This window comes from Flavobacterium fontis (assembly GCF_900129405.1).
GTDB classification, from domain to species: Bacteria; Bacteroidota; Bacteroidia; order Flavobacteriales; family Flavobacteriaceae; genus Flavobacterium; species Flavobacterium fontis.
The window spans coordinates 1-48,744 of the sequence record NZ_FQVQ01000019.1; the positions used below are offsets into that span (position 1 = coordinate 1).

Sequence of the window (48,744 nt, forward strand, 5' to 3'; positions counted from 1 at the left end):
CGTAGTGACACTACTCAAAATGCGTACTATTACTACGTAAAAAGCGTAGTCACACTACGCATGATGCGTAGTCCTACTACTCAAAAAGCGTAGTCATACTACGCAAGATGCGTACTCACACTACGTAAAAAGCGTAGTCATACCACGCAAGATGCGTAGTCGCACTACGCAAAAAGCGTACTCACACTACGCATGATGCGTAGTAAACGATAGAAAGGGTGTTCCTTTTCTTGAAAGCCGTACCGTATGTTTATTTAAAATCCAGCTTCTATGCCAAAATCGATCAAAAAATACCAAACCCTTCAAGACGACGATGTGCCACACGTAGGCCAACGCTTAAACCAACACGTAAAAACCCTCGGCATCAAAAAAGCCTTCATCCAACGGGCCTTAGACGTCAACCAAACCACGATTAGCCGTTACTTTCGGCAACACTCGATACAAGTCGCGATCCTGTGGCGGTTTAGCCGCATTTTGAAATTTAACTTTTTTATGGCCCTGGGCGAACAACTCCAAATACCCTACACCACCCAAGCCGAAAAAGAACTCCGCAACACCCTCCACCTCAAAAACCACGAAATCGAATTGCTTCAGGCGAAAGTTCACTACCTCGAATCCCTACTCAAAAAGACATAAAAAAAACCGGAGATGCCGGTTTTTTTTGTTTTTATGTCACGGGAAGGGATTGAGTTAGGGGAATTTTATTTCGGGGGGGAGCGGGGATGCCGGTTTTTGTTTTTATAGGCCACGCGAAAGGATTGATTTTGTCGAATTTCATTTCGAGCGGGAGAGGGGTTTGAGCAATAAAGTAATTGCTACCACGCGAAGGGATTCGCGCGGGAGCGGGGGTAGGAAATAAATACTTTTTATTTAATTGTTTGAGCAATAAAGTAATTGCTACCACGCGAAGGGATTCGCGCGGGAGCGGGGAAGGGATTCGCGCGGGAGCGGGGGATTAATGGTTTGTAATCTAAATAATCAAAAACGTGTCTATAACATTTAGAAATATTTTTGTTTGAGTAGTTTTCTAATAGTATATCTATAGCTCGTCTGATTAATGTTTTAGAAGATGAACCCATTCTACCACGTGTCCCAAGATAATTGTAGAATTCGTTCTTATAATTTATTTCATTACCATATCTGAAAGATTTGTCAAGTGGAAATTTGTCTGATAGACTGTTAGAAACGGAAATAACTTTCTTCGGCTCTATTGTTTTTTCAAATTGTGAGAAGTAAAATAAGTCAGAGTGTCGGGAACGAAAATCGCCCTTTAACACTTTTGCTATACTTCCTAAAATTCTACTTTTTCCTGTTCCATTGTTGCCAACTATTAAAGTAAAATGATTGTCGCTTTTGTCATATTTGCTATTAACCAATTTTATATTATCGGTTTGGTAGTAGTCGTCCTCTACTTGTATGTGATTTAGTCTAAAATTGTCCATTTCTCGGTCTGTTTTATAATGACGTCTAAAGTTTCCATGCTAGGCGTCAGTTCGAACTTCGGAACTGAATACATTCCATAAAGAAAATATTTCTTGCGAAATATCAATGTGAATCTACAACAAAAATCGCAATTTTGCCAAACGCCTGTTAGCTGCATTAATGTTACAGACTCCTAAAAGCATTTTTTCTTTTATTTATTTTCAGATACAATTATTGAAGTTATTTTATTGAAATCTTTTTGTATTTGCTCTAATCTATATGATATTTGTCTAATATGAGTATCACCAGGTGTAAACATTCCACCACCTAAATATTCCTCAATGTAAAGTTCATAAAACTTGCTATTTTCTTTCCCGTTTTCGAGTTTGTAATTTAGTTTTAACTTTATTGAATCAGACGATTTTTCTTCAAAATCTCCATCTAAACTTGAAATAAAGTACCTAAATTTTTGTTTAGGATAAAAATTTCTTACACCATTTTTAATTATTCCTTTATTACCCAATTTTAAGGTGTCAAAATCGTTGTAAAAATTGTAATCTTTAATTAGTTCAAATTTTACATCAATTGCTGTTCCAGCTCCAGAATTTTCTATAACTATAAATAGTAGAGTAGGAGATGCCTCTGCAAATTCTAAAAAAATATTTATGTCAGGAGTGGTGTAAAATTTCCGCATCAATTTTGATTCCCTAATCATCATTATTGTTAGAATAATTGTCCCTATAGCTGCTAAAGCAACAACTGAATTAATTATATCAGATGTAGACATTGAGTCTAAGAAGCATTTTATTTGATCCATTATTATGTTTTAGTGTTTGATTCTTGATTCTGCGGGGCAATTGCCGTTAACGTTTTCTAGCTTTACGAAGGTGGCGATTTTCACCACAAATGTTGATGCGGAGAACCAAACTTTGATTAACCGCAAATGTGTCTGCGGAGCACTGAACCGCCACTTTTGCCAAACCCGTGTTAGTGGCTGGGCTTCTCATATTCTGTCCTTAGATATTAAGTTCCAATAGTGTTCTCCGAGTATTGTCAGCTTACATGACTTGTTTTCCATTGCAGCAAAATACATATGTTCAGCGTCAACAGGAACAACTAAATTTATTCGATTATACTTTTGTAAGAGCTTGAATTTTGCAACATTTTCGTCATTTGGATTGTCGCTTTCGGGTTCAAAACTTGGGTCGAGTTTAAAGTCTTGTCCTTTGATTGGAAATAGTTCAGTCAAGCGTTTGAGGTCTAAAAGTGAAATGGGCGGTTGAACTTTTCTTAATGTTGTAAATGTCGTAACATTTGTCTTGAAGATTGGTCTTTGCTCCCAAGAACCTAATGATTGGTCAATGTGTGCGTAAATACTACCAGGTGTTATGTCGCCTACTAAATTAGATGCACTTCCATTCATTGCGTCAATAAATAAAGTAGTGAAAACTCCTGAGCCATTTTCTTCAATTGCGTATTGCGTTTCGCTGGAAGCGGTCAAAATAGTAAGTCCTTCTGATAGAATAGATTTATCTTCTTTTTGAGAAGTCTTACCAACCATACCCGAATGACAGCAGTCAAGAATGATTATTTTGTTTCGTGCAGGAGAGCTATTTGCAATTTCTAATAAGTCGTTCATTGAAAGACCGTCATCCCCATCTTTACATTCAGAGGTAATTAAATATCCACCCGTGCTTTCAACATAGCCGTGTCCAGAAAAATAAAATAAAGCAATGTCGCTTTTATCCTTAAAAAGTTCTTCGACTTTATTTTTCAATTCCTTTCTTTCTATTGTTGCCTTTGGTCCAGTAGCAATTTCTATGATAGCATCGAAATTTTTTGTTCCGTCACTATGTCTGTCAAGAACGGCTTTTATAGCATAGGCATCATTAACGCAACCGTGCAACGGTTTTATGTTTTCGTAATAATCAATTCCAACTACTAATGCTTTTCTCATAATTATTTGTTTTTACCTTCTTTCATAACTTGGTCAATAGCATTGGCAATAGCTACCCACTCCCAAGCAATTGTTCTATTTCTCTGCAAACCAGTAGGCAAAGTTGTTGTTTCGTCAGCCCCGCCAACATAAACGCCAAAAACCGGAACATTTTGACTTTTTGCGAATGCAATTTCCTTTACTACACCTGTAGCGGTAGAAGTTTTTTTACCAACAAGGACAATTAGAAAATTACACTTGTTTATTTTCTCTTCAATTAGTGCTTCCCACTCTTTTTGTGGTAATGCCGTTTTTGAAGACCAGTCTTCAATGTTGAAAGGTGTTCTTGAATTTTTTGCTTGACCTGCAAAATATAGTTTTTCGCCACTATTGTTGTCAAAGTCAAAACTGATAAATGCTCTTGGATTTGCCATATTTTATAATTGATTAATGAATTTTTCTAAATTGTCCCAACTCCATAGAATTACTCTTTTACCTTGTAACTCTGGCGGAATTGCTCCCCTGTCATTTTTCTTTATGTGCATACCTATTATTTTAACTCCTTCTTCTCTTGCACATTTCATTTCCCATCTTGCTCCACCTGCCTTATGAGTGTTTTTGCTCAACAAAGCAATTACACCATCACATCTTTTAATTTTTGTTCTGCATCTGTCCTTCCATTCATTTTGGTTCCATTCCTTTTTGACTGACATATCAATAAAATCAAACGGGGAGTGTTTTTTTCTTGCTTGGTCAACCAAATAGTCACGATATTCAACGTCTTCTATCGCAAAACTAATAAACACCCTTTTTCGAGTTTCCTTTTTTGTTTCTTCTGTTCCCAATAGCCAATCTAAAAATCCCATTGTTCAGATTATAAGAATTTTATTTTGTCAAGTCTTGAATATACTTCTTCGTGATTTTCAAATTTGCAATAGCCGTTAAAGGTTAAATGTTTTATCAATTCTGAAGAACCGTCAACATAAACATTTATATTTTTGAAAAAAGCATTAAAAGACTTGCCTACAAGAAATGCCAAATCCTGTCCATAAAACTCAGGTCTTACAATGAAATTGGCTTTTTCATTTGGTCTTTCTATAAGTCGCTTTAAATTATCGGTGTCAAAAGATGAAAACAAAAGTTCGCTATGTATTCGAGCATTTGAAAATGTATTTTTAATGCTTGATAAAATTAATTCGTCAATTTCATCGCTAGGGTAATCTTCTTGTTTTGGGTATGTTGATAAATACAAAAAGTCTTTCTCATCTTTTTTCTTTTCGACAAACTTGTAGTCGGGACTAAATTCTCTTTCATAAACAATAAAGCCAATTCGGATTTCAATATTGTTTTTGTTTTGGGTCAAGAGGTCAATTCTCTTAACTATTCTCATTTCTTCGATTGGTAAAACTGTTATTGTATTATTCATAATTTGATTATTTTGTTGTCTGTATGTCTGTTTACGGTGTTCGTCATAGCCTTGCCACTAACGTTCTGCTAAGTACTTAAAAGTCCTACTTATTCCCCCCAAAATAAAAAAATCGTCACTTTCTGCCCTCAGGGTTTTTACCTGTTTTTTGGAGTATTTTTCCGCAGCGTTGAGGGTGTTTTTCCGGAGGGCTTGAAATTCAAGGGGTTCCACAAGAGGCGGCGGGAACGCAACGGCCACAAAAAGCAGCGCGGTAGGGGTGGGGGTTGCTTATTTGTAAATATGTTCTTACGGGCTTTCAATTTCAATATCAATAACAATAGCAATGACAATGGTAAATTCCAATATGTAAAATTCCAAATTCCAATAGCTAACGAATATTCCCCCTTTGGGGGCTGGGGGCTTAAAAACCAATCCCCGGAGGGCACGCGGGGTGTTCCGGGGAGTAGGCAAACAAAATAGTGAGGAAATGGGATTAAAAGGTGGTTCCGTTGGGTTGGTACACAAAACGGAAGGTGTAGTAACGACCCAGGGAGGTGGCATCGGGGTTGGCAGGGGCGTCTTTGTAGTAACTTAAAATTTCCATCTTGGCATACTTCCCGTCGTGGGTGCGCACCACCAAAATTTTACCCGCAATAGGGGTGACCAAATTGGTACTGCTGTTGTACGTATACCATCCTTGTCCACTGCCCGTGGGGATCGCATAACTTCCTGCCGCATCTTGCACAAAGCTCGTACTAGCCGGTACCGCAGTGACGCCCGCCAAGGTATTGTTCACGATACTCACCGCTCCATTGCCCGTACGCGCGGGTTCGTCGGTGATTCCAATAGCACTTCCGCCGTTGACCAACAAGGTGGTGCCGCGAAACGCAATGTCCCAGCTATCGTCGGTCACTACGGCGTTTTGGGCAAAACTAAATTTGGTAAACGCTCCGCCCACCGGTTGCCCCTGGCCGCCCGTTTGTGGCGCATGCAAGTTGGTAAACGTTTTGGTTTCCAAAGCCGTGGAAGCCGGAGTGGTTTCGTCGTCGGAGCAGGCGGTAAATAGGCCAAGCACTAAAATCAAGGCCCATGAGGTCATAAAAGAGGTCGTTTTCATAAAGGTAAAGTGTATTAATATTTATTTTTAAAATTGATAGTGAATCCGTGCAAACCATTGCCGTCCGGGAAGGTTCGGGATGTTGGCCGCGTCGGTATAATCAAAGGCATTGTTGACGCCGAGTTGTAGGTTAATTTTGGAGGTAAATTCCTGGGTCAGGGTCAGGTTGGTTTGAAAAAAACCTTGCACAAAATCGTCGTAGCGGTCCAAGATGGCATTGCCGTTGGTGTCAAAAACCCCGTATTTGCTGCGGTACAGCAGGCGCGTAAGGATTTCGGTTTTCCATCGCGGAAGGCGGTACCGTACTTTCACGTTGGCCGTGTGCTGGGAGCGGTTGAAGAGTCCTACATAATCCTGCGACCGAAGGGCAAACGTACTTAAGGTAACCGGGTCACGGGCAAAAACTTCCCCCCGTTCAATACGGTCCACCACCGATTGATCTTTGGCGATGAGGTATTGGTATCCTGCCGCGAGGTGGAGGCCGTTTTTTAGGGTATACTGGCAATTGAGTTCCAACCCATAGGTAAAAATTTGATCCACGTTGAAGTACGAAAACACATTTTGCCCGTTGGTTTGCTGCGCTACGGCTCGGGTATCGATCAGGTCGCGAATGCGGTTGTAAAACAGGTTGTACTCCAACGTAAACCGCTCTTTTTGGTAATAGCCTCCCCAGTTGAGGTTGAAGGACCGTTCGGGTTGTAAAGGCTCCGATAAATCAATCGGGTACACAAACAACAGCTGCCCTTGATTTTGCAACGCAGCCAATTGCGCGGCGACTACGTTATACCCCAACACGGCATAGCCCACGGTGGCATTGGTAAAATTGAAATACAACTGCCGTAAGTCGGGCGCTTTGTAGCCATACCCCGCTGCGATTTTTAGCGAAAAATGATCGTTCCAACGGTAGTTGAAGGCGAGTTTGGGACTCCATTGCGAGGGATATTGAAAATGACGGTCGTACCGGAATCCGGCCAAGACGTTCCATGAAGCCCCCAAGTAGCCTTCCCATTGGCCCAACACATAATACGATTGAAGCGCCACTTGTTCCTTAAAATAGGTGCGATCGAGCGATTCCTGCATCATGCCCACCCCCGACGTAAATCGGTGTTTGCCCCATTGGCCATGCCAGCGCACTTCGGGCCGGTAAAACCATTGGTCAAAAGTGGTGGTTTCTACCCGTTGGCCGTTGTTTTGATTCAAGAACTCGTCGGCTTGGTATCGGGTGGCATACAAATCATAAATCAGTTTCATCTGGGAGGTCAATTGATGGTGAAACAACCCCGAGACGTTCCATTCCAATTGCCGACTCAATCCGCGTAAGGGTTCGGCATTGATGACCGCCTTATACACTTGTTCTTGGTGAAAAAGGCGGGTGCTCCATTGGCCGTGAAATCGATCGGAAAGGTGCAGGCGTATTTTCGGTTGCAGCGTCAGGTTGTAGTAGGGTTCCACGGTTTGTTGAAAGGCGTTAGGCACAAGGGCGTAACCTTGCGTTTTGAAATAATTTGCAAACCATTCCACGCCCACTTTTTTCTTTCCATAGGTAAACGAAGTTGCTACATCATGGGTGTCAAAAGAGGCCGCTCGGTACAGGATATTGCCTTGTAATGGGGCGTCTAAGGGCGTTTTTTTGGTAATAATATTGACGACCCCAGCGAGGGCTTCGGAGCCGTACAAACTCGATGAAGCCCCTTTAACAATTTCAATCCGTTCGATATTATGCACCGTGATGCGACTCAAATCGAGGGTTCCTGCGCGGCGTCCCATCAGCGGTTGGCCGTCGATGAGAATTTGAACATAGGCCGCATCGAGTCCTTGCAACTGTATGCCTTCGCCGCCGCCAAAATCGGGAACCATGAGTAAGCCTGTTTGCTCTTGAATGATTTCGTTCAGGCGACTCACCCCTGATTTTTGAATTTGTGCCGCGGTGATAATTTGCACGGGCAAAGGGAGGGTGGCTACCTTACGTGAGGTACGCGTTCCCGTGACCACCACCTCTTCTAGGGTGTGTGTGGTCAAGGTATCTTGGGGAGTTTGCGCACCCCCGAAGGAATGCATCAACGCCCCACATATACTTCCTACGATGTAGCCCCTTTTTTTCATTAGGAAATGATAAAACGGTCAATAATGGTATTGATTTCCTCTTGTTTTGCGTCGGGTTTGAGCGCTTGCAAATGCACGTGCAAGGGTTTTCCCTCAACTTCGGGTCGCAGTTTTAGGTCTTTGTTTTTGGCGTATTCGGCGTCCCATTTCGCTCTTACTTTTTTCCAGAAGCCTTGGTGTTCGTTCCACCATTTTTGGGCGGCTTCACAACGGGAGTCATCGACTTTGGTGTAGGTGTTGTACCCTTTTTCTTGGGCCAAGACATAGGTTTCGCCCGAGGTTTCTTTGATGATTTTGTCGTTGTCTTGGTTGTGTACCCAACCGTAAGGCGTAAGTTCAACGGTGTTCAAGCGGCGGGTAATGTTGTAATCGCTGCGTTGGGTATATTCCCTGCGGGGTAGGGGCGCATCGGTGGTATTTTGCCAAAAATCGCGACCGTCAACATGAATCCAAGAGGCACTCCCGGTGTAACGCGGCTTGTCATCGACTTCAAAGACGCTTTGGGTCCATTGTCCTTTTACCGATTGGGCAGGTACCGTTTTGAACGTCCAATCGTTAAACCCATTGTAGGTATAGAAGCGTTGGTTTTCAAACGTCCAATCTTGGCGCCAATGTTTAACAATCATACCGCGTCCCACAATCAAGAGGTGTTGGATGGATTTTTTTCGCGGTTGGTCTTCAATGAGAACGGCCCATTCCAAAGCCGTTTCATGTTTCACGGGCGACGGTTTGTACGACACCGAATCCTTGGGGTAGGCAAAGGTTTCGGCGAAGTTGAATTTGATTTCATAGCAGCCACACATCGATTGAATGGCTTTGGCATCCTGGGGATTTTGCGCACTTACAAACGACGTCAAGCCCAGTGCAAGTCCTAAAAAAAGTGGTTTCATTGTTATTATATTTAAATAGACTAATTCTAAACAATGCAAATGTAAAGCTCTATTTAGAATAATTCCAAATAATTTAACGCTTTTATTTTGGCCTTTTTTAATGGGCTTGTTATTCAGGAGTTTAAAGGGAAATAGTGTTGTTGAATGGGTTGTGTTTTGGGCTAAAAGGGTATGTAAAGCAGAAGAAAAAAGGGGAAAAGTGAAGCATGAATGGGTTTGTTTTTACCCCAAAAGCGTTCCTTTTGAAGTTTTAGTGCCGTGGGCAATACGGGGCGATGAAAAAGTCCGACAAGATTTTTACTTTTCAATTATTCGTGTACCTTTGCGCCCGTATTTAGGTTGTTTGTACACGGTTGTGTACACACATTAAAAGGGAATCAGGTACGAATGATTATTTCAAATTTTGAATTGTAAATTTTAAATTATCGATCAAATCCTGAGCTGTACCCGCAACTGTATGCTACTAAGCTTGTTTTTACTACAAAGCCATTGCTCTTTCGGGAGTGAGAAGGTAAAAAACAAGACGCAAGCCAGGAGACCTGCCTCAATACGTGGAGTATCAAACTTTCGGGAATAAAAGTTTGGGTATGGGTAATTCTATACTTTTTTCCCCAGTATTTATTCATTAAGGGAATTAAAAAAAATGAAAAAAAACCTTTGGGGTATCTGTGCTTTGACGGCATGGGTATCGGCTGTGTCGTATGCGCAGCAATCCGATTCAACCCGTGTGAATCAATTGGATGAAGTGGTGATTTCTGACACCAAATTTGCACAACGCAAAGAAAAATCAGGAAAAGTCATTGTCAAAATTTCACGCGAATCTTTAGAGCAGCGCAAGGGACAAACCTTGGCGCAAGTGCTCTCTACCGTGGCGGGAGTTGAAATCAATGGCAATCAAAGTGCCAACGGTAAAAACTTAGGCTACTATGTTCGCGGCGGTCGCAATCAGCAAGTTTTAATTGTTATCGATGGCGTACCTGTTACCGATCCTTCGGGCATCAGTTTTGAATTTGACTTACGGTTGCTAGCCGTCGATCAAATCGAAAGTATCGAAATCATGAAAGGTGCTGCCAGTACGCTTTACGGTACGGGAGCCGCTACGGCTGTGATCAACATTACCACCAAAGGAGCGGGTAAAAAAGCGCTCCAAGGGCAGGCGTATTTTAATATCGGCTCCAACAATTCAGCGGCACAAAGTACGATCAACGGGCAGGAGTTCAACCAAGGATTTTCGGTCAATGGAACTTCGGGCAAGGTCACGTATCAAGCCGGAGTAAACAGTACGGAGTCGGGCAACCTCTCGCAATTGGCGCCCCCTGTGGGACAAACCTATGAGGAGGACCGTTTTTCACGTTTGAATTATCACGGAAAATTTGGCTATAAAGTTTCCTCGCGTTTCCGTTGGGAAGCCTTTGCACAGGTCGATCGCATTGCCAATGATTACGACCAAGCGTTTGACAACACGGGCACCGGTGACACTCCCATCAATACAACGACTTCAGAGCAAACCCGTTGGGGATTTACACCAACACTGTCGTTTCGCAAAGGGGAGTTAAAATTGATCGCGGCCTACTCCAAAATCGTACGTCGTTACGATGAATTCAATGCCTGGTCGGGAACCACTGATGCTTCTGAGTACGCTGGACGTTCGGTGAATGTCGATTTGTTTTCCAAATACCAACTCACCGATAAGCTCTACCTCGTGGCGGGAACACAGTACCAGTTTCACGACATGCAAACCCAAACGCCCTTTGGAGCACAACGGAGAGAGGCGACAAAGTTTGCCCTTATCGATCCGTACCTCACCTTGGTTTGGACAACCGCTTGGGGTGGAAATTTAAACGCGGGTGCCCGTTGGAACCACCACAGCGAATACGGCAACAACGTGGTGTATAATATTAATCCCTCATACCAATTGAAGGCATTCCCTGTAAAACTAATTTCGTCGTTGAGTACCGCTTTTGTCACGCCTAGTTTGTTTCAATTGTATTCCCCTTTTGGAAATACACAATTAAAACCCGAAACAAATCTTACCGCGGAGTTGGGCGCTGAAGCTCAGTTTTTACAGAAAAAATTACGGGTCAGTGCAGTCGGTTTTTACCGAGAGCAAGTCGATAGTTTTGGCTTTTTTACCGACCCGGTAACGTTTAATTCGAATTATATCAACATCACGGGACTAAACAAGGCGCGTGGGGTTGAAGCGGATGTGGTTTGGCAAGTACATAAAAAAGTACACCTAACCGCCAATTATACCTTTACCCAAGTCGATGAAGCGTTGAATCGTTTGATTCCGAAACACAAAGCCAACATCGGATTGGATGTTACTCCCTCTTCGCGTTGGTTTATCAATGTCAACTATCAATATGTTGATACCCGCAGGGATTTGTTTTTTGATGGCGCAACTTTTGCCACCACAGCTGTTGATTTGAGTGCCTACCGCTTGTTTAATGGTTTGGTAAAATATGAGGTATTCAAAAACCAACTCACCCTTTTTGCCGCCGTGACCAATATACAGAATGCCAACTTTACCGAAACCATCGGGTATACGACTCGAGGGCGTAATTTTAGCTTGGGATTGAATTTGAATCTGTAATTTTTTTTACCTCAAAACCTACGGCTCCTCCTTGATTTTCAAGGGGGAGCTTTTTTTTTGAAAAAAATGTAACGTTACTTTGTAACAACACGGAAGGTAGTTCGTCTTCCTTTTATAAACCCGGTATTCCGATGCAACAGCACGAATTTGTAGCCTTAATTACACCGTTTAAAGACAAAGTATTTCGTCTGGCCAAGCGGTTGTTGGTGAGTACCGAGGAGGCTGAAGATGCTACGCAAGAAGTCATGGTGAAGTTGTGGACCAAGCAAAATACCCTTAAGGAATTGAAGAGTGTCGAGGCGATGGCGATGACCATGACCAAAAACTATTGTTTGGATCAGTTGAAGTCGAAGCGTGCTGGGAATTTACAGTTGGTGCATACCAATTACCACGATCGGCAAGCGGGATTACAGCAGCAACTGGAAGATAGCGATAGCTTACAATGGGTAGAGAAAGTCATGCAAGAATTGCCAGAACAACAACGCATGATTCTTCAAATGCGGGAAGTAGAGGATTATGATTATGCCGAAATCGCCGCTATTTTGGAGATGAATGAGACCGCCGTGCGGGTGGCTTTATCCCGCGCTAGAAAAACATTACGTGAACGAATGACACAAGTACATCATTATGGAATGGAATAAGATAGAAGCGCTTTTGGAGCGTTATTTTGAAGGACTGACCACGCTAGAAGAGGAGCAAACCTTGAAAACATTCTTTCAAGGGACAAACGTGCCGCCTCATTTGGAATCCTATCGATCCTTGTTTGGGTATTTTGCCCAAGCCAAACAAGAACGAATGACGCCGCCTATTCAACTCAAATCAAGACGCAATGTCTTTATCGGATGGTTGGTTGCGGCGAGTGTAGTGGTCATGCTTGGAATTGGTTTTATGACGTGGAATTCACCGTCGGATGCCCCTCAAGCCCTTGCCCAAACCGAGTTGGGAACCTATGACACTCCTGAAGAAGCCTATGCAGCTACCCAAGAGGCTTTGGCAATGGTATCGGGTCATTTGAATACCGGTATTGAAAGTATGGGGTATTTGAAAGAATACGAAAATTCAAAGAATCAAATTTTTAAACAATAATCATCATCAAAAAACGAATCGTATGAAAACAAGTGTAATTAAATCCGTTCAACGCATGAAGCAATTTGCAATGCTTCTTATGGTTGTATTTGCCGTTCAATCGGGAACTGCGCAGTCAGCTTTTGAAAAGTTTGACAATCAAGAGGACATTCGCGCCGTCATTGTCAACAAAAAAATGTTTGCCTTGATGGCCAAAATGGAAGTGAAAGACAAAGAGGGACAGCAATTTTTAGCCTTAATCAAAAAATTAGACAACCTAAAAGTCTTCATGACAGCCAACACCAAACGCGCCACCGAAATGAAAGCGGAAGCCCTAAAACACATCAAAAGTGCGGGCTTGGAAGAGCTTATGCGGGTTACCGAGAAAGGAAAGTCCGTGCGTATTTATGTACGCTCAGGCGCCAACGAATCGCAAGTCAAAGAACTCTTAATGTTCATTGAAGGCTCGGGGAAAGAAGAATCGGTATTAATGTCGTTAACCGGAACCTTTGATTTGGATGAACTGTCGACCTTGACCGAGAAAATGAATTTGCCTGGTGGGGAAGCCCTTGAAAAAGCCGGAAAGAAGTAACCGTAGAAGTTTGAAGTGTATGAAAACTGTAATCACCGTCGCTTTTGTTTTGAGTGTGATTCTTTTTGGTTGCCAATCAGAACCTACCATGCAAAACTATTTTGTTGGGAAACAACAACAACCGGGTTTTAGTGTTTTTGACGTTCCTTCGAGTATTATCAATACCGATAAAGCTTCTTTGACCCCCGAACAAAAACGGGTTTTGAAGACTTTCAAAAAGTTGAATGTCTTATTTTACAAAGCCGATCCGAAGCAACCCAAGCAGTTGGAGCGAGAATTTCAAACCGTTCGGACAATCCTAAAAGATACCACAGCCTATGCCGAGTTAATGCATTTCGGATCGGGTAAAGAAGGCGGATCCATCAGTATAGTGGGCGAAGAGGATAAGGTGGATGAGATTGTACTTTTTGGGAGTAAAACGGGAGGTGGTTTGACCGTTATCCGAATATTAGGCGACGATATGAATCCCGCCGATGCCATGACGTTTTTGTCGGTGTTGCAAAATTCAGAATTAAACATGCAGCAGTTGCAACCGTTGCAGCAAATATTGAAACCGTAAAGGTTTGGAGTTAGTGAAAAAAAATCCCGATTCGCAACGAACCGGGATTTTTTTATTTTTTGAAATATTTTAAAGGAACAATGAGCATTCCAAAACATTCGCCATCTTCTTTTCCGATGTGTTTGTGGTGCATTTTGTGTGCCCGACGCACCGCTTTTGCATAGCGATTGTTGGCGTTTCGGAATAACTTAAAACGTTGATGAATAAAAATGTCATGAACCAAAAAGTACGCCAGTCCGTAGGCAAAAATACCTAATCCGATGGCTAATCCAATCGATAAGATATTGTTTTGCCAAAGCAAGAAAAAGCCCATACTTACCACGGCATAAAAAATGAAGAAAGCATCGTTGCGTTCAAACCATGAATCGTGGTCTTTTTTGTGATGATCGGCATGTAAAGACCATAAAAAACCGTGCATGACATATTTATGGGTAAACCATGCCATAAATTCCATCATGAAAAACGTTAAAAAGAAAACGAGAATATGCAATCCCATACTTATAAAATATTTAATCGATAATTGACATAACATTTGGCCAATAAGCCAATTTTTTGGTAATCGGGTACGCGAATACGGGTGGAACGAATTTCCATCGAGGGCGTTCGTTTTAACTTGGTCAACAGCTTTTTGTAATAAATGTAGGCTGTATAAACTCCAAATTTTGCTTCCATGGGTAATTTGATGATGCCTGCATAAGCAGCTTCAAAATCGGCTTCAATGTCGCGAATAATCTCGGCTTTTGAAGCCTCATCCAATTGGGTTAAATCGGTATTCGGGAAATAGGTGCGACTTAAATCTTCAAAATCGGCTTTTAAGTCGCGTAAGAAATTTACTTTTTGAAACGCCGAACCAAGACGCATCGCGGCATCTTTGAGTTCGTTGTATTTTTGTTCATCGCCATTGACAAAAACCATTAAGCACATGAGCCCGACCACATCGGCTGATCCATAAATGTACTCTTGGTACTCTGAATAAGTGTGGTACTTGCTTTTGTGCAAATCCATTTTCATACTCTTCATAAAGGCGGCAATCAAATGACGTGGAATGTTGTATTGATGTACCGTGCGTTGAAACGAATTCAAAATAGGATTTAAACTAATGCGATCTTCGAGAGCATGTTCAAGGTCGGATTCAAAGCGCGCAAACAAAGTGGCCTTGTCGTAATCGTGAAAAGTGTCCACAATTTCATCGGCAAAACGGACGAAACCGTAAATGTTGTAAATGTCTTGGCGGATGGTGGGAGCCAACATTTTTACTGCAGTCGAAAAGGACGTACTGTACGCCTTGGTGGTCGTGCGACTGCATTCGTGGGATACCTGATCAAACAGCGATTTCATAACTTGTTGGTCTATTTAGTTGTATTTTGCAATCAATTCTGCCACCAGTTTCCCTGAAATTAACGAGGGCGGTACTCCGGGGCCCGGTACGGTAAGCTGGCCAGTGAAATAAAGCTGTTTCACTTTGCGGCTGCGTAATTTGGGTCGTAAAAATGCCGTTTGCAAAAGCGTATTTGCCATGCCGTACGCATTGCCTTTGTATGAATTATATTCTTTGATAAAGTCATTCACACAGAAGGATTCTTTAAACAGGATATGTTCTCTCACCGGTTGTTCGGTTAACTGTTCCAAACGGGTGATAATTTTTTCAAAATAGGTATTGCGCAACACTTCGGTATCCTCCAAACCAGGGGCTAAAGGTATCAGGAAGATGGCGGCTTCATGTCCCTCGGGCGCCACATTAGAGTCTGTTTTTGAAGGAAAACTTGCATAAAACAGAGGTTCTTTGGGCCACTCAGGATGATCGTAAATCGATGCCGCATGCGCATTAAAATCAACGTCAAAAAACAAACTATGGTGCTCAACGTTGCGTAATTTTTTATTCAACCCCACATAAAACAATAACGATGAAGGGGCAAAGGTTCGGTTTTCCCAATACGATTCTGAATAAGCGCGGTAGGCGGGTTCCAACAATTGTTCTGTATGATGGTAATCAGCCCCCGAAACGACAATATCGGCTTTGGTAAAGGTACCATTTATTCGGATACCTGTCGCTTTTTTTTCTACAACTTCAATTTTTTCCACAGGGGCATTGGTAATGATCGTAACGCCCAATTCGCGCGCTAACTTTTCCATACCTTGAATCACCGAATACATACCGTTTTTCGGATGCCATGTTCCCAAACCAAAATCGGCAAAGTTCATAAAGCTATAAAAGGATGGAGTGTCAGAGGGTTTTGCGCCCAAAAACAATACCGGGAACTCTAAAATGGAGATAAGTTTGGGGTTTTTAAAGCGTTTACGAATGTCGCGTGAAATGTTGCTGAAAAACTGTCCTACACGGGTTGCCGTCTCTAGGGTGACAAGCTCAAGCGGGGATTCTCCGGGACGGTAAACCAAATCTTTGATCGCAATGTCATAGTTACTTTGCGCTTCTTTCATGAATTTTTTCAAGATTTCACCGCTTCCTTTTTCTTCCGCTTCAAAGGTGGCTGCAATATCTTCTAGATTATCACTGATTGTGATGAAATCGCGTATACCAAAGTATACTTGATAGGCAGGATTTAATTTTATTAGGGTGTAGTAATCCGATGGTTTTTTACCAAAATCGGCAAAGAAGCGTTCAAAGACATCAGGCATCCAATACCATGTGGGGCCAATGTCAAAAGTAAAACCATCTCGTTTGAGCTGTCTCGCCCGACCGCCAACGGTATTATTTTTTTCGTAAATGGTTACAGCGTGCCCTTGTTGTGCTAAGTAGCACGCGGCAGCGAGGGATGAAAACCCGGATCCGAGGATAGCAATTTCTTTTCTCATATTGTTTAACAAATATATAAAAAAGTTAAACAACATTAACTTCTTAAGAAAATTTTACAATTCGCCGAGCAATTCGGTTATCGATTTGAAAATTTTGGTTTTGGGGTTAACTACGCGAGGACTTATATTTTCGGTCATTCGTCCGATGAGCCATACCTCGTTGGCGTCTTCCAAAACGGTATTTTGTAAGGTTTGAACGTAATCATTCACATGTTCTTTGTCGGGTTCTACGGTGATGTAGCCAATACATACGATGTTGTTAAAGTATTTTTTAAGATCGGCTAAATTTTCAACGGGAACACTTTCGCCCAAATACACGGTAGAATAACCGCGGTAGTTGAGTTCGTAGTTCAGGTACATCAGACCCAATTCGTGAATTTCGTTTAAAGGTAAGAATAAAACAAAGGTTTTATCGTCAAAAAGCGCAGGTTTTTTGATGACTTCCTCTGTATTTATGAGTAATTTGAGTTTTATTAAGTAGCTAATGAAGTGTTCGTGGGCAGGGGTAATGGTATCGGACTGCCATAATTCTCCCAATTCTTCCATGAGGGGAATAAAAACTTCGAAGAAGACTTCGTTGAAGTTCTTTTCCGACAAAAGTTCGTCATAGGTTTCAAAAAAGAGCTTTTGGTCAAAATTCATCATTGCCATTTTAAACGAACTAATGGCATGATGTTTTGCACTTTTTTCAGAAACGATGCCCCGCACTTTGGCTTTGATTTCTTCGTCACTCAGTTTGGATATTTTTGAAATTTTGTAACCGTAGTCGTGAAGAAGTGTGATGTTTAATAATTTTTGTAGGGCTTTGATGTCGTAAAGACGAATGTTTGTGTCAGTTCGTGTAGGCTCAAAAACATTGTATCGCTTTTCCCAAATACGAATGGTATGGGCCTTGATCCCGGAAAGATTTTCCAAGTCTTTGATACTGAATGTATTTTTGACACTGTTCATAATTGTGTTATTTTGTTTAACAAAAGTACTAAAATTATTAAACAAAAAAATATTTTATGACAATTTTATTCGAATTGCCTTCGCAAAGGTGTTTTTAATTCGTTTTTGGTTAAAATTTTTGTTGAAAAAGAAAGCATTTGCAAAAATCGATGGTTGTTCCATGGATGGAAAACAGCTTCGTTTTTATATGTAACATGGAACTTCGCTTTTCATAAGTATTAAGGGAGCTTTGGATTGAATATCCCGAATGGGATTCAACTACGTTGTTCCCACAAAGCTCCGCTTTGAATGAAACTTGGTGAGAATAGACTTTCAAACAACATTGCAACGAATGGGATTCAACTTCGTTGTTTCCGAAGGGCTTTGCTTTGAATGAAACTTGGTGAGAATTGACTTTCAAACAACATTACCACGAATGGGATTCAACTTCGTTGTTCCCACAAAGCTCCGCTTTGAATGAAACTTGTTGAAAATAGACTTTCAAACAACATTACCACGAATGGGATTCAAATTCGTTGTTCCCACAAAGCTCCGCTTTGAATGAAACTTGTTGAAAATAGACTTTCAAACAACATTACCACGAATGGGATTCAACTTCGTTGTTCCCACAAAGCTCCGCTTTGAAAATAAAAATCCCCAAAACGAATTTGAAAATAAATTTTCATTCGTTTTGGGGATTTTTATTTATTCGTGACCACGATGGGATTCGAACCCATACGCCTTGCAGCACCACCCCCTCAAGATGGCGAGTCTACCAATTTCTCCACGTGGCCTAAAAAAACAATAAAGACGTTGCACGCAACGTCTCTTTTGTGACCCGACTGGGGCTCGAACCCAGGACCCCAACATTAAAAGTGTTGTGCTCTACCAACTGAGCTATCGAGTCAATGCATTTCAAGAGTTTTCGACTAAGGGTCGTAGTGACCCGACTGGGGCTCGAACCCAGGACCCCAACATTAAAAGTGTTGTGCTCTACCAACTGAGCTATCGAGTCGTTCACATTTCTTGAATGCGGGTGCAAATATAAGGCGATTTAATTAATTTTTCAAACCAATTTTATTATAAATTTACCTTTTTTTCAGTTCGTAACTTAAGACCTTAATTGCTAAGGATTTAGTCTATGTTTAAAGTCGTTTTAACAGGGTATATGGGGTCGGGTAAGTCCACCATTGGCGCGTTGTTGGCCCAACAATTGGGTTGTGCTTTGGTGGAGCTTGATTTCGAAATTGAAGCTGCCGCAGGAATTTCTATACCTACGCTGTTTGCCGAAAAAGGGGAATTGGCTTTTCGAAAGTTAGAACATCACTCTTTTGAACAATGGATGCAGTCCCCTGATTCATTTGTCATGAGCACAGGGGGAGGAACGCCTTGTTATTACAATCATCACGAATGGTTGCAACGCGAGCACGTGTATTCGGTATACCTTAAAGGCAGTGTGGCCACTTTGGCCCAGCGCTTACAATCGCAAAAAGCACAGCGACCTCTTATTCAAAACCTGCCTGAGGCTGAACTCGAAGAATACATTGCCAAGCATTTGTTTGACCGCAATTACTATTATCTTCAGTCGCGTTTCATTGTTCCTATTGACGGGAAGACTCCCGAGGAAATCGTGATGGAGATTCGCCAGTGGTTAGCTCAAAAAGGCGTATGATTCTTTTTCCAAAACGACGGTCACATGTTCCTGTAAGGAAGTCGACAGCGAAATCCCCTTAAAGTCTACTTTTATCGGATAGTTTTTGTGATTACGATCGACAAGTACAACCGTTTTACATTTTTTTACAGGCACATTTAAAAAGTGTTTTACGCCATACATCAGCGTGCTTCCCGAGTTTAAAACATCATCAACCACTACAATTCCTTTGTGTGCATACTGCTCGGGTGCCAAAGAGGTTGTGATGGGTTCTAAAGGAGCTTGTTTATTCATGTTCACCGCACACAATTCTACTTTTAAGGGCGAAATCGACTCCAAAATAGCGCCCAATCGTTGGGCAAGGATATACCCGTTGGAGGCTATTCCCGCAAGTACGATATGTTCTTCTGAAACAAAGGTTTCATAAATTTGATAGGCAATACGCTTTAATGTATGCTCAATTTGTTGGTGGTCCAAAATGCGGTGCTCGTTCATGAGACAGTTGTGTTATTTTTTGTTAAAGATAAAAAAGAGTTCGTTTCCTTGACGAGGTGGAATCGAGTTGTAGCACGTTTCTAGGGTTTGAATTGAAAACAAAGGTTCAAATCGTTCCAAATATTCTGTAGCCGATCCCCCAAAAGGCGGTCCCGATTCGGTTAGTGGGAATTGAAATAAAAGTCCGACCAATTTGCCTCCCGATTTCAACAACCGATGCATGTGCGTCACATAATCATTGCGTAAGGAAGGCGAAAGCGCACAAAAAAAGGTTTGTTCTAAAATCAAATCATAGGAATCTTGATGGTCGAAAAAATCGGATTGCACCAATCGAAAGCACTCATTTTGAGCCAGGCGATTTCGAATCGCTTGCAATGGAGCTTCTGCATAATCCAATACGGTGATGTTGGTAAATCCGAGGGATAACGCATACTCTAATTCATACCCATGACCGGCTCCAGGAATGAGTAGCGCTTTATTTTTATCCTCAACTTGATCCAAATAGGCTGTCAAGGGCGGGGAGGGAGCCCCCATGTCCCAACCCGTATCGCCTTTTTCATAGCGTTCTTGCCAGTATTTATTCGTCAGTATCTTCATCATCCCAAGCATCATTCGTGAGTTCGTCCAAGTCGCGGCGGTCCTTTTTGGTAGGGCGACCTACTCCTGTTTTTCGGTAGTGTTCTTTGGAGAGTTTGAGCATTTCCAAATGGGCAAAAGCTTCCGCCGGTGTATCATCTTTGCGATATATGTCGGTAAGTTTGGCACCTACCCGATTTGGAGGGAGATCCAATACGCTAATTTGGTATTGAATTTGGTCTTTGCGAAACTGAATTCGGTCGCCGGGATACACTTCACGGGAGGCTTTGGCAACCTGCCCATTGACCTGAACTTGATTTTTTTTGCAAGCTTCCGTAGCCAAGTTTCGGGATTTGTAGTAGCGCACACACCACAAGTATTTGTCAACTCTCATAAACAGGGTAAAAACTACGTTAAATAGTTTACAAAAATAAATCAATATTGTATCTTGCACGCCATAAATACAGTAATTTCTATGCGTTTTAAAATTTTTACGTTGTGGGCGCTCGCCTTGGCTTTTATGGGTACATCTTGTTCTAAAGATGGAACATCAACGACACCTATTCGTGATAGGGCCGAACAATATGCGACCGACATTGCCGCCATCGATGATTTTTTGGATACGCATTATATGGAAGTGAATCCGACGACTTTTGACGTTGAGTTTTATGAGATTCCCGAAAATGGGACACAAACTTCGATCCGAAATCAGACGCAATATCCCTTGCGCGACACTTTGATTGCACAAGATGATATCAATTACAAATTGTATTTCATCAAGTTCCGTGAAGGAACGCAGAAAAGGCCAACTCAAGTTGATTCAGTTCATGTGGCTTATAAAGGAATCGAGTTGAATTTAGACGTCTTTGATCAAGCGGTGACGCCCAATTGGTTTGCTTTAGAGTCATTAATTCCAGGTTGGGGCCATGTGTTTCCTAATTTTAAATCAGGGACGTACACAACGGTTCCTGGGCAACCTATTCAGTTTGATAATTATGGAGCTGGGGTAATGTTTTTGCCTTCTGGTTTGGGGTATTACAACAATGCAACGACCAATATTCCCGCGTATTCTCCCATTATTTTCTCCTTTAAATTGATTGAAGTGCGGTATCGAGATCACGACCGCGACGGAATACTCTCGCGTGATGAACGCGCTTTCCCGCTTACCAATTGGAGCGATAATCCTAAAGATTACGATTCAGATGGAGATGAGCGGGCCAACATGGTCGATATAGATGATGATAATGATTCCTATTTGACCAAGTTCGAACGCAGTTATGTGGTCAATGGTGTTACCTACTATTATCCATTTAATGGCGCTGCGGTGGATGACCCAACGACGCCAAATGTAGATGAACGCCGGGGGATTCCTCGTAAATTTACAGGACCTGTGGTTAATGGCGTGGCGACTCCCGTTGAAGAAGATTTTACAGCGCCCAATCGTTTGCGGCGCCACTTAGATAATACAGTGACAAACGTTAACCCATAGGCATAAAAAAAACGGTCATCGACCGTTTTTTTTATTCTCCTAGTTTTCGTCGTTCCTCGGCATAGGTTCTCAGTTTTTTACCGTATTTCGTTTTACTAATTTTGGCACTCATCGATTTATCAATCGTATCCAAATACTTAAGCGAAACGTCGGGAATTTCAGCCAAGGCAATATAGGGTGCTATTTCGTAATTGCTGTTGTTGACAATAAAGTTGGTGGTAATCAAATAGCGTCTTTTCAAGTTTTCATCCTGTTCCTTTTGAATACTATCCAAGCGGGTTAAATTATTGTCTTTCTTAGCGATTAACCCCATTTGAATCAATTCTAAATTCTTATCAATCAATCGCGACATCATCACCTTGTATTGGTCGTACAACTCCTGGTTCTTCGAACCTTTAATCACAGCATCTGCCGTGAAATAATCCAAAGTTGTTTCCACCGTCATCGCACCGGGTTCGGCGAAAAAAGGAAGGTTGTTGTCCACCGAATTGCTCACTCCTCGGTCAATAAATAAATAGAGCATTTCAGGATGTTTGAGGTCAATATGGGTTTTGAATTCAGAAGTTCCTTCAAACTTGATCGAATCGATAGGTACTAATATGGAATCGTCTTTGATGCGCTGGATGTATAGGGTTCCTTTTTTAAAACCTTTGATGGTTCCCGATAATTCCAATCCATCGATTGGTTTTTTCTCTTTAGCACAACTAAGGATAAGGGCTGATGCAAGTAAACAAATACTGATTTTTCGCATGATTTTATTTTTCGCAAAGATGAAAAAAAAATCCTCAATTCGATAATCAAATTGAGGACTTTCGCAAAGGGTCTATTCAAGTTTATCCTTTTAGCCAGGATGTTTTTAGTTGATTTTTGGAAGGATCAAGGGTTATATATCCTTCATTTTCGACATAGGAAAATACTACTTTTCCATTTAATGTCAATGGTTTACCGCCGCGCGTTACGGTTAGGGTTACAGAATCATTTTCTTTCCATTTTTGCACGGCATCCATCAAAGGACCGATCGCATCCATGGTATACGATTTGCCATCAATTCCCGTGATAATATCGTCGGCTTTCAATCCAATACCCTGCATAAACGGCGATAACTCGGTGTCATTACGTACAACGATTTCTTTGTTACTATTGGCCGTAATACATGGCGTACGTTTTAAAAACAACACGTTCTCTGGCTTTTGAATCTTTCCTTTGCCTACGCCCATTTTTGCAAAATAGCTTGCATAATCAATTGGCGTGCTTCCCGAAACATGGGTGCGAAGAAAAGTGCCTACTTCAGGATAGGTCATCGCGGTTACTTCGTCAAACAATTCGGCATCCAAAAACGGACGAGAAGGTCCATATTTTTCAGTTAGTTTTTGCATTAAGTCCAAAATACCTCGCGTTCCATTGCTCTTTTCACGAATGATAATGTCGATACACATTCCGATCAACGCTCCTTTACTGTATACATTTAAGTATTGGGATTTGTAGGGCTCGGTGAGCACATTCTGACTCATTTCAGTGAAAGGCATCGTGTCATTCATTCGTTTGGCTTCGCTGATTTTATTGGCCATTCGTTTGTAAAAATCGTCTTCCGAGATAAGTCCTTGGTTGACTTGAAACAGGTTGGCAAAATATTCGGTAACCCCCTCATACATCCATAAGTGTTGTGACATTTTGGGGTTGTTGAAATCAAAATAGTGAATCTCATGCGAATGCACTCCGAGTGGCGTTACGATATGAAAAAACTCATGCGAAACCACATCAATCAATTGTTTTCCAAGGGCCTCAGCGGGCATCATTTCGGGAAATACAACAGTGGTTGAAGTGTTGTGTTCCAAAGCTCCAAATCCACGCGCATCGGGTTTGTCGGTTTCCGATAAGTAGAGAAGAATAGTGTACTTTTTATTGTTGTTAACCGGACCCAAAAATTTCTTTTGTGCGCGAATCATTTTTTCGATAGCGGGCGATAACACGGCAGCACTATGTTTGGCATTGGGCGAATATACGCTGAATAAAATGTCCATGCCATCTACCTGAAACGAGGTGAAGTCTGGTTTTCCATACATGATCGGGTTGTCTACCAATTCGTTGTAGCGCTCCGCTATAAATACATCCGATGTTGCTGAGGCATCGGTATCAAGCAACGAGGTAGCACCAAACATGCTGTCGGGATGAGTAATTTTTAACTCGTAGTTAATATCCTTTTTTCCCTCAAAATACCCCACAAAACCATGCTGGTTAATCATGAAATTTTTACCTGCATTGATATTGGTTCCTGCTGGAGAAAAAATACCACCTCCAAAACCACCTCCGCGTTCGCTATCAAAGGTGTCATTTACGAGATAGGTTACTTTGGCCAATTTTTGCGCCTCTTTGATTTGCCATGAATTGGTGCTTAACGCTTGAACAGGAAGTTCTTTTCCTTGTGCGTCGTAGGCTTTAAACTGTTCAACCATTTTTCCATAATCATCTACCGAATAGGTTCCAGGGATAATTTTGGGCAAATGGTATACAATTTCGGCTTCAGTTAAGGTGGGCGGCGTCACACTGACTGCAACTTTATCCTCGGTAATGTTGACCAAATCAAGATGCACTACCACATTGTTTTTCTTGGCTACCGTAGAAGTCGAGGAGCCACAGCCCGCTAGCATTAGCGCGGCTACTAAGGAAAATAAAAATTGTTTCATCGAATACTATTTATGCCATTGGTAGATTAAATCCTCGTTTCGTTACAATTTTTTTATAAAATCCATGATAACTTCCGTGAGTTGCGGTTCGATGGGTAACTTTCCGTCGTTATACGATTGCCGATTGGCTTGTTCATCGGGCGTATTTTTGAGTACATGATTCATGTTGGGAATGATAGCGTAGACTGCCTCGGGTTTGGCAGCTTTTAATAAGGCTGCATCTTCCACGGGAACTTGTAAATCTTTATCGCCATTGATAATCAAAACGGGCATGCGCAGTGCACCGATGATGTTGGCTGGATTGTGAACAAACCACGACCGCAAATAGGGAAGAATAGCAAGACGAAAAACGCTTTCCATCCCCGGAATAGCGACATCACAAGTCCATTTCCCCGTGTCTTTTAGTCTGTCAAGACATTGACGCAATCCTTCTTTTTGTTCGGGATTGTTTCGGGTTAGTTGTTCAATCAAAATAGCATCAGCGGCACGACCGGCACCAGCCAGTGAAACAAAGGCATCGGCTCCATAGGGCGCGGCCAACATACCTACCAATGATCCTTCACTATGCCCGATCAGTACGATTTTTGAATATTTTTTTTGATTCAAAAAATGCAGAAGTATGGCTTTAGCATCGGTCACCATATCCTCAAATCGGAGTGCTTTTTCATCCATTGTTTTTTGGATGACTTGTGCGATGATACGTTTGTCATAACTAAAAAAAGATATTCCTTTCTCAGCGAGACTTTGTCCTAAAAATTTATAACAATTGGTTAGCATCCCCGGCTGATTCCCATTGCGATTCGTCGGTCCCGAGCCAGCAATCAAAATGACTAGGGTATTTGATGCGTCGGGAGTGGCGGGCGTGATTAACGTTCCTTTCAGTAAGGTGTTGACTTCAATTTCTTGCGTACTAAAGGGGCTCTGGGCTTGTATCAAAAAAGTGAACAAGCAGCAAAAGAGGATAAAACGTGTTTTCATAGGATAGGATTACCTAACGAAGGTAAAAAAATATCCTGTTGGTTTAGCGCTTCGAGATTTTATTTCCGGTTATCTGCCGCTGAAGTGTGCATTTGAAACGGTCAATTCCTTTCACGCGACGTTGGGCATGTTTGGTGGCACGACCTTGAACCCGCGCACGCCACATGCGAAAGCTGGAGGGTTTCATTTCGCGGCGCATGAGTGTGATCGTCTCTTGTTCAGACAACCCAAACTGGTATGTAATAGCTTCAAAAGGGGTGCGGTCTTCCCAAGCCATTTCAATAATGCGGTCAATTTGCGCTTCGGTGAGTTCCTTGTTTTGCATAGTCAAAATTCGCAATACCGTTTCACATGATGCCATGAACAAGCGTTAATTTTTAGGTAAAACGATGGCGTGGGTCGCTTTGTCACGCTAAAAAGTCTACTCGGGTTTGTGGGTTGGTTTTCTAAGCGGTTGAAAAGGGATTTGCAGCAAATTAGAAAGTCTGTTGTGCTCATTTGGGTCTTGATGGGTATCAATCCCATAGACGATTTGCTCTCGATCGAGATGACGGTAGGTGCCTAATATTCGATCCCAAAGCGAAAAAATATTGCCATAATTGCTATCGGTGTAAGGAAGTTGGTAATGGTGGTGAACTTTATGCATGTCGGGGGAGACCAAAATGTAACTCATCCAACGGTCAAGTTTTTTGGGAAGGCCAATGTTGGCATGGTTAAATTGGGTCATGACAACCGATAACGATTGGTACAAAAAGACCAACCACATCGGGCAACCCACAATCAATACCCCTATGCAAGTAAAGGCAAAGCGAATAACACTTTCTCCTGGGTGGTGCCGGTTTCCTGAAGTGGTATCCAAGTACGTATCGGTGTGGTGTATGAGGTGAAAACGCCAAAGCGGATACCATCGGTGCTCGACAAAATGCGCTAAGTAGGCTCCAAAAAAATCAAGTCCAAGCAAGCCCACAAGTAAAAACAGCCATGAAGGCATTTCGGGCAAAAGGTTGAGCAATCCAATTTCATGTTGAACGCTATAATCTGCTGTGCGAAGTAATACAAAGGCCAACGCAAAATTGACCAAAATGGTGGTTCCCGTAAAGAATAAGTTTATCCCCGCATGTTGCCATTTGGAATAGGTAAAACGAATAAAGGGTGCGGCACTTTCGAAAAGCCAAAAGAGAGCAATTCCACCGGCTAACAAGGCAGCGCGGTGCGATGAAGGAATAGTGCTAAAATAGGCTATAAAATTTTCCATAATCATTACTTTAAGGTGCGAAAAGTGAGGTTAATCCTCGGACCCACGGGTCGTGCTGTTTTCGGAATTTGGTGTTTCCAATAATGCTGCGTGGTTCCTTGCATTAGGAGTAAACTACCAGCCGTTAAGGGGATTTTCAATTTTTCCTCTCGTAAGGTGTTGTGTTGTAAATGAAAAGCGCGTTCGGCTCCAAAACTGAGTGAGGCAATTATAGGATTTCGGCCCAATTCTTTTTCATTATCGGCATGCCAACCGTTGCTGTCTTGTCCGTTGCGGTACAAATTGAGTAACACGGTGGTAAACTGGGTGTGGGCAATCTGCTCCACTTCTTCTTTTAAATAGGTAAGCAAAGGCGTCCACGGATGCGGTTGCATGACCACATTGGAGTAGGCATAAGGTTTTCCTTCATGTCCGTACAATGCCGTTAATCGCGGTTGCGGATGGGTTTTCCCAAAAACCGTAATGGGATCATTGCGCCAAGGCGTTTGGGCATACAACAAGTCAAAATATTCTTGCGCTTTGTCGCGAGCTATAAAGTTCGGATACAAACAAAGGTCTGCATCGGGGACTGAAAAATGAATCGGTTCGTGTAAATCAAATAGGGCCATAGCTATCCGTTGGTGCCCTCAAATTTACAAAAAGAGTTGCTCAAAATCGATATAACTAAAGGCCCAATACATTAAAAGAAATTGTAGCGGTAAACGGATATAAAGCAACCAAAGCGGGAGTCCCAAGCGCCCTTCCGAATAGGTCACCATATAGATGTTGGCTGGAAAAACTAAAATCAGTAGCAGGATGATAAAAGCTGCCGCAAGACTTGTAAATCCTGGAATACATAAGGCAATACCCAAAACTATTTCTAGGAAGCCCGTCATCTCATTGATGAATTTTTTATTGGTAAAAAAAGGGGGAATGATTTTGTAATACAGATTTGGTTTTCTAAAATGGTTGATACCCGCCACAATATACAATAGGGCCATACCATATAAATGCCAAGGTTGGGTCATGTTGGGTTGTTTTTGATTTGTCAAAATAATAAAATTTTAACAGTTTTAACAACTATTTTACCAAAAAAATTACGGTAGTAGTCCGTTATGACGTCTTTTTAAATGAAATATTCATAAAAATGATGGCTAAAAGGATCAGTACAATCCCCAACCATTGCTGTTGCACCACACTTTCATCGAGAATAAAAAAGGCCATAAATACAGATACCGGTAATTCAAGCGCCGAGACAATACTTCCGAGACCAATTCCGGTGATCGGAAATCCAGCATTCATTAATAACGGCGGGATAATGGTTCCAAAAAGAGCCAAAACGATTCCCCATTTGAAAAAGATTCCCCATTGAAAGGGCGTATTTTGGGTCGCTAGCGCAAATCCAATCACGATGACAGCCCCTCCGAGTAGCATATACAAACTGCGTTGCGCCGATGAAATACCCAACGCCACTCGATTGGCGGTAAACATCGTGGTGGTAAAAGAGGCAGCAGCGAGCATTCCAAAAAGCATTCCGCGCCAATCTAAGGTAAATTCACTATGCAGGATATTGGTCGCCCAAAGTGTTCCCCACAAGACCAGTCCCACCGAAAGGGTTTTTTGTAGCGAAGGTTTCCGTTTTTCTAAAATCCACTCCAAAAGCACCCCCATCCATACGGTTTGCATCAATAATACAATGGCGATAGAAACATTGATGTATTTGACACAGAGATAATAAAAAACGCTCGTCATCCCCAATGAAGTTCCAGCCAACATAAGGTGAAAAATGTTTTTTGGAGAGGCTTTTTCAACGGGTTTTTGGGATTTGTATTTTTGAAAGGCGTTGATGAGCACCATTCCCAAGATGCCATACGCAAATTGCGAAAGGGTGACTTCAGCCGTGGTATAATGTTCTCGGTAGGCTAATTTTACAAAAGTAGCCAGCATTCCATAACTAGAGGCTCCTAAGCCCACTAAAAATACACCTTTAAGTATCGATTTTCCTGTCATTTTTTATTTAAAAAAGCCGACAAAGATACTCGAATATGTGGTATACCTACAAAAACATTTTTACCTAGCGAAAGATTCCCGAAAGTGGGGCTTGGGTGATGCCAATCGAGGTGGGTTGGTGCTGCAATTTTTGTTGTAGTAAAGTCGCATACACCGACCGAAAGTCCGTTTCAAATTTTAAATCCCCTTGATCTAAGTTGTCAAGATTGGGATTTGTTCCTACAACTTTTCCCGTGGTGTGTCCCCCGATCACAAAAACAGGTGCAGCAGTACCATGATCGGTGCCGTTGCCGTTGTCGCGCACCCGCCGCCCAAACTCAGAAAATACGACCAATGTCACTTGCGATAGCAATCCCGCCCGCTTGATTTCGGTATAAAAAGCAAACACCGCCTCATCCAATTCTTTGAGTTTATTTTGGTGAATGCTCTTTTGATTGTCGTGGGTATCATATCCGTTTTGGGACGTGTAGTAGACATGGGTGTGTAAATTTCCTTTGATCAATCGCGCAATCCATTCCAGATTTTTTCCCAAAGCCGTCGTTGGATAACTAACCTCAGTTTGCGAAGCCGCTATGGCTCGACGGATATCATCGGCACCTTCAACCACCGTGGAAGCAATTTTTCGAACAAAGTCGAGTTGTGGATTGGTCGAGAGTTGGCTCGCTTCGGTGGTGGCCTGACTTCGGAAGCGCGCAGGGTCTTTTACCGTAATGCTGTTGGGTTCTTTGCCGCGCAGGGCCAAATTATCAATACTATCAATATTGACTCCTCCGGTAGGTTGGGTAGTGGTGCATTGCAAATCCAAATACCGACCCAACCAACCTTCTGTGAGGTATTCTTGAGCTCCAGAAGCGGTTTGCCAAATTTCTTGACTTCGAAAATGGGATCGGTTGGGCGAAGGATAGCCCACATTTTGAATAACCGTTAAGTCGCCATTTTGCTGAATGGTATTCCAATTTTTCAACGCCGGATGCCATCCCATTCCGTTACTTTTCCCAATAATATCATTTTTGGCAATAGCGATATGGGGACGTAAGTCATAATAGCCGGGATGGTCAAAAGGTATGTAGGTATTTAACCCATCGTTCCCTCCATTGAGTTGGATAAACACTACACATGAATCTTTTTGATTTTGTAGCGGTTGTGTTCCTAGTGCGTGGAGAAAATCAGGAAGGACCAATAGTCCTCCTGTAAAGGTTCCCGTAAGACTTAAAAAGTTTCTTCTATTCATCTTAAATGAGTTGAAATTCAGGGGATTTGACAAGCGTAAAAAACAATCGCATTACGGCTTCTTGAGCGTTAGGGTCTTTGGCGTTAAAATCATATTTGAGCACCGCGTCAACTTGTTTTTGAAGGTCTTCATCTACTTGAAACACCAAGCGTTGGGTCATTTTTTGTTTTATTTCATTGGCTGAGTCGTTGGGATTGAAAGCCACTTTTGGAGTGTATTCTTGTGCTGTTTTCGTTTTTGAAAGGGTTTCAGGTAGTTCTTTCAATACCCTGCGGTTCAGTTCTTTTCCACGGCAAAGCAAGTCGCAAGCATGTTGACGTTGTAAATAAATTTGAGACGTGAGCCAACTTTTTCCGCCTATCCATCCTTTTACATTGGGTTGATTGCATAGGTCCATACCCTGTTGTCGTAAGAAAAAAACAAGCAGGTTTTCATTGGGATTTGAAATGTGTAATTCGTCATGAAGTTGCAATATAAACTCCAACGGATTTTTAATCTTACTTCCTGCTGTGGGTTTGGCATATTCTTCCACCAATATCTTTTGAAGCAGCGGTTGTATTTCAAATTGAACACTTCGAAAATAATCGCCATAATACGTGACCAGCTCCTCAGGGGGAGAATCGTATATAAACCATTGCAATAGTTTTCGGGTAATTAAATAAGGAACGGCGGGTTGTTCAAAAATACGATCGACTAGATCTTCTACTTTGAACTGTCCCGTTTTTCCCAAATACGTAATCGTATCGGGGTCTTCCAAGCGGGGACGGTACTGCGCTTTATGTTCCCCCAAATGCAAACCGGCCAGTGCTTTGGCTCCCATTTTTACATCATTTTCCGTGTAGTGGCCGATGCCTAGGGTAAAAAGTTCGAGGAGTTCGCGACTGAGATTTTCGTTGAGAGCCCCCCTTTGGTTATCGACATTGTCCAAATACCGCACCATCGCATTGGTTTGCAATACGGCTTTGGTCAACGTTTTAAAATTTCCAAAAGCCATTTCCCGCAAAAGTTGATTGTGTTGGTAAATCCACCAATTCACCTTTACTTTTTGTTGGGTAGCTACAAAATGATTGTGCCAAAACAACACCATTTTCTCGCGTAACGGAAAGGCCGAGTGTTGTATTTCATTAATCCACCACGCTTTAAAAGCGATACCATTTTGAATTTGTTTTTTCAGTACGGCTTTGGTTTCGGGATCTTCGGTGTTTTTGATTTGTTGGCGAATTTGACGCAATTCAGCCAAAGATTTGGGTTCGCTGGCCATAAAATCAGGTGGCTTTTGAGTAAAAGGGGCTGTGACTGACTTTTGGAGAAAATCGGCAATTCCATTTTTTTGGATGCTTTCAGCCTGACGGGCACTGAATCCCAAACGCAACGACCAAAGAATGGCGGGTTCCATAGTGAAGTTTTACTCTTAGACTTTATTTAACATTCAAGGTTTAAATAAAACGAGAAAATTATAGTTATGTGATTATAAACCAAATGAAATGAAAGGCATTGTATTTTTTCTCGCTATTTTTTTGATTCAATGTGTAAAAAAGGAGGAAGTCGAACCCATTCAAGCGAAGGCGTCGTATGCTTCCCATCATCAAGAAGCCCTTTCGTATTGTCAAAAAAAGGGGATGAGTACCCAATTCTATTATCTTTTAGACTTGCGAATCCCTTCGGGTAAGAATCGATTTTTTGTGTATGATTTTACCAAAGATACCATTACGCATGCCCAATTGGTCACCCACGGGAGTTGTGATGTGTTTACCCCCAATCCACAACGATGGGAAAAAGCTCAATTTGATACACGGGTCAACAGTCATTGCAGTATGGTAGGGAAATACAAAATTGGTCGTCGGGATACCAGTTCATGGGGGATCAAAATTAAATATTGGCTGCACGGTCTCGAGTCCACCAACGCCACAGCTGTCGAACGAGTAGTGGTGTTGCATTCGTGGAATGCCGTTTCCGATACCGAAATCCATCCCGAGGTGAGTCCGTTGAGTTGGGGCTGTCCAGCAGTATCCAATTCTTTTATGCGAATTTTGGACGCCCAATTACAGGCCGAATCCAAACCGGTCTTGCTGTGGATAATTGGAAATTAAACATATAAAATAATTTATACATATTATTTAAAACATAAATAAAAATATATAAACTTTCTTTTTCACCTTTGCCTCGTTAAACAAACTTACTATGACACGAATTACGATTGCAAAAGGTGACGGAATTGGTCCCGAAATTATGGATGCCACTTTGGCGGTATTAAAAGCAGCGGGAGCCGCTTTGGAGTACGATGAAATTGAAGTGGGAGAGAAAGTTTATTTATCTGGAAACACTTCCGGGATTGCAGCTTCCTCTTGGGATATCATCCGACGCAACAAAGTATTTTTGAAAGCTCCGATTACCACTCCACAAGGCGGGGGGTACAAGAGTTTGAATGTGACAACCCGTAAATTTTTGGGGCTCTATTCTAATGTTCGTCCATGTTTGTCTTTAAGTCCTTATGTTGCGACCAAACACCCTCAAATGGACGTGGTTATTATTCGTGAAAATGAAGAAGATTTATATGCAGGTATCGAGCACCAGCAAACCGATGAGGTTATTCAATGTTTGAAATTGATTAGCCGCCCTGGTTGTGAGAAAATTGTTCGTTATGCCTTTGAATATGCGCGTGCTTTTGGACGCAAAAAAGTAACTTGTTTCACCAAAGACAACATCATGAAGCAAACCGACGGATTGTTTCACAAGGTTTTTGATGAAATTGCGGTAGAATATCCAGAAATTGAAAACGAGCACTGGATTATCGACATCGGAGCGGCAAAATTGGCCGATACCCCTGAGGCTTTTGATGTTATTGTAACATTAAATTTATACGGTGACGTATTATCTGATGTTGCGGCACAAATTGCAGGTTCGGTAGGTATGGCAGGTTCAGCCAATATCGGAGAATCTTGTGCGATGTTTGAAGCCATTCACGGTTCAGCTCCTCGTCGTGCAGGCCAAGATGTGGCAAACCCCTCGGGATTGTTGCAAGGCGCTATCATGATGTTGCAACATTTGGGTCAGAATGCTATCGCTGAAAAAATCCAAAATGCTTGGTTAAAAACCATTGAAGATGGTATTCATACCTATGATATTTTCAAAGAAGGCGTAAGTGCTCAAAAAGTAGGAACACAAGCGTTTGCTGAAGCAATCATTGCACGCTTGGGTCAGAAACCATCGGTATTGAAAGCTGTAGAATATCGTGATGGTGCACCGATGAACTTGCCTTCGTACAAGCGTCCTGCGCCACAAGTAAAAACGCTTCATGGCGTGGACTTATTTGTACACTGGGCGGGAACCTCTGCCGATACGTTGGCCGAGTCGATTCAAAAATTAAACGACGGTGGACTTCAGTTGAGTATGATCACCAACCGCGGGATCAAAGTATGGCCTGAAGGATTTGCAGAAACATTTTGTACCGACCATTGGCGTTGTCGCTTCAAAATGAAAGACGGAAGCGAGTTATCGAAAGCACACATTATCGGGTTGTTGCAGCAAGCTGAGGCACACGGGATTGATGTGGTGAAAACAGAAAACTTGTATCATTTTGACGGAACACCTGCGTACTCTTTAGGTCAAGGACAATAAGTGTTATGGAACTCCAATTAATCGACGGAAAGTTTGATCCCCAAGAAGCGATTGCTTTGTTACGGGAATTGGTAGACGTGAAAATCAAGTTTCACGAAAAGAAAATTGCCGCAAGTATGTCGGAAGAGGATATCAAGTTCCGTGAACAGCGGATCAAAGCGCTACAAACCGCAGCCCATGATATGACAGTTGCTTTGCGCGAACAATCGGGCTCGGTTCGTATTCACACTCATTTTGGTTTTGATGCGTAGTCTTTGGTATCTCATTCTCACTGGCCTTTTGTTGGCAGCAGTCTCTTGGTGGCTCCAAGATGTATTGTGGTCGTCATTGGCTGAAGCGGGGAGTGTATTAATTGGTTTGGTTTTATGTAAAAAAATAGCCCATGGATTTGACACAAGTGACCTTAATTGATGGGGTTTTTCAACCGGATGAAGCCCGTGAGCTATTGACCAAGTTGATTAATCACAAGATTCAGTATCATCAAGTGGATGCGTTTAGTAAAGATATTCGCAACATTGAAGATAGTGCCCACAGCACCCAGCGAATCAAAGCCTTGGAAGAAGCTTTGGCGACGTTGCAGCAAACGGTAAAAGAAGCCGAAGCCCATCATAAGCGTATTGTCATTAAAAGTGATATCGCTTTAACTTTTGAATAATGAAATTATTTGCGGGACGAACGGTTGCTATAGCTACTGCCCATCACAAAGAGCGTGTGATGGCTCCCATTCTTGAGCGGGAATTGGGAGTTTCCTGTACCGTTCCGACCGCGTTGAACACCGATAGTTTAGGCACCTTTTCTGGAGAAATTCCCCGGGTAAAGGATGTGATAAGTACCCTTCGTGACAAGTGCAACTTGGCTATGAAAAAGAACAAGTATGATCTTGTAGTTGCCAGCGAAGGGTCTTTCGGTGCTCATCCTTCTAGTCCTTTTCTTCCCGCCAATTACGAAACGGTATTGCTCCTCGATGCTCAAAACAACCGAGAATATACGGGGCGGTATTGGACAAGTGACACAAATTTTACAGGTGCTTACATAAAAGATGAAGAAGATTTAGAAGCATTTGTTACCCGTGTAGGATTTCCCCAACACGCGGTTATAGTGCGAAAGGACGACCAATCGTATGCGCCTTTGTACAAAGGTGTGCAAGAATACGATGAATTGGTTCAGCATTTTCAAAACTTGAAGCAGGAATTTGGAAGCTGTTATGTAGAAACCGACATGCGGGCCCATTTCAACCCAAAGCGGATGACTGCCATCGCAAAAGCGACACAAAATTTAGTCGATACCCTGCTATCGCTTTGTCCGCAATGCCAAGCTCCCGGATTTTCAGTGCAACGCATGGAATCGGGTTTGCCTTGTGGCTGGTGTAAACAACCTACGCGTTCGCCCTTGTATGCGCTTTATCATTGTGATACCTGTTCGTTTGAAGAAAAACGATATTATCCACTGCAAAAAGAAGTAGAGGATCCCCAATTTTGTGATTATTGTAACCCATAACCCATGCACACACCCGACATTCAAATAGCTCAATTACTGCTAGAAAGTGGCAATGTAGTCGCGATTCCAACCGAGACGGTGTATGGTTTGGCAGCCAATATTTACCACAAAGAAGCGATTGAAAAAATATATACGTTAAAAAATCGTCCGCGTACCAGTCCTTTGATTGTTCATGTCGATTCGGTGGCCCGTTGTGAAACGTTGGTGGCCCATTTACCCGAAAAAGCGAAGCAATTGATGGATCATTTTTGGCCAGGCCCCCTTACGGTTTTATTGCCCAAAAGTGATCAAGTACCCGAGTGGATCACTGGCGAAAGCAATCGTGTAGGGATACGAATGCCGCAGCACCCTTTGACGCTAGCGTTGATAAAAAACTGTGGTTTCCCGTTGGCGGCTCCGAGTGCCAATCCTTTTTCCAAAATCAGTCCCACGACGGCCGAAATGGTTCGCCATTATTTTGAAGATCAAGACGTTTTTGTGTTGGATGGCGGTCCGAGTCAAGCCGGATTAGAATCCACCATTGTTGGGTTTGAAGACGACCAAGCCATCGTGTATCGTTTAGGAGCGCTTTCGTTGGAGGACTTGGAAGCCGTAATTGGTCCGGTTGACTATGCCGATAAACCCAACAAGGTATTTTTTACTCCGGGACGGTTCCCCAAACATTATGCTCCTAATACGCCTGTGCTACTGACCGACACGCCTGAGGTTACCGCAATGCAATGGGTTGAGGCGCATGCTGGAAAAGCAGCGGTTTTGTCGCCTACATTCACCTTTGTGCATGAGCGTTTGCACCCCATTCAATGGCCCGAAAATGAGGCGTTGGAACGTGTAGCTTCTCACTTATACCGAACCCTTTTTGAATTGGATCAACAAGGATTTGATTGTTTAATTATCACCCCTTTTCCTGAGGAAGGTTTAGGGAAAACTATGAACGACCGTCTAAAACGTGCGGCGACAAAATAACCTATGGATTTACATCTACTTGCAGACAATTTGACCAATCCAGCCCTCTTGTTTTTCTTACTGGGGGTTTTAGCGGTACAATTGAAAAGTGACCTTCGAATTCCGCAAAATTCGTCAAAGTTCATTTCGATTTACCTCTTGTTTTCAATTGGATTCAAAGGGGGGCAAGAATTGTCACACAGTACGTTTAATGCCGAAATTATGGGCGCCGTCGCACTCGGATTGCTCACAGCCGTGGCGATTCCATTGTACACATTTTTTATCCTCAAACGCAACTTTTCGATTTATGATGCCGGTGCGATTGCTGCTGCTTATGGATCGGTGAGTGCGGTAACTTTTGTTACGGCCGGGAGTTTTTTGGAAATGCTCGATTATAAATTCAATGGCTATATGGTCGCTGTTATGGCGTTGATGGAGGCTCCAGCCATTGTGGTAGGTGTGATTTTGATCCGCTTTTTCACTACCGAACGCGAGGGACCCAAAATTGGAAGCATCATCAAGCACTCGCTCACAAACGGCAGTGTTTTGTTGATCCTTGGGAGTTTGTGTATTGGGTATTTGGCCAATGAAGAGCAAGCCCAAGGAATAAAGCCGTTCACCAATGATTTGTTTAAAGGATTCTTGGCGGTTTTTCTGCTCGATATGGGGATTAGTAGTGGTGAAAAGTTGAATGATTTTATCAAGCATGGAAAGTTTGCCTTACTGTTCTCACTTTTTATCCCCTTGATTAATGGTTGTGCAGTGGCCTGGTTGTCGGATTATTTTGTGGCCGAAGCAGGGAATCGTTTTATGTTGGCAATTCTAGCTGCGAGTGCCTCGTATATAGCCGTTCCCGCTGCGATGAAAATTGCCGTTCCCAAAGCCAATCCGGGTTTGTTTTTACCCATGGCACTCGCGGTAACGTTCCCTTTTAACATTACCATCGGCATGCCCGTTTTTCTTACTATTATTGAAAGTACTTAGATTTTTCTATACTTTGTTAGGTTGGTGAGCACTTGCACTGCTCAAAAAATCCCGCTCAAAAGGCGGGATTTTTCATTGTTATCATTTATCGTCTTCGACCTGTTTGGGTTCGGTTTTTTCGAATAACCGTAGTTCCTCGAGGCGTTGTCGAGCGCACCACTCGCGTTCCTCTTCGGTTATTGACTACCACGGTTGTATGCCGTCTATTGGGGCGATACACCTTATGCGCTACAACCACCGTTCGTGTAGGTACCCGACGATATACCAAGCGATGTGGCGCACAACGGGTTGTAAACACACTGTAGCTGACCACACGCCACGGACGCCATCCTTGAGGATATACGCGCCAACGCCAAGGCGAACGCCAAACGACATATCCTGGGCGGTACATAAAGCGAACAGCTGGCCATAACCAAACATTGACTCCTATTGGTTTAGCATCGTAATGCATCCCATTCGGCCCTTTCCCTTTGACAGTTTCGGATATATCTTGGGGTTCTACAATAGTATTGGCAGCATACAGCGCTTCATCGCCTTCGATTTGTAGTTGTGCACTTTCGGGTCCTGTTTTTTCGATCCCAATAACGGCAACATCTTGTTTTTCTTGGTCACTTAAATAAACGCTCAACACCAAGGCATGCGTGTCTCCCTCCTGGAAGTCAGTAACGGTAATGTAATCTACTTGCCCATCATGGTTCAAGTCTAGGTTGTTGATCCCATTATCTTCGGCATTGAGCGCTTGTTCAAAAGCTTCGATGGATTGGGATTTTTGGAAAAGGGCAAGCGCGCCTTCCAGACTGAAATTTTCTCCTATAAATTCAGGATTTTCTTGCTCTTGTGCCTTACATACAGCAAGATTACAGAGCGTAACGGTAAAAAGAAGTAGGCGTTTCATCGGTTATTATTTTTGTATTGGATGTTTTTTTTGGGCAAAGGTTTAATCCACAATAAAATCGGCCGTGAGTTTTAATTTATAAAACAAGTTCGAAAACTGAAGCGCTATATTGCGTTCAGCGAGCGCATTTAAACTTCCATGGTATTGCTTTTGCATGCGGAGGTCTTCTATTTTTTCGTCGATATTTTTAAATAACCAAGCACAATCCCTCCCGATATATTTTTGGTTTCTAGGATTAAATACATGCTGCGCTTTTACTTCTCCTGATTTAACCGTAGCAAATGTAAAGCGCTGTTTTCTTGCAGCTTGTATTTGCTCGTTGTGCAGTAATTCCAATAATTTATCATAATTTATAACCTTACTCTTTTGAGCGGTTTCAAACGCTTTTAAATTCAAACGCAGCTCCCGAATGAGTTGGTCCTTGAGCACCCGATTACCTTTTATGAGTCCGCTTAATTGCCCTAAAATTTGCGGAAGTTCGTGGATTAAATTTAGCCAATCTAACGCCATTATGCTTTGTTTTTGGTTTCTTCTAATAGATCTTTTAAGTGAACTCGTAATGCGGTTACCGAAATGCTAACTTCCCAGAACGAGATGCCCAATGAAATTAGTAGGCACAGTAAACTGGCTCCAAAAAGATAAATTCCCGCCAACATCCATTCGAGGTATAAAAGCAACATAGCAAATACTGACAAGAACAGCGAGAGTACCCCAAAAAGCTGCATCGCCCGAATTAACGTGAGTCGTAGGTTTAAGTTCTTTATTTCTATCAAAATACTTTTGTTATGGTTTTCATCGTAATTTTTTTTCAAACTGCGAACGATTTGCGCAATGGTTAAAAAGCGGTTGGTGTAGGCCAACAAAATCAACGAGGTTGCTGAAAAGAGTAAAGCCGGGGTTTCAATTTGTAAATTCATAACGATCCTTTGCGTAAAGTTCGACAATTTTTAACGATAAAAAAAAAGGCCCGAAGGCACTTTTTTAGGATTTTAATTTTTTCAAAAGATAGGCATATTGCAAGGCATTCCATCGCGCACGTTGGTCATTGGTAGATGAGCCTCCGTGTCCTCCTTCTGTATTTTCGTAATAATAAATAGGATAGCCAAGATCAAGCATTTTGGCCGCCATTTTTCGGGCATGTCCAGGATGAACTCGATCATCGCGCGTGGAGGTCATAAAAAACACTTCAGGGTATTTTACACCACTTTTGACATTGTGATACGGCGAATACTTTTGAATGTAAGCCCATTCTTCTGGAATATCAGGATTTCCGTATTCTCCCATCCAACTCGCTCCTGCCAATAGTTTGTTGTAACGCTTCATATCCAGTAACGGCACCTGACATACCACGGCGTTATACAATTCAGGATGTTGTGTAAAAGCGACCCCCATGAGTAAACCACCGTTACTTCCTCCCATGATTCCTAGATGCTTGCTACTGGTAATTTTGCGTTTGATAAGATCGCGACTGATGGCTGTAAAATCATCATAAATGAGTTGGCGTTTTTCTTTCAAACCGGCTTGATGCCAGGAAGGACCGTACTCAGCACCACCCCGAATATTGGCTAACACATAAACACCGCCTTGTTCGAGCCACAACGTCCCCATCGTTCCGCTGTAAAAAGGTTGCATCGCCACTTCAAATCCGCCGTACCCGTACAATAAAGTTGGATTCTTTCCATTCAACACTACATTTTTAGCGGATATCACAAAATAAGGTACGTTTTTTCCATCAGTTCCTTTGACAAAAAACTGTTCCACCTTGTATTTGTCGGCGGAGAAAAAAGCAGGTAGCCCCTGAACTTTCGTAGACTTTCTATTTTTTAAATTGTAGACGAAAAGCGATGTGGGTTCGAGGAAATTTTCAAAACTATAGTAGAAATCATCGCTTTCCCGATTAGCACTGACAATCGAGATGGTGCCGTAAGCCGGAGCATCAACACGCGTTTGATACCATTTTTCTTTCCCCTTTGACAACAGATACAACTCGCTTTTTACATCGTTTAAAACGTTAATCAACAGCTGATTTTTGGTCATCGCTACCGATTCTAAACTTTGATTGGGTGTGGGTTTGAACAAAAGTTCTACGTGTTGCTTCCCTTCGAGCAAGGCTTTGAAATCCATCGCAATCAAACTTCCTTGGCTGTAGGTTTTATCCGCCACTGTCCAATCCGATTTGAGTTGCACAATCGCTTTTCCAAATTTAATCCCAAGTAACGAAGCGTCATCCGGAATGTTTAGTAGAATATTTTGATCATTTTGATGAATGTAGGATTTCCGGGTGTAAAAGGAAAGACTTTTGTTGAGGAGTAGGTAAGGTGTTTCCCCATCGCGCAAAACAGATCCACTGTTGTAAACGTCAGTCGGATCCCCCGAAAGCAAGGTTTTGGCTTCCGAAAGGGGTGTGCCTCGTTTCCACCATTTCACGATTTTCGGATATCCCGATTCGGTCAATGAACCGGGGCCAAAGTCGGTTGATACGATTAAATTATTTTCGTCCCAATATTGAATGCTACTTTTGGCTTCGGGTAAGAAAATACCGTTGGGCACAAACTGTTTGGTGCGCACATCAAATTCGCGCGTTTCATGGGCATCGCCGCCGCCATTGGAAAGTTTAACCAAATACAATCCATTTCCAGGATATAAAGCAGTGGCACCATGAAAAACCCATTTTTTCTGTTCTTTCTCCGATAAAGCATCCAAGTCCAATAGAATGTCCCAATTGGATTTTCCTGCATTGTAATCGGCTGTGGTCATTCGTCGCCAAATTCCACGCACATGGGTAGCATCTTGCCAAAAATTATACACATAATCGCCCGTTATCGAAGGGTAGACAATGCGGTCTTTGGCATTCAATATCGTCAAGGCTTTTTGATACAAGGAAGCATACTCTTTCTCAGCTTCGAGTACAGCAAAGGTTTTCTGATTTTGGGTATTGACAAAATCAAGCGCTTTTTTTCCATCGATTTCCTCCAAATCGAGGTAGGGATCTTCTTGGGCAGTGATCGTTAGCGAAGCCATTGTCATCAGCAAAAGGATTATATTTTTTTTCATGAAAAATAGGATTATTGGGCTAAATATAGCCGAAGTCGTGCAATAAAAAAAGCTGTCTGCAAGGGCGACAGCTTTTTTTAACGCTTTTTTTTGAGTTTTTTAGGCCAATTGTTCAAAACTACGTTTCACAAAAGCCGTTAGTTCTTCTCCTTTGAGGAGACCTTGGGCAATTTTAGCCAAATCCAAGGCTTGTTTGATGAGTTTTTCTTGGGTTTCTCCTTCGGTTTCCAACAAACGGGTCGCCAAGTCGGCATTGGTATTGACCACCACATTGTACATTTCGGGGAAATTGCCAAAGCCCATCATTCCACCTCCCGTTTGACTCATTTCTTTCATACGACGCATGAACTCGGGTTGAGTCAAAATGAAAGGAGCAGCGGTACTGTCCATGGCTTCCAGTTGCAAGGTATAGTTGGCTTTGGGGATAACATGCTCCAAAATTCCTTTCAACTTTTCTTGTTCTTCCTCTGAGAGTTTTGAGGGTGTTGTGTCCTCTTTTTGAATCAATTTATCGATATGATCGGCATCGACGCGCGCAAAAGTCAGGTTCTCATTGTCGGTCTCCAATTTTTGAATCAAATGCGACACGATGGGCGAATCCATGACAAGCACTTGATAGCCTTTTTCTTGGGCAGTTGCTATGTAACTGTGTTGTTGCTCTTTGTGGGAAGTATACAACACCACCAATTTTCCATTTTTGTCCGTATGGGTATCTTTGAGTTTCTCTTTCAACTCGGCCAAGGTGTAGTAAGTGTCGTTTACAGTGGGATAAAGCACAAAATCGCCTGCTTTTTCATAAAATTTAGGCTCGGTAAGCATCCCGTATTCCAATACGATTTTGATATCGTTCCATTTCTTTTCAAAGTCCTCGCGATTTTCGGTAAAAAGGGCTTTGAGTTTGTCGGAAACTTTACGGGTAATGTAATTGGAAATCTTTTTCACATTCCCATCGGCTTGTAAATAAGAGCGCGATACGTTTAACGGAATGTCTGGTGAGTCAATAACCCCACGCAACATACCCAAAAATTCAGGCACAATTCCTTCTACATTGTCGGTGACAAATACCTGATTTTGGTACAACTGGATTTTATCTTTTTGCATTTGAACTTCCTGCGACATTTTTGGGAAGTACAAAATTCCAGTGAGGTTGAACGGGTAATCAACATTTAAATGGATATGAAAAAGCGGGTCTTCAAATTGCATCGGATACAATTCTCGGTAGAAGTTTTGATAATCTTCGTCCTTCAAATCCGTGGGTTGTTTGGTCCATGCCGGCGACGGATTGTTGATGATATTGTCTACATCGATGTATTCGGTTTTGTAATCGTCGCCCGCGTCTTCGGGTTTGGGTAAGGCTTCTTTGCGGGTCCCGAATTTAATCGGAATCGGCATGAATTTATTGTATTTACGCAATAATTCCCCGATACGGTGTTCTTCCAAAAATTCGGTGGAGTCTTCGGCAATGTGTAAAATGATTTCCGTGCCGCGTTCGGTTTTGTCGTGGGGTACCAAGGTAAACTCGGGACTACCGTCACAGGTCCAATGTGCTGCAGGTTCGTCTTTGTACGATTTGGTGATGATTTCTACTTTTTCAGCAACCATAAAGGCCGAGTAAAAGCCCAAACCAAAATGACCGATGATTCCGGCATCTTTGGCAGAATCTTTATATTTTTCTAAAAACTCCTCAGCGCCAGAGAATGCGACTTGGTTGATGTATTTTTCAACCTCTTCGGCGGTCATTCCCAATCCTTGGTCGATGATGTGTAATTTTTTACCTTCTTTGTCAATTTTAACTTCAATTTGTGGCGTGCCATATTCGACGTTGGCTTCTCCAATACCCGTAAGATGTTTTAATTTTAAAGTGGCATCGGTGGCATTGGACACCAATTCGCGTAAAAAGATTTCATGGTCGCTGTATAAAAACTTTTTTATGAGCGGGAAAATGTTCTCGACGGAAACATTAATTTTTCCTGTTGACATAGTACACAATTTTTGAGTTACACAATTTGGGTTTGACTTAGCAAAGAAAATACCAACGCCTGCACAACTGACAAATTGTCGTAGTATTAGTTGCCATTAACATTACGTTAAATTCTACATCATTTTAGGGTGAGCGTTGTATTTTTGCAGCAGTTTTTAACCCTAATAAGCAACCCATGAAAAAAATGATGTATGCCTTGGTGTTGTTGGTGCTGTTTAGTGCTTGCAAATCCAAATCGGCAACCAATACCCGATTAGACAACAAAACCGAAGTCGCCTTAAAAGGCAATTGGACGTTGACAAAAGTTTCGTATCCCGGATCGGAGGTCATTAAGATTACTTCGTTTGACTTGGCGGATTCCCAATGTTTTGTGGGAAGCCAATGGCGGTTTATTTCCAACAACAACAAAGGCGAGTTTTCTTTAAACAATGCTTCGTGTATGGCATTCAATTCGCCCATTACTTGGTTCATTAACAAAGAAGGACAATTTGTAATGAAAATCCTCAACGAAACCAAAGCGCGCAAAGTAACCGAGGGCTATGTACTTCAAGTAGGAACCGTTACGGATTCGACGTTTGAACTCACCGATCGCGTTAATGTGGGCGGTAAAAATGTAACTGTAGTGTATCAATTTTCAAGAAATTAAAACCTAGAACACGATGAAAAAAGGAATGGCAATAGTACTGGTAGGACTTCTAACATTAGGTCCTTTGGCCGGTTGTGAAGCGGTGAAAAACACAAACAAAACCCAGCGTGGTGCGGCTATTGGTGCAGCAGCAGGTGCTGTTTTGGGTGGTGTTATCGGAAACAATGTAGGTAAAGGCGGGAATGGTGCGCTTGGCGCAGTGCTTGGAGGCGTTGTTGGTGGTGTTGCCGGTGGCGTTATTGGAAACAAAATGGACAAACAAGCCCGCGAAATCCAGACGGCTTTGCCCGGTGCGCAAGTTGAACGGGTAGGGGAAGGCATTAAATTGGTTTTGGGCGAAAATGCGGTGCGTTTCGATTTTAACAAAGCAACATTGACTGCAGCGGCACGTGCCAATTTGGATAAGTTAGTTCCTGTGTTCCGTGAGTATGCCGATACAGATATCAAGATTTTTGGGTATACCGATTCCAAAGGTGCCGATGCTTACAACCTCGATTTATCTGAAAAGCGTGCCCTAGCTGTAGAACGTTATTTAGAATCCAAAGGCTTGAATATGTCGCGTTTTCAAATTGTTGGGATGGGTGAAGCCGATCCGATTGGAGATAACGAAACGGAAGCAGGTCGCGCCATGAATCGTCGCGTTGAGTTTTCAATTGTCGCCAACGAAAAAATGAAACAAGATGCCCAACGCGAGGCGGGTCGCTAACAAAAATCAACGTTCGGTAACCCCGGACGTTTTTTTTCTAAAAAATTAACAAAATATTTTGTTTAACAATTTGGTTGAAACATTAAACACTGCTTATCTTTACAAAAAAATAGGACATGGAAACTACAACGCCCAAAAAAGGAAGAAAAAAGATCGTAGATGATCAATCCATTATTTCGTTGTTTATGGATTCAGTGTTGAAAAACGACGCTGAACCCAAGAATGTTTACCTATTTTGCCACGAAGCGGGCCTCAAGGAATCCGATTTTTACATTCATTTCGGTTCTATTGAGGCGTTGAAAGAAGCCATTTGGACGCAGTTTTTTGAGCATGCCGTGGCTACGATGCAAAAGGATGAGGCTTACAATTCTTTTGTAGACCGTGACAAACTATTGACGCTCTATTTTACTTTGTTTGAATTGCTTTCGTTGAATAGAAGTTATGTCTTATTTCAATTAGAAGGCCATAAGCAAGGACTTAAAAATTTGAAATCTTTGCGTGGGATGCGAAACCACTTTAAAGATTTTATCGTAGATAATGTTCAGTTCACCCAGGATACCGCTTGGAATGAGAAATGGGCTAAAATTTCAAAATCAGTCACGGCAGAAGCCGCCTGGGTGAATTTTTTAGTGATTCTTAAATTTTGGATTGAGGATACGTCCAAAGGGTTTGAGAAAACAGACATTTTGATTGAAAAAACCGTCAATACCGCTTTTGATTTGATGCAAACGCAACCGTTGGAGCGTGTGATTGATTTGGGTAAATTTTTATGGAAAGAAAATCATAAGTAACCGATGAAGACCCTAGATAAAATACCGACGGGCAAGATAGAACGCGCCGGTCAATTGGTTAAAACAGGTCTCAAAGTAGGCACCAATTATGTGGCTTACTATGGTGAAAAATTGGTGAATCCTAGTGTGTCGCGTGATAAATTGAATGAGAATAATGCAGAGGATATTTATGACGGACTCAAAAATTTGAAAGGCAGTGCCTTGAAAGTAGCTCAAATGTTGAGCATGGACAAAAGTATTATGCCCCAGCAGTATGTGGACAAGTTCTCGCTGTCACAATTCAGCGTACCGCCATTATCTGCTCCTTTAGTTAGAAAAACGTTCAAAAAATATCTCGGTCAATATCCGGAGAACTTATACGATACGTTCACTCCCGACGCCACTAATGCTGCGAGTATCGGTCAGGTACACAAAGCAACGAAAGATGGGAAAAATTTAGCTGTGAAAATACAATACCCGGGCGTAGCAGAGAGTATAAGTTCGGATTTGGCTTTGGTCAAACCCTTTGCCATTCGAATGTTTAATTTGAAAGGTAAAGATTCGGAAAAGTATTTTAAGGAAGTGGAAGACAAATTGTTGGAAGAGACCGACTACGATTTGGAACTTCGTCAAAGTATCGAAATGACGCAATTGTGTAGTCATATTGAACATTTGCGCTTCCCGAAATACTATGAAGAATATTCCTCGGCCAAGATTTTGACGATGGAATGGATTGATGGGTTGCATTTATCGGAATTTGCCAAACAGAATACCGATCGTGCTTTGGGTGATCGTATTGGGCAAGCGTTGTGGGACTTTTATATGTTCCAAATGCATGCGCTGAAGCAAGTACACGCCGATCCGCATCCTGGAAATTTCCTTGTGGATAAGCAAGGCAACTTGGTCGCTATCGATTTTGGGTGTATCAAAAAAGTTCCCATGGAATTTTATACACCGTATTTTGAATTGGCCAATAAGGAAAGTATCAACAATCCGACGATTTTCAATCAAAAGTTGTATGAGTTGGAGATTTTACGTCAGGATGATACCCCTCAAGAGATTGTTTATTTTACGAAAATATTCCATGAGTTGTTGCAACTCTTTACACAACCCTTTCACGCCGATCATTTCGATTTTTCGGATGAGGAATTCTTCGGAAGAATTGCGGTGATGGGCGAGGAGTTTGCCAAAGACACCCAGTTGCGCAAAATGAATGGAAATCGCGGTTCGAAGCATTTTTTATACATCAACCGCACATTTTTTGGATTATACAACTTGTTACACGATATCAAAGCACGCGTAGACACACGCCACTTTGAAAAATACTTGCGATAGGAGCAAGTTACTGTTTGTTTATTTATTGGTTAGGTTGATAAGAGCAATACGTCTATGTATTGCTCTTATTGTTTTACCTAACTTGTTGTATTTCAAAATATGTTTTGCCCGAAAAGCCATCAATGGAAACGCCTGCTTGGTAGTTTTCGACATAAATTTCGACATAACCGCCGACCGCCAAATTGACTAAACAGGTTACCGTGCGACTCACCGGTCCATTGGAAATATGGTTTCCTGAGTTTTGCTGGTAAAGCACCCCATTAACATACACGCCAATAGAATAAAATTGGCCATTGCTTTGATTGTCGGTGTGAAAACCTGCATTAATTTCATAAATACCCGCTCGCGTAGCTGTAAAACGATTTGCTGCAAATTCGTTATTGATATCAAAAACTTCGGTGGCAAACGGAATAATTTGCCATCCTGTGGTACCTATTGCTGTATTTCCGCTCAAATTTGTGCGTACCGCCGAAAGTTGGTTGGTACCCGAAGGGGAAACCCACGATAATACGCCGCTTCCATCGGTGGCTAAATATTGATTGGCCGTTCCCCGAGCCACGGGAAAGACATACCCTGTGCCAGCAGGATTACCGATTTGAAACGTACTGTTGGTGCGTAAGATAGGAGTAGGACTAAACTCTCCATAAATCAAAGAAGTTGTGGGAGTGGTATTGGCGTTGGTGATATACAATTTATTGGAACCAGTTTCCGAAAAACCAGCTTGGTTCCCCAGAGCCACGTTGCCACTTCCTGTATTATTATTTACTAAGGCGCTAAAACCTACCGCTGTATTATTGGAAGCTATATTTTGCGTGAGTGCACTCATACCAATGGCTACATTGTTGGCGCTAGCTCCTGTTGCAATCAACGCATTGTTTCCTACCGCTGTATTATTGGCTCCTGTAGTTCCTGCGCCAGCCTGAAAACCAACAAAAGTTCCTGCTCCTGTAGCATTACTAGCAAACTGACCTGCGCGAAAACCAATTAACGTGTTACCACTTCCTACAGCAGCAAATCCGGCTTCTGTGCCCACGGCTGTATTATTGTCGCCCGTCGAATTGTTGTTTAATACACTAAATCCAACGCCGGTATTCCCTGTAGCGCCACCTATTTGCCCTTGGAGCGCGTTAAATCCTACCGCTGTTGCATTGGAGGCTGTATTTTGAAACAAAGCGTTAGCACCGATGGCAACGACATTGGATACATTGCCTGTTCCTGCAAACATCGCTTGGAACCCTAGTGCGGTGTTGAATCGCGAAGCATTGTTGTTAATCCCTTGTAAAGCACTATGTCCGAAAGCCGTATTTTCACTTCCAATATTGTTATTTAGGGCAATATGACCCATTGCGGTATTGCGACTTCCTGCGGTGTTGGCGCGGGCGGCTTGAAATCCAACGGCCGTATTTTCAGATCCGATAGTGTTATTAATCATGGTTTGAAATCCGATGGCCGTATTGTTACTCGCTGAGGAATTGTTGGATAAAGCTTGGAAACCTACCGCTGTACCATTATTCCCCGATGAATTATTGCGCATCGCTTCAAAACCAATTGCCGTGGAAGCATTTCCTGTGTTGAGCGATAAAGCAGCATTCCCGACCCCAGTATTTTGAATTCCAGTGGTGTTCGCGGCCAACGTTCCATTACCCACCGCCACATTGTTTACTCCTGTGGTTAATCGTAAGGCATTGGTTCCAAAGGCAGTACTATTTGAACTGGCTCCATTGGTTAAGGCGCCAACCCCAAAGGAAGTACTGGTGGCTCCGATTTTTCCAGCTGCAATATTGTTTCGTCGAAAAGCAACATCCACATTGGTAGAAGCATCTGTCCCTAAATAATTAACTCCATCAACGATTCCGCTGTTTCCCGTGATTTGCCAGCCCGAAGCTCCGGTGGCAATGCGAATCCAAGGTCCTGTTGGGGAGCTCAAGTAATAAAAGCCTGGGGTTACATCGCCACTGGTCGCGGTGTTATAGACTAGCTCGGAAGTTGTGCCCGTGAGAACTGTCACCGTGGTGGTGTTTACCAAAGCTACACGTGGAATTACTAAACCCTCATCGGTAGCTGTAATGTCTAAAGCTCCCTCGGGATTGGTAGTGCCAATACCCACTTGAGCCATTAATTGGTGCCCAAGGAGAGAGAAAAAGAATACGAAAAGTAAAGTATATATATGTTTCATTAACGCTATAATATGAGGAGAGAAAGGTAAAAAAAGCCCCTCCGAAGAGAGGCTATTTTCAGTATTAAGATGGATTGGATTATCGTTTTATCACACGAAGTGATTTAATATCATTTCCTTGTGTTAAGATGACATTATAAATTCCTGAAGGATAAGTAGCTCCTACTTCAGTACTTTCGATAGCGTCGGCGTTAACCGTACGCGTTTCGATGGCACGACCCATCATGTCATACACTTGAATGGTGAACGACGCTTGGCTCGCGGTAGTTACTTTGAAGTAGAATTGCTCCGCATATGGATTGGGATATACCTGCGCATCGAAAGCTACACCTGTTACGGATGTGTCTTCAATCGTACGAGCGA

General features: G+C 42.3%; 52 protein-coding genes, 3 tRNA genes and 1 riboswitch. Of the genes, 19 read left to right on the top strand and 36 right to left on the bottom strand.

What is annotated here, in order from left to right; genetic code table 11:
* Positions 1-270 precede the first annotated feature (270 nt).
* Positions 271-636 (top strand): hypothetical protein, encoded by a 366-nt coding sequence (locus BUC17_RS12790; RefSeq protein WP_073365138.1) that lies wholly within the window; start codon positions 271-273, stop codon positions 634-636.
* Positions 637-866: 230 nt separating this feature from the next.
* On the opposite strand, the gene BUC17_RS12800 is transcribed toward BUC17_RS12790, so the two are convergent.
* The 9 genes from BUC17_RS12800 to BUC17_RS12840 form a co-directional block, all read right to left on the bottom strand.
* Positions 867-1,442, bottom strand: a complete 576-nt coding sequence (locus BUC17_RS12800; RefSeq protein ID WP_073365142.1) for a hypothetical protein — start codon at positions 1,440-1,442, stop codon at positions 867-869.
* Positions 1,443-1,633: 191 nt separating this feature from the next.
* The gene (locus BUC17_RS12805; protein ID WP_073365144.1) at positions 1,634-2,209 is read right to left on the bottom strand and encodes a hypothetical protein; all 576 of its coding nucleotides are present in this window, start codon (positions 2,207-2,209) and stop codon (positions 1,634-1,636) included.
* Positions 2,210-2,425: 216 nt separating this feature from the next.
* Positions 2,426-3,379, bottom strand: a complete 954-nt coding sequence (locus BUC17_RS12810) for a caspase family protein (protein ID WP_073365146.1) — start codon at positions 3,377-3,379, stop codon at positions 2,426-2,428.
* A 2-nt stretch (positions 3,380-3,381) separates the two neighbouring features.
* Complete coding sequence (locus tag BUC17_RS12815) at positions 3,382-3,792, bottom strand: TIR domain-containing protein (protein ID WP_073365148.1); 411 nt, start codon at positions 3,790-3,792, stop codon at positions 3,382-3,384.
* A gap of 3 nt (positions 3,793-3,795) precedes the next feature.
* Positions 3,796-4,224, bottom strand: coding sequence for a TIR domain-containing protein (locus tag BUC17_RS12820; protein ID WP_073365150.1), 429 nt, complete (start codon positions 4,222-4,224; stop codon positions 3,796-3,798).
* An 8-nt stretch (positions 4,225-4,232) separates the two neighbouring features.
* Entirely contained in the window at positions 4,233-4,784 is a 552-nt protein-coding gene (locus BUC17_RS12825) for a hypothetical protein (RefSeq protein ID WP_143161813.1), read from the bottom strand.
* 475 nt (positions 4,785-5,259) lie between these two features.
* Complete coding sequence (locus BUC17_RS12830; protein ID WP_073365152.1) at positions 5,260-5,883, bottom strand: HmuY family protein; 624 nt, start codon at positions 5,881-5,883, stop codon at positions 5,260-5,262.
* Between the two features lie 27 nt (positions 5,884-5,910).
* The gene (locus BUC17_RS12835) at positions 5,911-7,986 is read right to left on the bottom strand and encodes a TonB-dependent receptor plug domain-containing protein (protein ID WP_073365154.1); all 2,076 of its coding nucleotides are present in this window, start codon (positions 7,984-7,986) and stop codon (positions 5,911-5,913) included.
* On the bottom strand, positions 7,986-8,876 hold the full coding sequence (locus BUC17_RS12840) for a DUF6607 family protein (RefSeq protein ID WP_073365156.1): 891 nt from the start codon (positions 8,874-8,876) through the stop codon (positions 7,986-7,988). Before BUC17_RS12840 ends, BUC17_RS12835 begins: the two co-directional genes overlap by 1 nt.
* 319 nt (positions 8,877-9,195) lie before the next feature.
* Positions 9,196-9,437, top strand: a riboswitch (cobalamin riboswitch).
* An 82-nt stretch (positions 9,438-9,519) separates the two neighbouring features.
* Here BUC17_RS12840 and BUC17_RS12845 point away from each other — a divergent pair.
* From BUC17_RS12845 to BUC17_RS12865, 5 genes are all read left to right on the top strand, one after another.
* Positions 9,520-11,469: a TonB-dependent receptor plug domain-containing protein gene (locus BUC17_RS12845; protein ID WP_073365158.1), complete on the top strand. Its 1,950-nt coding sequence runs from the start codon at positions 9,520-9,522 to the stop codon at positions 11,467-11,469.
* A gap of 131 nt (positions 11,470-11,600) precedes the next feature.
* Positions 11,601-12,110: an RNA polymerase sigma factor gene (locus BUC17_RS12850; RefSeq protein ID WP_073365160.1), complete on the top strand. Its 510-nt coding sequence runs from the start codon at positions 11,601-11,603 to the stop codon at positions 12,108-12,110.
* A complete protein-coding gene (locus BUC17_RS12855; RefSeq protein WP_073365162.1) occupies positions 12,097-12,555 on the top strand; it encodes a hypothetical protein in 459 nt (152 codons plus the stop codon). Before BUC17_RS12850 ends, BUC17_RS12855 begins: the two co-directional genes overlap by 14 nt.
* Positions 12,556-12,577: 22 nt before the next feature.
* Complete coding sequence (locus tag BUC17_RS12860; RefSeq protein WP_317044523.1) at positions 12,578-13,126, top strand: DUF4252 domain-containing protein; 549 nt, start codon at positions 12,578-12,580, stop codon at positions 13,124-13,126.
* Positions 13,127-13,145: 19 nt separating this feature from the next.
* Positions 13,146-13,685, top strand: coding sequence for a DUF4252 domain-containing protein (locus BUC17_RS12865; protein WP_073365163.1), 540 nt, complete (start codon positions 13,146-13,148; stop codon positions 13,683-13,685).
* A gap of 52 nt (positions 13,686-13,737) precedes the next feature.
* On the opposite strand, the gene BUC17_RS12870 is transcribed toward BUC17_RS12865, so the two are convergent.
* The 7 genes from BUC17_RS12870 to BUC17_RS12905 form a co-directional block, all read right to left on the bottom strand.
* The gene (locus tag BUC17_RS12870) at positions 13,738-14,181 is read right to left on the bottom strand and encodes a sterol desaturase family protein (RefSeq protein ID WP_073365165.1); all 444 of its coding nucleotides are present in this window, start codon (positions 14,179-14,181) and stop codon (positions 13,738-13,740) included.
* 2 nt (positions 14,182-14,183) lie between these two features.
* A complete protein-coding gene (locus tag BUC17_RS12875; RefSeq protein ID WP_073365167.1) occupies positions 14,184-15,023 on the bottom strand; it encodes a phytoene/squalene synthase family protein in 840 nt (279 codons plus the stop codon).
* A gap of 15 nt (positions 15,024-15,038) precedes the next feature.
* Entirely contained in the window at positions 15,039-16,499 is a 1,461-nt protein-coding gene (locus BUC17_RS12880; protein ID WP_073365233.1) for a phytoene desaturase family protein, read from the bottom strand.
* A 54-nt stretch (positions 16,500-16,553) separates the two neighbouring features.
* On the bottom strand, positions 16,554-17,450 hold the full coding sequence (locus BUC17_RS12885; protein WP_073365169.1) for a MerR family transcriptional regulator: 897 nt from the start codon (positions 17,448-17,450) through the stop codon (positions 16,554-16,556).
* 691 nt (positions 17,451-18,141) lie between these two features.
* A tRNA-Leu gene (locus BUC17_RS12895) sits at positions 18,142-18,223 on the bottom strand.
* Between the two features lie 40 nt (positions 18,224-18,263).
* Positions 18,264-18,336: transfer RNA gene (locus BUC17_RS12900), tRNA-Lys, on the bottom strand.
* Between the two features lie 35 nt (positions 18,337-18,371).
* Positions 18,372-18,444: transfer RNA gene (locus BUC17_RS12905), tRNA-Lys, on the bottom strand.
* Positions 18,445-18,570: 126 nt separating this feature from the next.
* Between BUC17_RS12905 and BUC17_RS12910 the strand changes: the two genes are divergently transcribed.
* A complete protein-coding gene (locus BUC17_RS12910) occupies positions 18,571-19,101 on the top strand; it encodes a shikimate kinase (RefSeq protein WP_073365172.1) in 531 nt (176 codons plus the stop codon).
* Here BUC17_RS12910 and BUC17_RS12915 read toward each other — a convergent pair.
* The 3 genes from BUC17_RS12915 to BUC17_RS12925 are packed head-to-tail and all read right to left on the bottom strand — an operon-like array spanning position 19,081 to position 20,545.
* Positions 19,081-19,575, bottom strand: a complete 495-nt coding sequence (locus tag BUC17_RS12915; protein WP_073365174.1) for a phosphoribosyltransferase family protein — start codon at positions 19,573-19,575, stop codon at positions 19,081-19,083. The genes BUC17_RS12910 and BUC17_RS12915 overlap by 21 nt on opposite strands.
* A 12-nt stretch (positions 19,576-19,587) precedes the next feature.
* Positions 19,588-20,175: a methyltransferase gene (locus BUC17_RS12920; protein ID WP_317044524.1), complete on the bottom strand. Its 588-nt coding sequence runs from the start codon at positions 20,173-20,175 to the stop codon at positions 19,588-19,590.
* Positions 20,153-20,545 carry an RNA-binding S4 domain-containing protein gene (locus BUC17_RS12925; protein ID WP_073365179.1) on the bottom strand — a complete coding sequence of 131 codons (393 nt, stop codon included), beginning with the start codon at positions 20,543-20,545 and terminating at the stop codon, positions 20,153-20,155. The genes BUC17_RS12920 and BUC17_RS12925 overlap by 23 nt, the downstream gene beginning before the upstream one ends.
* A gap of 81 nt (positions 20,546-20,626) precedes the next feature.
* Between BUC17_RS12925 and BUC17_RS12930 the strand changes: the two genes are divergently transcribed.
* Positions 20,627-21,640 carry a BamM family beta-barrel-assembly machinery protein gene (locus BUC17_RS12930; protein ID WP_073365181.1) on the top strand — a complete coding sequence of 338 codons (1,014 nt, stop codon included), beginning with the start codon at positions 20,627-20,629 and terminating at the stop codon, positions 21,638-21,640.
* Between the two features lie 31 nt (positions 21,641-21,671).
* On the opposite strand, the gene BUC17_RS12935 is transcribed toward BUC17_RS12930, so the two are convergent.
* The 10 genes from BUC17_RS12935 to BUC17_RS12980 all read right to left on the bottom strand — a co-directional run bounded on the left by BUC17_RS12935 (position 21,672) and on the right by BUC17_RS12980 (position 31,173).
* The gene (locus BUC17_RS12935; RefSeq protein WP_073365183.1) at positions 21,672-22,391 is read right to left on the bottom strand and encodes a DUF4369 domain-containing protein; all 720 of its coding nucleotides are present in this window, start codon (positions 22,389-22,391) and stop codon (positions 21,672-21,674) included.
* Positions 22,392-22,473: 82 nt separating this feature from the next.
* Positions 22,474-24,324: a M61 family metallopeptidase gene (locus tag BUC17_RS12940; protein ID WP_073365185.1), complete on the bottom strand. Its 1,851-nt coding sequence runs from the start codon at positions 24,322-24,324 to the stop codon at positions 22,474-22,476.
* Positions 24,325-24,366: 42 nt separating this feature from the next.
* Positions 24,367-25,302 carry an alpha/beta hydrolase gene (locus BUC17_RS12945; protein WP_073365187.1) on the bottom strand — a complete coding sequence of 312 codons (936 nt, stop codon included), beginning with the start codon at positions 25,300-25,302 and terminating at the stop codon, positions 24,367-24,369.
* 43 nt (positions 25,303-25,345) lie between these two features.
* Positions 25,346-25,663, bottom strand: a complete 318-nt coding sequence (locus BUC17_RS12950) for a TIGR03643 family protein (protein WP_394334050.1) — start codon at positions 25,661-25,663, stop codon at positions 25,346-25,348.
* Positions 25,664-25,723: 60 nt separating this feature from the next.
* Positions 25,724-26,557, bottom strand: coding sequence for a sterol desaturase family protein (locus tag BUC17_RS12955; protein WP_073365237.1), 834 nt, complete (start codon positions 26,555-26,557; stop codon positions 25,724-25,726).
* A 5-nt stretch (positions 26,558-26,562) separates the two neighbouring features.
* Positions 26,563-27,165: an alpha-ketoglutarate-dependent dioxygenase AlkB family protein gene (locus BUC17_RS12960; RefSeq protein WP_073365189.1), complete on the bottom strand. Its 603-nt coding sequence runs from the start codon at positions 27,163-27,165 to the stop codon at positions 26,563-26,565.
* 24 nt (positions 27,166-27,189) lie between these two features.
* On the bottom strand, positions 27,190-27,588 hold the full coding sequence (locus BUC17_RS12965; RefSeq protein ID WP_317044525.1) for a DoxX family protein: 399 nt from the start codon (positions 27,586-27,588) through the stop codon (positions 27,190-27,192).
* A 61-nt stretch (positions 27,589-27,649) separates the two neighbouring features.
* Complete coding sequence (locus tag BUC17_RS12970) at positions 27,650-28,546, bottom strand: DMT family transporter (protein ID WP_073365193.1); 897 nt, start codon at positions 28,544-28,546, stop codon at positions 27,650-27,652.
* Positions 28,547-28,610: 64 nt separating this feature from the next.
* Positions 28,611-29,777 carry a DUF1501 domain-containing protein gene (locus tag BUC17_RS12975; RefSeq protein ID WP_073365195.1) on the bottom strand — a complete coding sequence of 389 codons (1,167 nt, stop codon included), beginning with the start codon at positions 29,775-29,777 and terminating at the stop codon, positions 28,611-28,613.
* Position 29,778: 1 nt separating this feature from the next.
* Positions 29,779-31,173 carry a DUF1800 domain-containing protein gene (locus tag BUC17_RS12980; protein WP_073365197.1) on the bottom strand — a complete coding sequence of 465 codons (1,395 nt, stop codon included), beginning with the start codon at positions 31,171-31,173 and terminating at the stop codon, positions 29,779-29,781.
* Positions 31,174-31,261: 88 nt separating this feature from the next.
* Between BUC17_RS12980 and BUC17_RS12985 the strand changes: the two genes are divergently transcribed.
* The 7 genes from BUC17_RS12985 (at position 31,262) to BUC17_RS13015 (ending at position 36,818) form a co-directional block, all read left to right on the top strand.
* The gene (locus tag BUC17_RS12985) at positions 31,262-31,867 is read left to right on the top strand and encodes a murein L,D-transpeptidase catalytic domain-containing protein (protein WP_073365199.1); all 606 of its coding nucleotides are present in this window, start codon (positions 31,262-31,264) and stop codon (positions 31,865-31,867) included.
* Between the two features lie 91 nt (positions 31,868-31,958).
* Positions 31,959-33,395 carry an NADP-dependent isocitrate dehydrogenase gene (locus BUC17_RS12990; protein ID WP_073365200.1) on the top strand — a complete coding sequence of 479 codons (1,437 nt, stop codon included), beginning with the start codon at positions 31,959-31,961 and terminating at the stop codon, positions 33,393-33,395.
* A gap of 5 nt (positions 33,396-33,400) precedes the next feature.
* Entirely contained in the window at positions 33,401-33,646 is a 246-nt protein-coding gene (locus tag BUC17_RS12995) for a hypothetical protein (RefSeq protein WP_073365202.1), read from the top strand.
* A gap of 131 nt (positions 33,647-33,777) precedes the next feature.
* Complete coding sequence (locus BUC17_RS13000) at positions 33,778-34,050, top strand: hypothetical protein (RefSeq protein ID WP_073365204.1); 273 nt, start codon at positions 33,778-33,780, stop codon at positions 34,048-34,050.
* Positions 34,050-34,892 (top strand): DUF6671 family protein, encoded by an 843-nt coding sequence (locus BUC17_RS13005; protein ID WP_073365206.1) that lies wholly within the window; start codon positions 34,050-34,052, stop codon positions 34,890-34,892. The genes BUC17_RS13000 and BUC17_RS13005 overlap by 1 nt, the downstream gene beginning before the upstream one ends.
* 3 nt (positions 34,893-34,895) lie before the next feature.
* Positions 34,896-35,855, top strand: a complete 960-nt coding sequence (locus BUC17_RS13010) for an L-threonylcarbamoyladenylate synthase (RefSeq protein WP_073365208.1) — start codon at positions 34,896-34,898, stop codon at positions 35,853-35,855.
* Between the two features lie 3 nt (positions 35,856-35,858).
* Complete coding sequence (locus BUC17_RS13015) at positions 35,859-36,818, top strand: sodium-dependent bicarbonate transport family permease (protein WP_073365210.1); 960 nt, start codon at positions 35,859-35,861, stop codon at positions 36,816-36,818.
* An 85-nt stretch (positions 36,819-36,903) separates the two neighbouring features.
* On the opposite strand, the gene BUC17_RS13020 is transcribed toward BUC17_RS13015, so the two are convergent.
* The 5 genes from BUC17_RS13020 to htpG all read right to left on the bottom strand — a co-directional run bounded on the left by BUC17_RS13020 (position 36,904) and on the right by htpG (position 42,747).
* On the bottom strand, positions 36,904-37,713 hold the full coding sequence (locus tag BUC17_RS13020; RefSeq protein WP_073365212.1) for a hypothetical protein: 810 nt from the start codon (positions 37,711-37,713) through the stop codon (positions 36,904-36,906).
* Between the two features lie 42 nt (positions 37,714-37,755).
* On the bottom strand, positions 37,756-38,223 hold the full coding sequence (locus BUC17_RS13025; protein WP_073365214.1) for a hypothetical protein: 468 nt from the start codon (positions 38,221-38,223) through the stop codon (positions 37,756-37,758).
* Positions 38,223-38,630 carry a DUF2721 domain-containing protein gene (locus BUC17_RS13030; protein WP_073365216.1) on the bottom strand — a complete coding sequence of 136 codons (408 nt, stop codon included), beginning with the start codon at positions 38,628-38,630 and terminating at the stop codon, positions 38,223-38,225. The genes BUC17_RS13025 and BUC17_RS13030 overlap by 1 nt, the downstream gene beginning before the upstream one ends.
* Positions 38,631-38,694: 64 nt before the next feature.
* Positions 38,695-40,767: a prolyl oligopeptidase family serine peptidase gene (locus BUC17_RS13035; protein ID WP_073365218.1), complete on the bottom strand. Its 2,073-nt coding sequence runs from the start codon at positions 40,765-40,767 to the stop codon at positions 38,695-38,697.
* 99 nt (positions 40,768-40,866) lie between these two features.
* Positions 40,867-42,747 (bottom strand): molecular chaperone HtpG, encoded by a 1,881-nt coding sequence (gene htpG / locus BUC17_RS13040; protein WP_073365220.1) that lies wholly within the window; start codon positions 42,745-42,747, stop codon positions 40,867-40,869.
* A 176-nt stretch (positions 42,748-42,923) separates the two neighbouring features.
* On the opposite strand from htpG, the gene BUC17_RS13045 reads away from it, so the two are divergent.
* From BUC17_RS13045 to BUC17_RS13060, 4 genes are all read left to right on the top strand, one after another.
* On the top strand, positions 42,924-43,394 hold the full coding sequence (locus BUC17_RS13045; protein WP_073365222.1) for a lipocalin family protein: 471 nt from the start codon (positions 42,924-42,926) through the stop codon (positions 43,392-43,394).
* Positions 43,395-43,407: 13 nt separating this feature from the next.
* Positions 43,408-44,100 (top strand): YiaD family glycine zipper/OmpA-like lipoprotein, encoded by a 693-nt coding sequence (locus BUC17_RS13050; protein WP_073365224.1) that lies wholly within the window; start codon positions 43,408-43,410, stop codon positions 44,098-44,100.
* Between the two features lie 116 nt (positions 44,101-44,216).
* The gene (locus BUC17_RS13055; RefSeq protein WP_073365226.1) at positions 44,217-44,891 is read left to right on the top strand and encodes a TetR/AcrR family transcriptional regulator; all 675 of its coding nucleotides are present in this window, start codon (positions 44,217-44,219) and stop codon (positions 44,889-44,891) included.
* 3 nt (positions 44,892-44,894) lie between these two features.
* Positions 44,895-46,205, top strand: a complete 1,311-nt coding sequence (locus BUC17_RS13060) for an ABC1 kinase family protein (RefSeq protein ID WP_073365228.1) — start codon at positions 44,895-44,897, stop codon at positions 46,203-46,205.
* Between the two features lie 73 nt (positions 46,206-46,278).
* Here the strand turns inward: BUC17_RS13060 and BUC17_RS13065 are convergent, their stop codons facing one another.
* Both BUC17_RS13065 and BUC17_RS13070 read right to left on the bottom strand, forming a co-directional pair.
* Complete coding sequence (locus tag BUC17_RS13065; protein WP_143161814.1) at positions 46,279-48,381, bottom strand: beta strand repeat-containing protein; 2,103 nt, start codon at positions 48,379-48,381, stop codon at positions 46,279-46,281.
* Positions 48,382-48,460: 79 nt separating this feature from the next.
* Positions 48,461-48,744 (bottom strand): T9SS type A sorting domain-containing protein (locus BUC17_RS13070; protein WP_143161815.1); only part of this gene is annotated, 284 nt, incomplete at its 5' end.

What these genes read in the sequence shown, in the direction of transcription:
- BUC17_RS12790 (WP_073365138.1), top strand. Translation starts at nt 271, where the DNA reads ATGCCAAAATCGATCAAAAAATACCAAACCCTTCAAGACGACGATGTG.
- BUC17_RS12800 (WP_073365142.1), bottom strand. Translation starts at nt 1,442, where the DNA reads ATGGACAATTTTAGACTAAATCACATACAAGTAGAGGACGACTACTAC.
- BUC17_RS12805 (WP_073365144.1), bottom strand. Translation starts at nt 2,209, where the DNA reads ATGTCTACATCTGATATAATTAATTCAGTTGTTGCTTTAGCAGCTATA.
- BUC17_RS12810 (WP_073365146.1), bottom strand. Translation starts at nt 3,379, where the DNA reads ATGAGAAAAGCATTAGTAGTTGGAATTGATTATTACGAAAACATAAAA.
- BUC17_RS12815 (WP_073365148.1), bottom strand. Translation starts at nt 3,792, where the DNA reads ATGGCAAATCCAAGAGCATTTATCAGTTTTGACTTTGACAACAATAGT.
- BUC17_RS12820 (WP_073365150.1), bottom strand. Translation starts at nt 4,224, where the DNA reads ATGGGATTTTTAGATTGGCTATTGGGAACAGAAGAAACAAAAAAGGAA.
- BUC17_RS12825 (WP_143161813.1), bottom strand. Translation starts at nt 4,784, where the DNA reads ATGAATAATACAATAACAGTTTTACCAATCGAAGAAATGAGAATAGTT.
- BUC17_RS12830 (WP_073365152.1), bottom strand. Translation starts at nt 5,883, where the DNA reads ATGAAAACGACCTCTTTTATGACCTCATGGGCCTTGATTTTAGTGCTT.
- BUC17_RS12835 (WP_073365154.1), bottom strand. Translation starts at nt 7,986, where the DNA reads ATGAAAAAAAGGGGCTACATCGTAGGAAGTATATGTGGGGCGTTGATG.
- BUC17_RS12840 (WP_073365156.1), bottom strand. Translation starts at nt 8,876, where the DNA reads ATGAAACCACTTTTTTTAGGACTTGCACTGGGCTTGACGTCGTTTGTA.
- BUC17_RS12845 (WP_073365158.1), top strand. Translation starts at nt 9,520, where the DNA reads ATGAAAAAAAACCTTTGGGGTATCTGTGCTTTGACGGCATGGGTATCG.
- BUC17_RS12850 (WP_073365160.1), top strand. Translation starts at nt 11,601, where the DNA reads ATGCAACAGCACGAATTTGTAGCCTTAATTACACCGTTTAAAGACAAA.
- BUC17_RS12855 (WP_073365162.1), top strand. Translation starts at nt 12,097, where the DNA reads ATGGAATGGAATAAGATAGAAGCGCTTTTGGAGCGTTATTTTGAAGGA.
- BUC17_RS12860 (WP_317044523.1), top strand. Translation starts at nt 12,578, where the DNA reads ATGAAAACAAGTGTAATTAAATCCGTTCAACGCATGAAGCAATTTGCA.
- BUC17_RS12865 (WP_073365163.1), top strand. Translation starts at nt 13,146, where the DNA reads ATGAAAACTGTAATCACCGTCGCTTTTGTTTTGAGTGTGATTCTTTTT.
- BUC17_RS12870 (WP_073365165.1), bottom strand. Translation starts at nt 14,181, where the DNA reads ATGGGATTGCATATTCTCGTTTTCTTTTTAACGTTTTTCATGATGGAA.
- BUC17_RS12875 (WP_073365167.1), bottom strand. Translation starts at nt 15,023, where the DNA reads ATGAAATCGCTGTTTGATCAGGTATCCCACGAATGCAGTCGCACGACC.
- BUC17_RS12880 (WP_073365233.1), bottom strand. Translation starts at nt 16,499, where the DNA reads ATGAGAAAAGAAATTGCTATCCTCGGATCCGGGTTTTCATCCCTCGCT.
- BUC17_RS12885 (WP_073365169.1), bottom strand. Translation starts at nt 17,450, where the DNA reads ATGAACAGTGTCAAAAATACATTCAGTATCAAAGACTTGGAAAATCTT.
- BUC17_RS12910 (WP_073365172.1), top strand. Translation starts at nt 18,571, where the DNA reads ATGTTTAAAGTCGTTTTAACAGGGTATATGGGGTCGGGTAAGTCCACC.
- BUC17_RS12915 (WP_073365174.1), bottom strand. Translation starts at nt 19,575, where the DNA reads ATGAACGAGCACCGCATTTTGGACCACCAACAAATTGAGCATACATTA.
- BUC17_RS12920 (WP_317044524.1), bottom strand. Translation starts at nt 20,175, where the DNA reads ATGATGAAGATACTGACGAATAAATACTGGCAAGAACGCTATGAAAAA.
- BUC17_RS12925 (WP_073365179.1), bottom strand. Translation starts at nt 20,545, where the DNA reads ATGAGAGTTGACAAATACTTGTGGTGTGTGCGCTACTACAAATCCCGA.
- BUC17_RS12930 (WP_073365181.1), top strand. Translation starts at nt 20,627, where the DNA reads ATGCGTTTTAAAATTTTTACGTTGTGGGCGCTCGCCTTGGCTTTTATG.
- BUC17_RS12935 (WP_073365183.1), bottom strand. Translation starts at nt 22,391, where the DNA reads ATGCGAAAAATCAGTATTTGTTTACTTGCATCAGCCCTTATCCTTAGT.
- BUC17_RS12940 (WP_073365185.1), bottom strand. Translation starts at nt 24,324, where the DNA reads ATGAAACAATTTTTATTTTCCTTAGTAGCCGCGCTAATGCTAGCGGGC.
- BUC17_RS12945 (WP_073365187.1), bottom strand. Translation starts at nt 25,302, where the DNA reads ATGAAAACACGTTTTATCCTCTTTTGCTGCTTGTTCACTTTTTTGATA.
- BUC17_RS12950 (WP_394334050.1), bottom strand. Translation starts at nt 25,663, where the DNA reads ATGGCATCATGTGAAACGGTATTGCGAATTTTGACTATGCAAAACAAG.
- BUC17_RS12955 (WP_073365237.1), bottom strand. Translation starts at nt 26,557, where the DNA reads ATGGAAAATTTTATAGCCTATTTTAGCACTATTCCTTCATCGCACCGC.
- BUC17_RS12960 (WP_073365189.1), bottom strand. Translation starts at nt 27,165, where the DNA reads ATGGCCCTATTTGATTTACACGAACCGATTCATTTTTCAGTCCCCGAT.
- BUC17_RS12970 (WP_073365193.1), bottom strand. Translation starts at nt 28,546, where the DNA reads ATGACAGGAAAATCGATACTTAAAGGTGTATTTTTAGTGGGCTTAGGA.
- BUC17_RS12975 (WP_073365195.1), bottom strand. Translation starts at nt 29,777, where the DNA reads ATGAATAGAAGAAACTTTTTAAGTCTTACGGGAACCTTTACAGGAGGA.
- BUC17_RS12980 (WP_073365197.1), bottom strand. Translation starts at nt 31,173, where the DNA reads ATGGAACCCGCCATTCTTTGGTCGTTGCGTTTGGGATTCAGTGCCCGT.
- BUC17_RS12985 (WP_073365199.1), top strand. Translation starts at nt 31,262, where the DNA reads ATGAAAGGCATTGTATTTTTTCTCGCTATTTTTTTGATTCAATGTGTA.
- BUC17_RS12990 (WP_073365200.1), top strand. Translation starts at nt 31,959, where the DNA reads ATGACACGAATTACGATTGCAAAAGGTGACGGAATTGGTCCCGAAATT.
- BUC17_RS12995 (WP_073365202.1), top strand. Translation starts at nt 33,401, where the DNA reads ATGGAACTCCAATTAATCGACGGAAAGTTTGATCCCCAAGAAGCGATT.
- BUC17_RS13000 (WP_073365204.1), top strand. Translation starts at nt 33,778, where the DNA reads ATGGATTTGACACAAGTGACCTTAATTGATGGGGTTTTTCAACCGGAT.
- BUC17_RS13005 (WP_073365206.1), top strand. Translation starts at nt 34,050, where the DNA reads ATGAAATTATTTGCGGGACGAACGGTTGCTATAGCTACTGCCCATCAC.
- BUC17_RS13010 (WP_073365208.1), top strand. Translation starts at nt 34,896, where the DNA reads ATGCACACACCCGACATTCAAATAGCTCAATTACTGCTAGAAAGTGGC.
- BUC17_RS13015 (WP_073365210.1), top strand. Translation starts at nt 35,859, where the DNA reads ATGGATTTACATCTACTTGCAGACAATTTGACCAATCCAGCCCTCTTG.
- BUC17_RS13020 (WP_073365212.1), bottom strand. Translation starts at nt 37,713, where the DNA reads ATGAAACGCCTACTTCTTTTTACCGTTACGCTCTGTAATCTTGCTGTA.
- BUC17_RS13025 (WP_073365214.1), bottom strand. Translation starts at nt 38,223, where the DNA reads ATGGCGTTAGATTGGCTAAATTTAATCCACGAACTTCCGCAAATTTTA.
- BUC17_RS13030 (WP_073365216.1), bottom strand. Translation starts at nt 38,630, where the DNA reads ATGAATTTACAAATTGAAACCCCGGCTTTACTCTTTTCAGCAACCTCG.
- BUC17_RS13035 (WP_073365218.1), bottom strand. Translation starts at nt 40,767, where the DNA reads ATGAAAAAAAATATAATCCTTTTGCTGATGACAATGGCTTCGCTAACG.
- htpG (WP_073365220.1), bottom strand. Translation starts at nt 42,747, where the DNA reads ATGTCAACAGGAAAAATTAATGTTTCCGTCGAGAACATTTTCCCGCTC.
- BUC17_RS13045 (WP_073365222.1), top strand. Translation starts at nt 42,924, where the DNA reads ATGAAAAAAATGATGTATGCCTTGGTGTTGTTGGTGCTGTTTAGTGCT.
- BUC17_RS13050 (WP_073365224.1), top strand. Translation starts at nt 43,408, where the DNA reads ATGAAAAAAGGAATGGCAATAGTACTGGTAGGACTTCTAACATTAGGT.
- BUC17_RS13055 (WP_073365226.1), top strand. Translation starts at nt 44,217, where the DNA reads ATGGAAACTACAACGCCCAAAAAAGGAAGAAAAAAGATCGTAGATGAT.
- BUC17_RS13060 (WP_073365228.1), top strand. Translation starts at nt 44,895, where the DNA reads ATGAAGACCCTAGATAAAATACCGACGGGCAAGATAGAACGCGCCGGT.
- BUC17_RS13065 (WP_143161814.1), bottom strand. Translation starts at nt 48,381, where the DNA reads ATGAAACATATATATACTTTACTTTTCGTATTCTTTTTCTCTCTCCTT.